Raw genomic sequence first — 57671 nt, forward strand, 5'->3', positions numbered from 1 at the left:
ATTATGGAATTTACGGTATCAGAAAGCCCGATTACTTCAAACAGGTTTGGGTCAGTGGAGGGCATGAGGGAATATCCCGTTACCGATGCACCGGCCTTTACAAGGAGTCGGCTGAGCCAGCTTCCCTTAAAGCCTGTATGCCCTGTGATCAGAACCTTTTTTCCTTTATAAAAATCGCAAAATTCGATCCATTTAATACTTGTCCAGCTTGTCATGTTATTTCTCCCAAATTTTCCATGGCGCCTGTCCGGACTGCCACAAATCTTCCAGCTTCTTCATTTCCCGCTGAGTATCCATGCACTGCCAGAAGCCATTGTGATGGAAGCTCATAAGCTGCCCTTCTGCCGCCAGGCTCTGCAATGGTTCTTTTTCAAATACGGTGGTATCATCCTTTAAATAAGAAAAGATCTCAGGATTTAAGACCATGAATCCCCCGTTGATCAGGCTGTTATCCGCTTCATCCTTTTCCCGGAAGGAACGGACCACATCGCCTTCGTCAATATCCAGAACCCCTTTTAGCTGGGCGATATTGACGGTAGTCATGGTAGCAGTCTTACCATGGTCCTGATGGAATTTTAACAAACCCTTTAAATCCACGTCACAGACTCCGTCACCATAGGTCATCATAAAGGGCTCATTGCCGATATAAGGCTGGATGCGCTTAATACGTCCGCCGGTCATGGTATTTAACCCCGTATCCACCAGGGTCACCTTCCATGGCTCCGCATAATTGTTATGTACCTCCATCTTATTATTGGCAAGATCAAAGGTCACATCTGATGTATGCAGAAAATAATCCGCAAAAAATTCCTTTACAACATACTGCTTATATCCAAGACAAATAACAAAATCGTGAAAGCCATACTGGGAATAATACTTCATGATATGCCACAGAATAGGCTTTTCCCCGATCTCAATCATCGGCTTCGGTTTTAAATGGCTCTGCTCACTGATTCTGCTGCCAAAACCTCCCGCTAATAATACTACCTTCATCACTTCATCCTCCAAATGTTCTTCTATTCATACTCTTTATAAGCCTTCCGGTAAAAGTGCATCAGCACCTTTACGACCGGTCCCGGCCACATCTTTGAAAACATATGAGCTTCTTCCCGGAGACGGCTGTTATCCGCTATACAGGCCTTTGTCGTGGCCTCCCCGTGAACCCTGTAATACAGGATCGGTTTTTCTACGCTAATAAAACGTCCCGGCAGTCCGGCTAATTGATAAAGCGTATCCCAATCCAGGGCAAACTGATAGGGAGAGTTAAAAAGAGACTCACCTAATCTTTCCTTATTATATGCACACGCAGGACAGCAGATGGAATTGCCGAACATCAAAACACTTTTTTTAATCCAGGTTAAGTGGCTGATACGCCGGTATCGCAAAGGAAGCCTGAGAAAGCGTTTGATAAACTCCACCTTTTCAAAAACAGCGGGCTGGTTCCCCCTGATTACCGTATATCCACCTGTAAACAGTGTCATATCCGGGTATTTTTCATAACATTCCAGAAGTTTCTTCACATAATCCTTCCGGTATAAATCATCCTGGTGAGCGATGGTAACAAAACGGGCAGAAGCCTGGTTATAGGCAAAATTCCAGTCTTCCCGTATATTGCTTTTCCCATACCGCACAAACAGCTGGACTCCGTACTTGTCCGCCATTTTTTCGATATAAGGGCTGGGCGTTGATGTGCAAATTATGACCTCCGATTTAACACTTTGTTTTAAAAGGGAACGGAGGCAGGCTTCAAGATATGGCGAATCTTTATATGCACAGACCGCAAATGCATGTGGTTTCATATTTTGTCTCCTAATGAATCAAGGGGATATACTTGCATATCCAGTTGATTCACATACTCAAGGTTGAAAGAAGCTTTCCTTTTAACCTTGCACCTCAAATGGGCTTATTATTATCTGGCTATGATTATACCATAAATACCGCAAAACATTCCACCATATTCATTATTTTGAAAGAATTTGTCTATCAGGCTAAAAACTTGAAATTTTTGCAGGATCTTGCAGAAAGAAAAAAGAATCTTGTAAGATTAGAATATCCGGAATCCCCGCTCTCACTCTTTCAGTGAAAGACCGGGATCCCGGTAAAGATTTGAAGGCAGATACCTATTCAGAAACCATGGCTGAACTTGTTCCAATGCGTTGGCATCCCAGGGCGATAAATGCTTCCATTTCAGCCCTGTTTTTTATTCCGCCTGACGCCTTTATCCTGACATTTGGTCCGATATGTTTTTTTAACAATTCAATGTCTTCCGGCTTTGCTCCGCCGGACCCGAAGCCAGTAGAGGTCTTGATATAATCAGCGCCCCCCTCTGTTACGCACCGGCACAATTCTAATTTTTCATTCTCTGTCAGATAGCAGGTTTCAATGATTACCTTTAATATCCGGTCGTCTCCAACTGCTTTTTTAAGCTCGGCAATTTCCTCCTTTACCTTATCAAAATCCCCGTTTTTTACATCTCCTAAGTTTATCATCATGTCGATCTCATTGGCTCCTTCCATCAGAGCCTGTTTTGTTTCAGCCACTTTTGCTTCCTTTGTTGCATATCCCAGGGGGAATCCAATGACTGTGCAGATATTAAGTTTCTCATAAGCGTTTCTTACCCTCATGACATAAGAAGGCGGAATGCATACGGATGCCGTGTGATGGGCCACCGCCTCATCGCACAATCCCCTGATTTCCTCCCAGGTGGTTGTCGCCTTTAACCGGGTATGATCGATATACCCCATCATTTCTTCTCTGTCCATAAAAACCTCCATTTCCTTCCTTCTTTTATGACCCTTAAAACACTGACAGCAGCTTCCTGACCGCCAGATCGGAATCAACACGGACACAATACTGAATTTCATCATGATCATAGACCGGAATAAAATCTTCATCTTTCTTAATCATGCCGCGGAATTCTTCATTTTCATACTCTACTGCAGCCCTTACCATACGGTATTCCCCGATGGACGGATCCCCTGCAATCACCATGGCCAGCGGATCATGAACCACGCAGCGGTCCTGACATCCCATGGATTGGTAACTGAACTGGAAATAGTATTCCAACGCGGACTGCATGTACTGTACAATCTTCCGGTTCTCCTCCTTGCAATACTTGCCCAGCAGGGAAATATCCTGAGCGGATATAAATGTCTCCATTGTAACATCAAGTCCTACCACAGTCATGGGAAAACCTGCCCGGAATACAAGATCCGCGGCTTTCGCATCCCCGTATATATTCGCTTCCGCATATGCGCTGATATTGCCAGGCTTATGGAAGGCTCCTCCCATGATTACCAAATGCTTAATTTTGTATGGAAGCCTTGGATCCTTTTCCAAAGCTGCGGCTATATTCGTCAGACGTCCCAAGGCAACAATGGTTAAATCCCCACAAAGTTCCTCCACCTTTCTTATAATAAAGTCCGCGGCCTCCTCGTTCAAAGGCTTTTGGTCTGATTCCGGCAAATCAACGTTGCCGATCCCATTGTCTCCATGAATATGAACAGGGTAAGGCTCTTCGACACCGGTCATGCTCTTGTTTGCGCCTACGATTACCGGAACGTCATAGCCGCATTCAGCCAGTTTTATTAACCGCAGTGTATTTTCCGCCGCCTGCATGGACGATGTGTTTCCATACACAGTGGTAAATCCCTCCACATGAAGTTTTTTATTTTTTAAGGCATATAATATGGCTATTGAATCATCGATACCAGTATCGCAATCCACTATAATATGTTTCATCCGTTATGCTTCCTTTCCCATTGCTTACAAAATCAAATGAATTACTTCTATCATGGCAGGGATCGGCTGACCAGCTCCCTGCCTTACAAAATGGTCTTTATCATACATATAATCCAGGTTCAGTAAGGTTCTTCCAAAGTTCATAAAGGGTTATGAGCCATGGAAAAAGTTCCATTGATTGAACCTTTGGCAGATTTCGGGTAAAAATCTGGTATAAATGATGGTGGGTATTGACTAACCCCGGATACATGGACATATTGGTTCCGTCAAGTATTGTTCTGCCTGCCATTCTTTATCGCTGATATCAGCGATTCTTCCATTTTCTATGTATACATTGGTGTTCTCCAGTACCCTGTCCTGGGAATCACATGTTACGATATAACGGACATTTTTTAACAATATTGAAGTTTTCATTGTTCCCTCTTTTCCATCCGGTTCCGGCGCAGCCGCTTACAGCATCATCTTAACGGTCTGCCATGTCCTTTTTAATAATCTGCGTCATTGCTTCTATTCCCACCTGGATCGCTCTGTCTTCCCATTCCCTAGGATAATCCTTATCGTCATTGCTGTAACTTTTGTAATTGGTCGCACTGATCATGACAGAGGACATTCTGATGTCAAGGGATGCGGCTACCAGAAACAGCGTTGCGCACTCCATGCTTGAATTGGTGGCTCCACCCTTTTCATAAGCTTCCCATTTGTTCTTTAACTCATAATACACCGGCTTTGTCTCAGGGGAAACTTCCGTGTAAAAGGAGTCCTTTGAGATTGTCACTCCGATATTATAAGGAATGTCTAGCTTCTTTGCAGCAGCTTCCAGTTCTTTTACCATCTCATAATCCGGAACAGCGGGGAATTCCTCAGGCAGATAATGAATCCCTGTTCCCTCCATTCTTACTGCTCCATTGGGGATGACAACATCACCCACCTTAACCTTTGGGGAGGTGGAAGCGCAGGAGCCGATCCTCATCATGGTGTGAGCGCCGCATTCATACAATTCCTCTACCGCAATGGCCGCCGAAGGTCCTCCGATTCCTGTGCTGGTGACGGAAACAGGCACTCCTGCCAGGGTTCCCGTATATGTAAGATACTCTCTGTGATGGGCTATTTTAACGGGATTATCAAAATAGGCTGCTATTTTGGCTGCCCGCTCCACACTTCCCGGCAAGAATACATATTGTCCTACCTGATCTTTGGTAATGTTCAAATGCATCATCTTTTTTTCCTGCATGTCCTGTTTTCTCCTGTCTTTTCCTATTTTATGCCCATGCTATTTGGGCATAGAGGGATACCCTTACTGGCTCTCCCGTTCAAAGCGATAAATCGCCTCTAAAACAACCCGGATCTCATCATCCCAGCCTGCTGCCAGACCCGTATTCTCGGTTTCATAAATTACGTCGCCTGTAACAATATTGCCTGATACGGCACTGATCATAGCACCTCTTACCTTCCGTCTGTGGCAGACCGTATAAAGGGCGGAGCTTTCCATCTCAACATTTAAGCAGCCAAGCTTTGATAATTTTCCGATCCATTCCTCTGTTTCACCATAAAACGCATCGTCGCTGGCATTGATTCCATAATAGAGACTGCCGGAAATTTCATCTTTCATATCCTTTGCCGTGTCAATCAGTACTCTTGTAAGGTCAAAATCCGGGACCGCAGGGAAACAATCCGGCACGTAAAATCTGGAGGTTCCTTCATTTTTCATGGAAGCTGTGGAAATCATTAAATCACCGATTTTGATCCCTTCCTGTAAGGCTGCGCTGCTGCCGATGCGGATTAAGCATTTTGCGCCGATATTGATCAGCTCTTCCGCTGCAATGGCAGCCGACGGGCAGCCCATTCCCGTTGATGTAACAGAAACCTTTACCCCTTTATAGTATCCTGTAAAGGTGCGGTGCTCTCTATTATTGGCCACCAGCCTGGCATCTTCCAGATATTTTGCCACTCGGTCGGAACGGGCCGGATCGCCGGGAAGCAAAACATAGTCGCCGATATCTCCGGGATTCAAATGGATGTGGTACTGTCTTTTACCAAGGGTTTTTTCATCTTTATTTAATGACATTTTGCTGTATCTCCTTATTTTTCTTATTTTTCTGCCGTTGCTTTTGAATAGAGTAAACGGTCAGACCTAAAATGGTCGCCCCGTAAGGCAGCATCTGTACAAATTCTGAAGGAATCTGCAAAAGCTGCAGGATATTGGAAAGGCCGTCAAAGAAGGAAAAAACCATGGAAGAGATTAAGGCTCCCACCGGGGTTGCCTGTCCCATGGCGCAGGCTGCAAGAGCGATAAACCCGCGTCCGGCTACCATGTCCCTGGTAAACATGGATAAGTAACCCATGGATAAATACATTCCTCCCATTCCCGCCATAACACCGCATAATAAAATAGCCAGAAACCGGATCTTAACTACATTCTGCCCTACGCTGGAAGCTGCGCTGGGATTTTCCCCTACGGCCCTCATACGAAGTCCCATCGGAGTACGGTATAAAAAGACTGAGATCATAATCACCATGAAAAAGGCAAAGTAGGTAATCACATTGTGGCCGGATAAAATATCTCCAAGGACTGGAATGTCCTTTATAATAGGTATGTTAACCGCTGGAAAGCTAAAGCTTTTTAAGGATGAACTGGACCCTTTTTCCCCTGTTGCAAGCTGTAGCACAAAGACGGTAAGCCCGCCGGCTATGGTGTTAACTGCCGTACCGCATAACACAGCGTTGGCCTTTAACATCAGATGGAAGTATGCGAAAACCCCGCTTACAATTAAGGCCGCGCCAACACCTGCCACAAGCCCCCAAAACAGATTGCCTCCCCATGCACTACCCAGAACTCCGAAGAGGGCCGAAATAAGCATGATCCCATCTAATCCAAGATTGACTACTCCCGTTCTTTCACAGATCACTGCACCCAAAGAAGTAAGTAAAATAGGAGTTGCCACACGAATCCACATAAAAAGGAAATCAACAATAAATAAATAATCAATCATTTACTACATCTCCTTTCATTCCAGTTTCTGACTTTGCAGCCTCTACGATCATTCTCTGCTTCCATTTTTTAAGCAGAGCCTCGGCTGCGATCATCAGGATCATAACCCCCTGGATGATCTTTACCACCTCACTGCTGACATCGCTGTTTCTTGCCATAATGTTTGCTCCCACATTCAGATATCCCATAAAAAGAGCCGCAAAGGGCACCAGGAGGGGATTGTTTCTGGCTAGTAAGGCGACGGCAATTCCGGTCCACCCGTAGCCCGGACTCGAGGTCCATTTAAAACGGGTATACATACCCAAAAGTTCCGCACCTCCGCCAATTCCTGCCAGGGCACCGGCAATTACCTGGGAGGCTACCATAATGCCAGTGACCTTTATCCCCGAATAGTTTGCAAACTTCGGATTGTTTCCCACAATTCTTAGCTTCATTCCAAAGGTCGTACGGAAGAGCAGAAAATAAATGAGCAGGCAGAGAACAACCCCAAGGATAATTCCGGCGTGGATCCTGGTGCCTCCTATGATTACCGGTAACAGGGAAGTATCCACAAATGCGATGGAAGCAAGGCTTGAACTGCTGATCTCACGGAAATAGTAGCTTACCATATAGATGGCAAAAAACTGTACGATATAGTTAAGCATCAGTGAGGTCACCACTTCCGAAACCTGCCATTTCATTTTTAACAGCGCAGGAATCAGGGCTACGGTAGCGCCCATAGCTGCCGCTGCCAGCAATGCCACTGCAGAATGAATGCCGGTCGGAAGGGGGACAGAGGTCGCAACCATCATTGCACCAAGGGTCCCGATGAAAAAAGCGCCCTCTGCGATCATGGAAAACTGTCCTGCTCCGAAAATCAGGATAACGGCCAGTGCCGTAAACATTAGCGGGGAAGCTGCCTCCACAATATTGCCGATGCGGCGGAAGGAGGTAAAGGGACCGATAAAAAAGCTGAAAAAGGCGTTCATCGGTTCAGAACTGGTTCCTAGTACAATCGCTGTGACAAGACCGCAGGACACCAAAATTGCTATCATCAGTTTTGCCATATCTACGATCAGGTGAATCCGTTTATTACTGTCCATGACAAGCCTCCTTTATCTCTGCTTCAGACTGCTTTTCAATACCAAGCATATATTTTCCAAGCTCAAGCTCGCTGATCTTCCCTGCATCCGGGAAATACGCCACAATCTGTCCTTCATGCATGACAATGATGCTGTCGGATAATCCCAGCACTTCATTTAAATCTGAGCTGATGAGCAATACAGATTTTTTACTGTCTCTCATTTTGATCAGCCGTTTGCGGATGAATTCGGTTGCACCTACATCCACGCCCCTGGTAGGCTGGTTGGCAATGATGACCTTGGGATCGCTGGATAGTTCCCGGGCAAGGACTGCTTTTTGGATATTACCGCCGGAGAGGCTGTCAATCCTGACATCCGGATTTTTGCACAGCACCTGATAATCCTTTGCCATATCAAGCCCGTATTGCTTTATCATTCGTTTGTCGATGATCCCATGCTTTGAAAACTTCTTCTGGGAAATTTTATCTGAAAGGGTATTTTCCGTAATGGACAACGCAGGAGCCACGCCGGTGGTCATGCGGTCCTCCGGAATATGGGAGACAGAAAGTGCCCGGATATCTTTAATGCTGTGGCCGGATATCTCCTTGCCGCACATCTCGATGGAACCGGAATTATACTTTCGAAGCCCAGTTAAAGCTTCCGCCAGCTCAGACTGGCCATTGCCTTCTACACCAGCAATTCCAAGGATCTCCCCTTCTCTTAAAAGAAAAGATACGTTGTTTACATAAGTTTTCCCGTTCTCACCGGAGATGCTTAAATCCTTTACATGGATAGTGGGATCTCCCATGTCAGGCAGTTTTTTCTCTATGTTCAGTATAACGTCCCTTCCCACCATAAGGTTGGAGATGTCCTGCTCTGTTACATCCTTCATATCATACAGGCCCATGGACCTTCCCTGGCGTATAATGGAAATCCTGTCACACAGTTCTTTTACTTCGTTCAGCTTATGAGAAATGAAAATTATGGTATAGCCATTGCTTTTAAGCCTCTTTAATTCCTCAAATAATTCGGTGGTTTCCTGTGGGGTCAAGACTGCGGTAGGCTCATCTAAAATCAGTATTTTCGCTCCCCGGAACAATGCCTTCAGTATCTCCACCTTCTGCTTTTGGCCTACGGTTAAATCTTCAATTCTTGCCCTTGGGCTCACCTGCATGTTGAATTTTTCCGCCATCTCTTCTACCTGCCTGTGGGCATTCTTCCTGTTGATCAGCAAGCCTTTTCTGGGTTCAACGCCCAGAATGACATTCTCCGCAACCGTAAGCGATGGAACCAGCATAAAATGCTGGTGTACCATTCCGATCCCCAGACTGATCGCTAATTGAGGAGAAGAAATGATGGTTTTTTCGCCATTGACGTAGATATCCCCTGAGGTCGGCTGCTCTTCGCCAAAAATGATTTTCATTAAAGTGGATTTACCTGCTCCGTTTTCTCCGGACAAAGCATGGATTTCTCCGGCAAGAACAGAGAAGTTGATCCCCTTATTCGCCATTACGCCATTGGAGTATACTTTAACGATATTTTCCATCCGCAATACTTCTTTTTTCTCTTCCATCCTTATTACTCCTTAAAAATCCTTTTGGAAAGGGCAGCAGCAAAGGCGACCATATAGTTTGCTGCTGCCCCATGGATTACCGGTGCCCTATGGTTTTAATAACAGGCTTATTTCATGCTGTCACGCAATGCGGCGACTTCTTCCGTCGTCATCTTCATAGCGCTTCCTACCGTAATATCACCCTTAATGATCTTGTCCTTTACCGCATCAAGATTCTTCTTGATATCTTCCGGGACAATGGTGTTAAAATTATCATTCTGAGCCAAACCCACTGCACCGCTGTCAAGGCCAAGAGCATATGTCTCGTCACAAGTCATGGAGTTGTCCATAAGGCCTTTGACTGCTGTTACAAGAGAATCTCCCACATTTTTCAGGGTTGAGGTCAAAATGTTCTTTGCGATGTCAGGATTCGTATCCTTTAACTGGGTATACAGATCCTGGTCACAGGCGATTAAGTATTTATCAACGTTGTTTGCCGCAGTTGCTGCACCGAGAATACTTTGTGACGCCGGTGCATATACGATCTGAGCGCCCTGATTGTATAACTGGGTGGTCATTTCAAGACATTTGGGCACATCTTCAAAGGAACCCACATAGGAAGGGATCACCTTGATGTTTGGATCTACGTATTTCACGCCTTCCAGATATCCTACCAGGAAGTCATTGATGTTTGCCACATCCATGGAACCGATAAAGCCTAAGGTTCTCTTGGAAGCATCGATCTTCGCGTCTCCGGAATCAAGCATCTGGGCAGCCAGGACACCGGCTAAGAATGAGCCCTGGTTGGAATTGTATGTAATGCCCATCATATTTCCGTCAGCAACAATCGTCCGGTCCACATCGCTGTCAAAGAAAACATACTTTTTGTCAGGATACTGTGCGGCCGTATTTTGTGCCACTTCTTTCACAGACCAGGTACCTGCGATGATCACATCCCAGTCCTGCTCGGATACATCTGTGAAATGTCCTTCATAGCTGGTTTCGTCCCGTCCCATCTCAACCACCTTGATGTCGGCCCCCAGTTCATCTCTCATACGGTAAAGACCGCTGGCCGCTGAGTCATAAAAGCCTTTGTCCCCCAGGTTTCCGTTTACCAGATACACGGCCTTTAACGGCTTTTCCGGAGTCTTCTCTCCGCTTGCTGTATCCGCCCCTTCTGTTTGCTCCTGTTTTCCGGCAGTCGTCTGTACGCTGTCATTTGTTTTGCCGCATGCAGTGAGCATAGCGCAGGCAAGTACCCCTGTAAGAATCAATTGAAACGTTTTTTTCATTCCTTTCTCCTTTCTGTTGCTGCGTTGCTTGTGTTTGTTTTTCAGTATATTTGAAAAGAGCTTTCCGTACTTTTAAAAGACCTTTGGACCGGTCTGCTCTTTTTCAATTACATATGAGACTTGCGCTCCATGGAGAAACGGTACATACTTCCGAGAAGCTGGTGCTTGGCATAGCTTAGCTGCTTATCCCCCTCTTCTACCAGGATCTCTTCCACAATAATGACCGGCTCATTTTTATTAATGCCTGCAATATAAGAATCCGCATCCGCATTCAGCACATTGAATACCGTCTTGGCATGCTTTGCCAGCCGATACAGTCCATAAGTGCTAAACTCCCTCATCTTTTCTGTGTCATTCATATCCAGCTGGAATTTCTCCATGTATTCCGCATCGAAGATCGTGACCGTGTTTGCCACCTGGCGCCCGTTGGAAAAATAGTCCGTACTGGTAAAAACCATTAAATCTCCCGGCTTTTTATACCCCAGCTCATGAGCAACATAGACACCGCAGGGCTGGTACTGGGCGGAAATCTTAATCTCATCAATGGTATCCACGCAGTTCTCAATGCACGGGTTAAACAGCCACTGGAATCCATCCTTATATTGCAGCGCATGTGTCGAGACTACCGCCTGTTTCCCCTGGGTCTTATTTATGTATCCATCCTCTTCCAGCTTTCTCATGGCCATTCTGACCGTACCGCGGCTGACCTTCCAGTAATTAGCCAGCTTATTTTCACTTGGAACAACATCTCCTGCTTTGATCACGCCTTCGACTATTAAATTAAAAATAATATCATAAATTTTTACGTAGTTCGGAATCACCAGGTTCTCTGAAATATCTTCCTCCAGAAGCGGCAACTTATTGTAATCCATCATACCAATCACCCCACCAAATCATTTTTTATTATGGCTCTCATCGCCTCAATGCCAACCAGAATCACTCTGTTTTCCAATTCCGTAAGGGGTACCCTGTCCTTTTCCGGGGAATTCTTATAATCCGTGGCACTTACTAAAACGGAAGCTGCCCGAATCCCTAAGCTAGCCGCTACAAGAAACAGGGTGGAACATTCCATGCTTGTAGAGGTGGCACCGCCTGCCTCGTAGGCACTCCATTTATGAAGGATCTCATCCTTTACCGGCTTTTTCTCCGGCTGAGTCTGACTGTAAAAGGAGGCTTTTGTAATGGTAACGCCCACATTATAGGGCATATTCAGCCGTCCAGACGCGGCCTCCAGCTCTTTTATCATGGAAAAGTCCGGAACCGCAGGGAATTCCACTGGCAAATAATGATTGCTGACGCCTTCCATCCGGATTGCTCCATTGGGAATCACGATGTCCCCTGTCTTCACCTTTTCTGAAGTTGAAGCGCCGGAACCGATGCGAAGCATGGTATCCGCTCCGCACTGGTAAAGCTCCTCCATGGCAATGGCGGCAGAAGGTCCTCCGATTCCGGTACTGGTAACAGCCACTCTCGTTCCATCAAGTTCTCCCACAAAGGTCCTGAACTCACGGTTGTATGCAATTTCCCTTGGATTGTCAAAATGAGCGGCTATCTTTTCTGCCCTCTCCGGGCTCCCCGGTAAAAAAACATACCTTCCAACATCGCCTTTTGAGATTCCAATATGCATCATTTTCAATTTTTCCATATTCTCCTCCTCTTCTGGTATTTTTATCGTTTTTGACTTGGCAGCCAAGTTGTTGGCATTAGAATATCACTTGGCAGCCAAGTTGTCAATATATTTTCTTACAAAATTCGTTTTTTTAAGTGCAAAACATACAAAAAAAGACAAATGTCTTTAATTTTAATGGGTATCTTTTAGACATAGAGAATGATTATCCTTAGAATAATTGTGCAAATCATTGTATTAATTGGATTAATATCAGAAAAAACGTTACAAACTCCCTTGTCCAACTTCTGAAAGAGGGGCGGGTGCCATCCCCTTGAAGCATACAATACCCAAAACATTTCGCCTCGGTGTCGGGAGAAAATAAAAAGACCTCATTGTTAAAAGTTATATGTAGGGTTTGTAAAAAGGATGGGAGGAAATCTGATAAAAGATAGGAAAACTGATGAAATTAGGGTTCTCTGGCCCCTCTTCATTGACGAACAGTCAAATTTAGGATAAGCTAAGTATGAGAACAAGAATACATAACTAGACAAAGGAGATTACTTGCTATGAGCATCCGACTGATCGCCTCCGATATGGATGGCACCCTTTTAAACCCTCAGACCAATATCTCAAAAGCCAATGTAGATGCGATCCGCAGGCTTGAGCGCGCGGGCATAGAGTTTTTAATCTGCAGCGGACGGGATTATCAAGAAGCAAAAGCCGTTATGGATGCCTGTGATATCACATGCAGCTACATCTGCTTAAGCGGGGCTGCCGTATACAGTCAGGATGGTGAAATACTGAGTGAGATTCCTCTTACCTCTCAGAACCTTGTAGATATAGATCGGATCCTTACAGAGCAGCAGGCAGATATGGATATTCTGACTTCCTTGGGACGGTATACCACTACCCCGAAAGAGCGGAAGTTAAACGAGATATACTCCTTCTTAAAAAAGAAATTCAGCTCCTCTCCTGATCACATTTCCCAAGAGCTGGAAGTTGCTGTACAAAACCGAATGGAATCCACGACCTTTATTTCTTCTCTTGAAGAGCTTCCTGAGGACAGTGATGTATTTAAGATATGCAGCAACGGACTTCCGGTTCAAAAGGCTGCAGAATTAAAAGAAATTTTCACAGACTATCCGGATCTGGCTGCGGCCTCCTCTTTCCCTGACAATATAGAGCTGACCAATCAGGCTGCTCAGAAAGGGCTGATTCTGAAAGCATACGCAGAACAAAAAGGAATCTCTCTTAAGGATGTGATGGTGATCGGAGACAGCGACAATGATCTGTCCATGTTCACACCGGAATTCGGGTGGACTGTCGCCATGGAAAATGCCATGCCCTGTATCCGGGATGCAGCAAAATATCACACCAAATCCAATACAGAGGATGGGGTTGCCTGGGCCATTCGCAAGCTTGTCTTTCAGGAAAACAGCTGAAGTACTTACTATTAAGAAATATGGGCATTCCTACTGATCTTTGATGATAAATTTCAAAAACGGCGTACATCTGAATCATATCAGATGTACGCCGTTTTTTTAATCAACAGGTTTTCAGTTTTCTGATGGAGAGTCTACTCCATTTGCAGCAATAATAAATGGCGCCCATATTGCAAAGGCAACAACCATATTGACAGCAGTAAGTACGAGCGAACGCCAGTCGCCTGCTGTAGCGAGGAATCCGCTCAAGAATACAGGCATCACCCATGGAACACTGATAACAACCGGGCTTACCAGACCCCAGATCGTAGCAAAATATGAAATGGTTGCTGTTGCAAGCGGAGCCAAAATAAACGGCACAATCAGTAGTGGATTAAGAACTACAGGTATACCAAACATGATTGGTTCGTTGATATTAAACAATCCCGGTCCCAGACCTAACTTGCCCACCATTTTATAATCTGCACGTTTTGACAAGATTAAAATTGAAACAATAAGTGCAATTGTAACACCAGCACCGCCAGGCCACACAAATGCCTCGAAAGAACCTGAAACCCATTTATAAGGAATCTCAGCGCCAGACTCGTAAGCAGCTAAATTTTGCAGCTGAGCAACACCATAAGTACTGTTCAAAACAGCTCCCATAATATTTGTGCCATGTAATCCGAAAAACCACAGTAAGTGCACAAGCAATACAATTATAAATACCGAACCATAGCCCTGTGATATGCCCAGCAATGGCTGTTGTATATGTTCTGTAATCCAGTCACTGACAGGTTGGGTACCTAACGCCCAGCTCTGTTTAAGCACGAAATAGATGATAGCTGATCCATAAAGTGATATAACACCTGGTATGATGGCAGAAAAAGCACGAGACACTGCAGGCGGAACAGATTCAGGAAGTTTTATTGTAATATTTTTCCTCATCAGCTTCGCAAAAATTATCACCGATAAAAAAGAGAACAATATAACAGTAAACATTCCCGCAGCTCCAAAGTAGCCTGAAAAGTTAAAAAATCCCCAGGCACTACCTGTAACTGTTATGGTGGACACACCATCGGCTGTAGCGATTGTTGCACCTGATGCCTGAATCATGTCTGCAATATTAGCAGGCAGCACATCACTCAAAGTTAGGGTGGTGGATGTACTGGCGCTTTGAGGCAATCCCATAAGATATGCCGCAAGTGAAACAATAGCACCGGCTACCTTATTAACATCATAGGATTTTGCTATCGTATAACCCAGGGTAATTGAAAGCATAATGCCCATAACCGCCAGGGTTCCCCCCCAGACAATTCCGTTTAAAGAAATAATCCATGAAACAAGGGGAAAAGTAGTAACACCGTTACCGGTGCCCAGATATGTATTGGGTATATCGCGCAATAGCGCATTTAAAAGAACGGCCATGGAACCAGCCATAGTCAGGGGCATCAAATTGATGAATGCATCTCTAAGAGCAAGTAAATGCTTTTGAGAACCTATTACGACAGCTACAGGTAAAAATTTTCTTTCTATAAATTTTACAATTGTATTCATGAAAGTCCTCCTGCTATCTATAAGAATTTTAATTACCAGGTTTCAAAACACTATATAGCCTGTGCTTGAAAATAAAGAACCTTGCCCCAAGTTGTATTTTTAATTAATTCCTTTGCTTTTATTGCAGCATCCGCTGGATTACCGGTAACTTCAAAAAAGAGTTTTATGCCCTCTTTTTTACTGAAAGTAAATGTTACATCACCTTCCCTGTAATTAGATAATAACTCTTTAATATTATCCTGCTGCATGGGACTGGAAATGGTAATCATATATACCTCCTTATAGTTATGTAGTAGTTATGTTTAACGTCTCTCTCCAGAGACCGTGAAAAGGCTGCTGTTATATGCCTGCATAAATCATGCAAATCATACTTCAGTAAAACCAAACAATTTCCAGGGTTTAATGTAATCAAGCAGTACCAGTTCATAATCAGGTATATGGCCGATTACATTCTTTCTTCCGTCATTGGGCATATCCTTTAAAACAACATGCAGCTCTCCCTTATAACGGGAATATCCGTCATTTAAAATCACAACATCCCCCCGTTTTAAATCCCGGGTATTGGCAGGAAGAATAGACTTGTCTGCAAAGACTACTCTCGGCCAAGTGGACCGTATCATATATTCGCTGATATCGCCTCTGATCGCATGCTGCCGTTCAAAGTAAAGGATCTCCCGCTCTGTTTCCGTCAGTTCCTTTTCCAGACAAAGACCAAACATCAGCTTTCCAGGAGTCACTGAGGCACAGGCCTTTAACTCCTCTTCAGAAGCATAGGCATTGGCGATGATCACATCATCTACCATACGGGTTGCAAGCAAATGCCGTACCTGTGCATCCACAGGCAGGCCCCGGTGCATCTCCAGAGTACACAATCCCTCATTCACAGGCCAGGGTCCAAAGGTATTTTCATTGTTGCTGGATACAAAGGCTGCAACCTTAAGTCCGTGCTTTTTCATTTCCCGGTTACAGTAATCAAAATGCTCCAGACTGATTCCCGTATATTTCTGAGGATAAAAGTTGTGGCAGGTAATGATCCTTTCCGGCACCGGATGATGATTCATAATATTTGCCACATAGCTTGGATCGGTGCTGGCGTTCAGCTCGATCTTCAGTCCCTCGCTGTTATAGCTCATAGCTGCTTCCTTCATGCCGTCAAAGCCTTCATCCAGCCGGATCCCATCTGCATGCATTTCTTTAAAGGGAGCCAGATTGTCATAGGACGCTCCCAGTGCTTCAAAAACAGGAGGCGCCACATCCAGTATCACTTCCATACCGGATTCATGGGCCGTATCAATCATATCCCGAAATTCAAGGATCATCTCATCTTTATTTTTATTCCCCACGCTCAATAAACAGGTAAAAATCCGCTGAAACCCGTATTTGCCCGCCAGCCGGATATATTCCTTATCCCGTTCCGGAGTGGAATGCTCCGGATACAGGGAGATACCAAGTCTTCCCATAATTAAACACCTTTCCACTTTCCTGCCCAGCTTTTTGGGCATAATGGTATACCCGCAGGGTATTTCTGTTATGTGGTTATCTCAATTATTTTTTCAGTCGGGTTGTTAAATTCTCTGATATACACGACCGGGCTGCCGCTTTTGCTTACAATGGTGCTCTCAACCATAATAATCGGAGTATCCAGCTTTACGTGAAGCAGATTTATATATTTTACAGGCACTATAATAGGAAGAAACTTCTGTGTAACCGATCCTTCATCAATATACCCCTTCAGATCCAAAAGCTTATTTAAGTTGTTGTAATCATTGTCATTGATCAGGCTTTGGATCAGATAGATTTCTTCAACACTTACAGGCTTTCCATTCTTCCGGTTTAAGCGCACGATCCGGATCATCCGGTCCTCAGATCCGATTTCCAGACAGGCAGCGACCTTTTCATCGGAAAAGCAGGAGCTGAAATAAATCACATTGTAATCATAAGTATCATCCATGGGCTTATTTAAAGTCTCTGCAGATGTATTTTTTTTCATCAGCCTCTGGTCTGCAACAAAAGTGCCTTTATTTTTATCTCTGTATAATACTCCCTCTTCCACCAGTTCATTTAAAGCATTGCGCACAGTCATCCGGCTTGCATTATACCGGCTTGCCAGTTCCCGTTCTGATGCAATAGGGGTATTGACAGACGCATCCTTAATTTCTTCCATAAGGTCCTGTTTTATTTTCTGATATTTCGGAGCCCCCATTGTATCACCTCTTATCACATTTAATTCTCTTTTATCCTCTGTCCCTTAATGAAGCTTTCCATGGATGATAGCATCCTGGTAACCCTCTTTCTGGAACCTTTTTGATAGAACCAGGAGACAATTTTATAGTTTAAGGAGTAGGAAGTACTCTCCCCCTCAAATACCTCCCTGTAGTGTACCATAATGTTTCCGTCTTTACTATCTTCGATCTCGTAAAATATAACATTCGTCCCATGGGAGGTACGGAAGCTTGCCTCATAGCAGCTGGGAGATACAAACTGCTTGATCACCACATCCACATGGTTCTCCTGCCCCATCTTATTTTTCATCTTTTTTTTATAGCGAAAACCGGAATAAACCTGGTCTGGATTTACCTTTTTCCCTGTAGCCTGGCTGATATCATAAGCAACAGAGGTTGCCAGGGCATTGAAGAATTCCTTTGCCTCTACATTCAGTTTTTGATTTACTTCCATATGCCTCTCCTATTTGCCCGTTTCAAAACCGTTGTTTTTAAGCAGCTCCTGATACCAATAACCCGACTTTTTTATGGTCCGTTTCTGTGTTTCCAAATCCAGCTCCACAAGCCCATAACGGTTTTTATAAGCATTGAGCCATGACCAGCAGTCCACAAAGGTCCACACATGATATCCAATGCAATTGCTTCCTTCTTCTATCCCCTTATGAAGCCAGGTCAAATGCTCCTCATAGAACTCAATGCGGTAGTCATCCTGTATCATACCATCTGTCTTAAAACGTCCTTCATGTTCCACGCCCATACCATTTTCCGTGACCATCCATTCAATGTTTCCATAGTTGTCACGGATGTTAAGAGCAATGTCATATAAGCCTCTGGGATAGATTTCCCAACCTCTGTATGGATTCATCCGTTTACCAGGCATATCATAGATATCAAAATAATATTCCGGCGTAAATGGAGCTGATGGATTAGGTAGGCTGGCCTTTGCACAGACACGGAACGGATGATAGTAGTTTACTCCCAGAAAATCCACTGTATTTTGACGGATGATCTCCAAGTCCTCCTTAGAAACTTCCGGCAGTAATCCATGCTTTTCTATGAGAGCCACCAGCTCCGGATCATAAGTTCCCTTAACGGCAGGATCCAGAAAACTCTTATTCTGGAACAGCTCGGCAATCTTTGCCGCCTTCTCATCCTCCGGATGGGAACTTCTGGGATAAGCCGGGGTCAGGTTTAAGACAATCCCGATCTTTCCTCCCTGCTTCATACTGTGATATTCCTTCACCGTTAAAGCGCTGGCTAGGGCCGTATGATAAGCCACCGAAACTGCCGCTTGGGGATCCACCTTGCAGGGATAGTGATAGCATTGCAGATATCCGCATTCTACATGAACGATAGGCTCATTAAAGGTAAACCAGTGCTTCACCAGATCTCCGAATAAGTTAAAGCAGATCCAGGCATAATCCTTATAATAATCCACGACCTTCCTGTTTTCCCAGCCTCCCAGCTCCTGCAGCTTTACCGGCATATCAAAGTGGTAAAGATTTACAAATGGTTCGATCCCGTTTTCCCTTAATTCCAGAAACAGGCTGCGGTAAAAATCAACCGCTTTTTCGTTCACCTCACCAAACCCTTCCGGAAACAGGCGGGACCAGCTGATGGATGTCCGAAAAGAATTATGGCCTGTCTGCTTCATCAGCTGAATATCTTCTTTGTAATTCTGGTAAAAGGAAGAGGTAATGGCCGGGCCAATGGTTCCATGAAATTTATAGCTTTCCTCCTCATACCACAAATCCCAGATATTTTTGCCTCTCCCGTCATCTTCTGCACCTCCCTCACACTGGGTGGCGCTGGTTGCACTTCCAAAGTAAAACCCTTCCGGAAACTTAAGTCTCATATCTTATACCCCCTTATTTCCTTTTCTTAATCAGCATGACTGCACCCAACAGTACAAATATCAGACCAACGGTCATATACATGGCAGGGGATGGAAGCTGGGGTGATACAGTAATGAACAGGCAGCCAATGGCAATTAAAAATATGGTCCAACTTTTCATGGAGCTCTCTCCCCTTCTTTCTCTGCTAAACTTAAGAACTGCCAAATCAGTTCTGTCAGGACAACCCCTGTGAACTGGTCTGGCAGCTCCTTCTTAAACTAAGTTACTATTCGCTTTTCATCTTATTTGCCATCATTACAAATGGTGTCCAGATGGCAAAAGATATGAACAGATTAAACAATGATACAATCGCTGCCATTATGCTTCCGCCTGTTGCAAGGAAGGCGTAGATGCCTGCAGGCATTACCCAAGGTACAGCTACGAATACCGGCGGGATCAGGCCTATGGCAGTTGCACCGTATGCGATGGCCGCACATACCGGAGGAACGATCAGCCATGGAATCAAATATACAGGGTTCAATACGATAGGCATACCAAAGATGATCGGCTCATTGATATTAAATACACCCATGGGCCAGGACAGCTTGGCAATGGCTTTCTGGTCATCCCTTTTAGAAAACAGGAAGATTGCGATAATAAGTCCTAAGGTAATTCCGGAGCCGCCCATCTGGCAATAGGCATCAAAGGAACCGCGGGTCCATAAGTATGGAAGATTCGCAGCGCTCTGGTTGGAGGTAAATGCCTCAATGTTCTGGTTCAGTGCTGTTAAGTAGATTCCGTCCATGATAGGAGCAAGTACGTTGTGTCCATGGAGACCAAAGAACCATAACAGCTGGATCAGGAATACCATAAAGATTACGCTGAAGAAGCCCTGTGACAAACTGAGGAGCGGTCTCTGGATATATCTGAGAACCATATCATTAATGGTGGAGCCTGTTGCGGTTATGCAGATCTGTGTTAAGATACCTGCAACATAAATAGCGATTACACCTGGAACAATTGCCGCAAACGCTTTGCTTACTGCTGGCGGTACAGAATCAGGAAGGTTAATGGTAACCTTTTTCTGCATCAGCTTTATGTAAATCATGGTACAGATAAAGCCCATAATCAGTGCGGTAAACAGACCACCGGAACCGGTGTATCCGGAACCTAAGTATCCCCAGCCGCTGACTCCGTTTAATGCAACACCGCCGCCTGCTGTGGCAGCTACATCAAGCCCCAGACCTTTCAGCTGGTCGGCAGCCGCCGCTGCAACACCTGGAAGTTCATAGTTAAAGGTAGCGCTTTGTCCCATACAGGTGACTAAGCTTGCAAATGCGATGACTCCGCCTGCAATGGCGTTTACATCGTAGGTTTTAGAAAGATTGTAGCCCAGGGCAAAAACAAATGCCAGAGCAAGAATTACAATAGAGCCAAAATATACGTTGCCGTTTACACTGATGATAGGAGACATTGCCTGGACAAAACCGGTCATGCCTGCCTGGTTTGGAAGATCTCTTAAAAATACATTAAGTAAAACTGCTATGGAACCAACCATGGTAATTGGCATGATGGCAATAAAGGCATCACGAATGGCAACCAGATGTTTCTGGGAGCCAATTTTAGCTGCGATTGGCATAAATTTTGCTTCCATGAATGAATTAAATGCACCCATACTTTTTCTCCCTTTTTCTCCTCCCCTAAACAATTGGAACGGGGAGTTACTTTTTCATACTTACCCGTTTAATTTCCCCAGCGCCTGATCAAGTACCTTGGCGCCATTCATCGTGCCGTAAGCCATCATATCGATGACAAGCACAGGTTTCTCATTTTTCACTCTCTCGTTCATCTTCTTCTCAAGATAACGAACCTGAGGCCCCAATAAAATTATATCTGCCTTTTTCACTTCCTCAACGGATTCAGAATCTCCCACTGCCCAAATGGTGGCCTCCACGCCTTTTTCTGATGCTGCATCCTGCATTTTCTTTACAAGCATGCTTGTTGACATTCCTGCTGAGCAAACTAATAAAATATGATACATCCTCGCACCCCTTTCTGTGGTCTAGACCACTTCTCGTTACCCATATAATACTATATCATATGCAAAAACACAAGCAAATTCTAAAATAAAAATAAACTTTTTATTTAATAATTTATAATTTCCCCTTTCAACATAAACATTATTCGTTATTACGCCATAAAAAAAGCTGTGAAACAGACTTTTTCAGTCATTTTCACAGCTTTTTTCTATTTTTGACTTTCGTTTTTAAAGAATTGAGGGAGGTATTCTTTATGGGCCTCCAACAATTCATGAATGACAGCATTGGCATCGTGATCGCTTGCACAAAGAGGATTCATGTTGAGAGCCGTCACTGCCAGATCCCGGTTTCCGGTGACAGCCGCTTCGCAGACCAGGCGCTCAAAGGTCTTTATGGTTTGTATGGTTCCGTTAATCTGGGGCTTTAACTCGCCTACGGCAATGGGCTTTGGACCGCCGCTTGTGATGATGCAGGCTGCTTCCACCGCACTGTCTGCCGGTAGGTTTGTGATCGTCCCGTTGTTCCGTACGTCTACATACTGGATATCACCGGTATTATTGTGCAGGGAGCAGATTAAGTTGCAGGCAGCATCGCTGTACCTGGCGCCACCTCTCATCTCCAGCTGCTTTGGCTTTACATCCAGGTTCTCATCCTTGTACAGCTCAAACAGTTCCTCCTCCACCTTTTTTACCACTTCGCCCCGGACCCGGCCTTCCTTGTATTCCTTTAACTCCTCTTCCAGCTGTTCTTTGGTAAAGTAATAGTAGTTGTGATAGGGGCAGGGGATGCAGTGAAGCCCCCGGATAAACTCCGGTGAAAATGGCAGGGTAGAGAAATTCTTCATGGAAATTGCATCTTCGGCGCTGATGTGCTGATAGATTTCCAGGATCTCTTCCAGCCTTGACCGGCCATCCACAAATACATCGGTTGCAAAAATATGGTGGTTTAAGCCGGACAGCTCCATCGTCACCCGCTCCGGCTCCACATCTAAGAGTCTGGCAAAACCATTTACCATATTGACCGGAACGTTGCAAAGGCCGATCACCTTTTTATAATCCGTATATCTTAACACTGCCTCTGTGATCATTCCAGCAGGATTGGTGAAGTTGATCATCCACGCCTCCGGACAAAGCTCTTTCATGTCCTTTACAATATCCAGAATTACCGGAATGGTCCGGAATGCCTTGAACATGCCTGCCGCCCCGTTTGTCTCCTGGCCGATCATGCCGCGGCTTAAGGGGATCCGTTCATCCTTGATTCTGGCATCCAATAGCCCCACTCTCATCTGTGTGGTCACATAATCCGCCTCCTTTAAGGCCTCCCGCCTGTCATAAGACAGAATCACCTTCATGGGAAGTCCCGCTTTTTTAACCATGCGCTGGGCAAGGGCACCTACGGTCTCAAGCTTTTCTCTTCCTGCTTCAATATCAACCAGCCAAAGCTCTCTTACAGGCAGTTTTTCATAACGTTTGATAAACCCTTCCACCAGCTCCGGTGTATAAGAGGAGCCGCCTCCAATGGTAACGATTTTGATTCCTTCCATAATCTCTCTCCTTTTCCTGGATTGTAATAAGCCTTCTTACTCCTGAGATTGTGTCAGTGTGCAAGAAGGCTGTTATTAGGCAAATGTTTATTTACTTTTTACTTTTCAATGGCATCCTTTAAATCCTTGATCATCCGATAAAGGTTTAAAATCTCTGCCGCCTGATCCTTGGCCATCATTGCCATGGTCAGATGATCCTGGGCATGTACCAGAATAATGTTTACATCAACAGGATTCCCCTGGGCTTCCTGCTGGATCAAATCGATCTGGGACTGATGAGCGGACCTCATCTCAAGTTCCGCCTCTTTTAAGTATTTTTCGGCCTCCTCAAAGTTAAATTCCCTGGCAGACTCCATCGCCATCATGGAAAGCGATTTTGAATTTCCTGCGTTCATAATGAGCTGAAATGCTACAGCATAATTCTCATCCATGGTATACTCCTCCCCTATGTCAAATTTTTCTATATACTAGCACAAGCATCTTTTTTTTGCAAGAGAAAGTAAAAAGAGAAGAGAAAATATTTTTTTAAGGTCTGCCGGAAAATGGAAGACCAATATATCCTTCAATCAGCTTCAGAGTCTGTTCCAGGCCTTTCTCATGAGTCCGTTCCGTCCCATGGGAAGCGTGTACTCCAGGGCCGATCAAAGCACCGCAGATGTCATGGCCGCCACGGATGGCGCTTCCAACATCAGAACCGTAGTGTGGGAATACATCAACCGCAAAATCAAGGCCCCTCTCCTTTGCAACGGCAATGAGGCGGTTTGTCATATCATAGTCATAAGGCCCGGTGGAATCCTGGGCACAGATGGATACCTTTTTTTCATCCCCGGTCAAATCATCCCCCAAAGCTCCCATGTCTACCGCAATAAACTCCTCTATATCTTCCGGAATCCAGCTTGCGCCATATCCCACCTCTTCGTAATTGCTGATCACTAATTTTAGGGTCCTTTCCGGCTTATGCCCGGACTCCCATAAATCCTTTAATACTCCCATAAGGACTGCCACAGAAGCTTTATCATCTAAATGGCGGGATTTGATAAATCCGTTTTCCGTATGAACGAACATGGGATCAAAGCTGATGTAATCCCCAGGGGATATTTCAAGCTTCTTTACATCATCGATGTTTTCTACCAACTCGTCCAGGCGTATCTCCATATTTTTCACCTTCCTCTCCAGTGTTCTGGCATTGTCATAGGTGTGGACGGACGGCTCTTTTGTGAGAATGGTCCCGGTGTAGGTTTTACCGGTTCTGGTGTGTACTTTGCAGTACATGCCTTCGATGGTCTCCATCATAAAACCTCCCACAGGCACAATGGTGAGCATCCCTGTTTTAGTGATGGAACGGACCATAGCTCCCAGAGTGTCCACATGGGCGGATAAGCCTAAAACCTCCTGTTTCTGCCCGGGAACCTTAATGATGAGGCCGCCTTTCTTGTTATAATCAGAGGTAAAGCCGAATTTTGCTGCCTCTTCCTGGATTGCATTCATGACTTCCCTGGTGTAGCCGCTGGGGCTTGGGATATTTACGATTTTTTCCAAAATTGATGTGACGTATGACATTGTTTCCATGGTGATCTACCTTCTTCTTTCTTTTTTGTTTTTATGGTCTTTTACTGCAAATGTAAATTCCTGAATTGGCTGGGAGTACATCCATAGCTTCGTAAGAACAGCTTGGAGTAATAGCTTAGATGATTAAAACCACAGGCAAGTGCAACCTGAGTAATGCTGTCTGCGGTGTCTTTTAGAAGGCCCCGGCTGACCTCCAGCCTGTAAGAATTTAAAAAATCAATGGGGGACTGCTGCAGATATCGCTTGAAAATAATACAGCACTTGCTTCGGCATATGCTGCCGGATGCCGCAATATCAGACAAGGACAGCTTTTCCCCATAATGCTGGTGAATAAACGATACCATATCCTTCTGGACCGATAGATCCGAACCTCCCTGACCAGTGGTTTCCGGGGATATGGCTTCGCATCGCTCACAAAGCCGTTTCCATAACGTTAGCATGATCCCTATCACCTCTATCTCGTAGGCAACGGCCACCTGCTCCTTTATCGAATAAATTTGATCAAGTAAAGCTGCTGTTTCTCTTCCCTCGCAGCTTAAACCGTCAAAATAAATATATTCCATGCCCTGATTTTCCATAATCGGAGCTATGTACTTTTGGAAAATCAATTTATTCCCGGTAAATAACTGGGGGTGGAACAGAATGCAGATAAAATCACAATCCTGCCGATTGTAGGAATAGCCGTAGTGCATCTGTCTGGTATTGACCATGAGGCAGTCATCCTTTTTCAATAAGACCCGTTTTCCATTTACGTGGTAATTCATCTGACCTTTTAAAACGCGGATGAATTCTAAGTCTTCATGCCAGTGGCAAAGAGCTTTCCAATCTGGATAATCTGACAACTTATCCCTTTGGATATAAAGCGGAATCCCCATCTGGTCATAACGGATGATTTCAGAGGCATCCTGCATGACATAGGTATCTATCATCAAATTTTCCTCACCTTCTCTAAATACGATTGTTATAATAAATAAAAATAATTGTGTTAGATAAGAGGGTCTCAGTGCATTATCATTATATCATATAAATCTTAAACCGGCAAAAAGGTTAAAAAAATTCATTCATATACATAAATGAGACTGGAGGAACAGAATATGCTGTCAGATTATCATATACACACTTATTTCAGTGATGATTCCCAGTGCCCTATGGAGGAAATCGTACAAAGGGCAATACTTATGGGACTTGATGAAATTGCATTTACGGAACACGTAGATTATGGGGTAAAAACAGACTTAAATTGTAATTATAATCATTATTTTAAAGAAATAGAAGAAATGAAGGAAAAATATAAAGGAAAATTGACCATAAAAGCAGGAATTGAATTCGGAGTCCAGTCTCACACCAGCCCTCTTTTCCAAAAAGATTACGAAAAATATCCTTTTGATTTTATTATTTTGAGTAATCATCAGGTGGGTGACAAGGAGTTCTGGAATTACCAGTTCCAGGAGGGAAGAAGCCAGGAAGAATTTCAAACGGCTTATTATGAGGCCATTTATGAAGTTGTACAAAATTACAAGCAATACTCTGTCCTGGGCCACTTAGATATGATCAAGCGGTATGATACCTATGGGGATTATCCGGACAGCAGAATTATGGATATCGTGGACAAAATACTCCGCTGTGTGATTGCTGACGGAAAAGGGATTGAGGTGAATACTTCCAGCTTCCGATATGGTTTAAAGGACTTAACGCCATCCAGGGAGATCCTGAAACGGTATCTTCAGTTAGGCGGACGCATCCTTACCATCGGCTCGGATAGCCATAAGATGGAGCATCTGGGGTGCCATATTGGGGAAGTAAAGAAGATCTTAAAAGACATTGGATTCAAGCAATTCTGTACCTTTGAGCGCATGCAGCCCATTTATTGGGAGCTATGAGAAAAGGTGCTGTCCTGCAGCCAGGACGGCACCTTTTTTCATATCCACTGCCATTATACTTCGAAAATCAAGTCTCCATAACTTGGCATTGGCCAAAATTCTTTATCTACGATCATTTCCAGCTTATCAGCAGGATCACGGAGAGCTGCCATGGCAGGTACTACCTCATCCCGGAAAGCATTTGCCCGTTCCTTGTTTCCTTCGATGGCCGAACATTTCGCGTCAGCATCTGACAGAGTGGCCAGGGCTACCTTCATATCGGAAAGATAAGCGCTTACCTCTATGAGAAGTTCTTCCTGAACACTGGTATCGGCTGCCGGACACGCTGTCTTTACCTTTCCCAGGGAATCTGCCAGCAGAGATGCATACTTCACGGCCGCCGGGATGATCTGCTTTCCGGTCATGTCGATCATGACTCTTGCCTCGATGTTAATGGCTTTGCTGTAAGCCTCATATTCGATCTCAACCCGGGATTCCAGCTCAGCCTTTGTGAATACCTTAAACTCCTCAAACATCTTTACCGAAGCATCTGTAGTAAGTGCAGGAATCGCCTCAACCATTGACTTAAGGTTTGGAAGACCTCTTCTTTCTGCTTCATCCACCCAGGCTTGGGAATAACCGTTGCCGTTGAAAATAATCCTTCTATGAGCAGCCAGCTGCTCTTTAATCATATCATGGACTGCCGTATCAAAATCAGCCGCCTTCTCAAGGACATCTGCCGATTCCTTTAACGCCTCAGCAGCAATGGTGTTTAAAACCACATTGGGAGAAGAAATGGAATCAGAGGAACCAACCATTCGGAACTCGAACTTATTGCCGGTAAATGCAAATGGGGAGGTTCTGTTTCTGTCCGTAGCATCCTTAAATAAATCAGGTAAGGTTCTGACACCCGTTTTTAAGGTGCCGCCCGCCTTGGAACGGGTAGCCTCTCCGGTGCTGCAAAGCTGATCTACTACATCCTCAAGCTGTTCGCCGATGAAAATGGAGATAATGGCCGGCGGCGCTTCATTTGCCCCAAGCCTGTGATCATTTCCAACATCAGCCGCAGATTCCCGAAGGAGATCCGCATGGCGGTCAACCGCCTTTAAGATACAGGAAAGCACCAGCAGGAACTGGATATTCTCATGGGGTGTTTCCCCTGGATTTAATAGGTTAATTCCATCGTCAGTGGTTAAAGACCAGTTGTTATGCTTACCGGAACCATTAACCCCTGCAAACGGTTTTTCATGAAGCAGACAGTTTAATCCATGACGGCCAGCCACCTTTTTTAAGGTTTCCATTACTAATTGGTTATGATCAACGGCCACATTTGCCTGCTCATAGATAGGGGCCAGCTCATGCTGTGCGGGAGCAACTTCGTTATGCTGGGTCTTTGCAGGCACACCTAACTTCCATAGCTCTTCATTCACTTCCTTCATATAAGCCGCGATCCTCTCGCGGATGGAACCGAAGTAATGGTCCTCCAGCTCCTGTCCCTTCGGGGGCATCGCTCCGAACAAGGTGCGTCCGGCATAGATTAAATCTTTTCTCTGTAAATACTTTTCATGATCAACCAGAAAATATTCCTGCTCGGCACCAACGGAAGGAGTCACCCTTTTTGAGGTGGTATTTCCGAATAATCTTAAGATTCTTAGAGCCTGCTCGTCTACGGCTTCCATGGATCTTAAGAGAGGTGTTTTTTTGTCAAGAGCTTCTCCTGTATAAGAACAGAAAGCGGTGGGAATGCAGAGAGTAACACCGATGGCATCTTCTCTTAAGAATGCAGGGGAAGTGCAATCCCAGGCGGTATAGCCTCTTGCTTCAAAAGTCGCCCTTAAGCCTCCGGATGGGAAAGAAGAAGCATCCGGTTCTCCCTTTACCAGTTCCTTCCCGGAAAACTCCATAATTACCTTTCCTTCCGGTGTGGGGGCTGAGATGAAGGAATCATGTTTTTCAGCGGTAATTCCGGTAAGAGGCTGAAACCAATGGGTATAGTGAGTTGCGCCTCTTTCAATGGCCCAGTCTTTCATGGCATGTGAAACGACGTCTGCAATCGATGGATCCAGCACTGCACCATCCTCAATGGTTTTCTTTAATTTTTTGAAAACAGATTTTGGCAAGCGCTCTCTCATTACGGTTTCGTTAAATACATTCTTACCAAACAGCTCAGCTACGTTTACAACTTCGCTCATAAATTTTCCATCCTCCCATATTTTGATAAGTCAAACTGCCTTTATAGTCTCCTCGCGATCTGAATATGCGCATAAATCAGAAAAGGCGTCCTCCCGGTATAAGGAGAACGCCATCGTTCTTAAATTAAATTAAACCATTTTCCCCAAAAAATCAAGTACTTTTTTGAAAAATATTTTCCTTAAGCTTTTCCAACGGAGCCAAATAATTCCATCTTCTCTTTTACAGTTGCTTTAATAGCCTCTGTGCCGGGGGCGAGAAGCTTACGTGGATCAAAGCCTTTGCCTGCTAAATCCTTGCCTGCCTCAATGTACTTACGGGTAGCTTCTGCAAAGGTAAGCTGGCACTCTGTATTCACATTGATCTTTGCAACGCCAAGGCTGATAGCCTTCATGATCTGGTCTTCCGGGATGCCTGTCCCACCGTGAAGTACTAAAGGCATATCGCCTACTTTCTCCTTGATGGCAGCCAGGGTCTCAAAGCTTAAGCCCGCCCAGTTATCCGGATATTTTCCGTGAATGTTGCCGATACCTGCAGCCAGCATGGTTACGCCTAAGTCTGCAACCTGCTTGCACTCATCAGGATCTGCGCATTCGCCCATACCCACTACGCCGTCTTCCTCTCCGCCGATAGAACCAACCTCTGCTTCAATGGAAATTCCTTTTTCTGCACAGACTTTCACAAGCTCAGTCGTCTTTTCTACGTTCTCAGCGATAGGATAATGGGAACCGTCAAACATAATGGAAGAAAATCCCGCTTCAATGCACTTATAGCAGCCATCATAGGAACCATGATCCAGATGAAGTGCTACGGGAACTGTAATGTTTAATTCTTCGATCATGGCTTTCACCATAGCTGATACGGTCTTATAGCCTGTCATGTATTTACCAGCGCCTTCGGAAACACCCAGGATAACCGGGGATTTCAGTTCTTCGGCTGTCTGTAAAACAGCTTTCGTCCACTCAAGGTTGTTGATGTTGAACTGTCCAACTGCGTACTTTCCGTCTCTTGCTTTTTCAAGCATATCTTTTGCTGAAACTAACATATCACAAACCTCCATTTGTTTTTTCTCTTGCTCTATATTATTATATACCATCTTACCCTATTTGGAAAGAATAATTTTTCCAGATTGTCTTTTTTATAACAAAGTTACATTTTGCTTTTATTCCCTATATGCCTTATAATGAGGGCAGGTTCTAAATACATAATAGGAGATTTTTTATGAAACGAAAGATGTGGCAAGGCATTTTCCGCCGACAGGACTCTGAAACCACAGAAATGCAGGAACGCCAGGAAGGGACGGATCTGTTCTCCAGCAAACAGCTGCGCCAGTTGATTTTTCCCTTAGTCATAGAACAGATACTGGCTGTATTTATGGGAATGGCTGATATCATCATGGTAGCCTCCTGCGGCGAAGAAGCCGTGTCTGGCATATCCATCGTGGATACCATAAACGTCCTTCTGATCGGATTATTCGGGGCAATGGCCGCGGGTGGTTCCGTGGTAACAGCCCAGTACATCGGCCGGAAGGATGAAAAAAGTGTCGCCAAAGCCTCAGGCCAGCTGTTCCTGGCTGTGGGCGGGCTTTCCATGGCCATAATGGCAGTGACCCTGATCTTTAATGGGCAGCTTCTAAGACTCATATACGGTGAGATCGGCCAGGAGGTCATGCATAACGGGAGAATTTATTTCTATTTGTCCTCCCTCTCTTATCCTTTTCTGGCATTTTATAACAGCAGTGCAGCCCTTTTCAGGACAGCCGGAAACTCCAAGGTATCCATGCAGGTCTCCCTGGGTGCCAACCTCTGCAACATCGCAGGAAATTTCCTGTTCATCTACGTATTCCATATGGGCGTGGCAGGTGCCGGGCTTTCCACCATGTTTTCCAGAATCCTGTCCGCAGTAATTATGTTTTCCCTTCTTAAAAAGCAGAGCCATTTTCCCATTGAGTTCCGTCTGCGCCCGGACAAGAGGATGCTGCGCCAGATCCTCTACATCGGCATACCAAACGGCCTTGAAAACAGCATTTTCCAGCTGGGAAAGCTTTTGCTTTCCAGTCTGACTGCCAGCTTCGGCACTATGGCAATTGCTGCTAATGCGGTGGCAAGCACCATCTGCGGTCTGGAAACTATCCCTGCAAGCGCCATAGGCATAGCCCTGGTAACGGTTGTGGGACAGTGTGTAGGGGCCGGAGAACTGAAACAGGCCCGCAAATATATGGGAAAGCTTTTAAAAACGGCATATATCTGTCTGTGGATATTAAACCTTGCCATCATACCGTTTTTAAATCCCATATGCAGCCTGTTTCATCTGTCGGGCGAGACCAGCGCCCTGGCTTATAAGCTGATGCTTTACCACAGCATCTGCTGCATGATAATCCATCCTCTGTCCTTCTGCCTGACCAACGGACTGCGGGCCGCCAATGACGTCCGTTTTACCATGACTGTTTCCATATGTTCCATGTGGATCTGCCGGATCGTCATGGCCTACGTATTAAGCCTTTATTTCGGCCTTGGACTTATGGGAATCTGGATCGCCATGACCATCGACTGGCTGGTGCGCGCCATCTTCTTCTCCACCCGCGTATTAAGCGGAAAATGGTGCCGGTATGCCAACCGGAACATCCGTTAGCTTAAAAAGCTTACAACTGCTTCTTTCATCTTATCCGCATCGCACACTGTATCATGACGTACAGGTGCGGTGCGGATTTCTTCTACTGCCTGGGGAACGGGAACCTTTGATATCTCTGCCAGATGATCGATGATCCGGAATTCATCCGGCTCCTCCTGTACTCCTTCAATGGCTTCCAGAACGCTTCCTGCAAACTTATATGGGCTTGCTGTGGAGGCAATGATATTCTTTGCCTGATCCTTTGTCTCTGCCGTGTATTGGTCATATACGCATGCTGCCACACCGGTATGGGGATCGATTAAATAGCCGGTATCCTCAAAAACCTTCTTAATGGCTGCCCTGGTTTCCTCTTCTCCTGCAAAACCTCCCATAAAATCTTCCATAAAGTGCTTCATACCAGGGGTTACCGTATAGCTGCCTTTATCGCCCAGTTCCTTCATAAGAGCCGCATTGGCTCCTGCATCACAACCGGCGCTTAAATAAATCAGGCGCTCTAAATTGCTGGATATTAAAATATCCATGGACGGAGAACTGGTGAGGATAAAGTCCCGGTTCCTGTCATAGGTCCCGGTCTGGAAGAAATCATAAAGTACCTTATTTTCATTGGAGGCACAGATAAGGGTCTTAATGGGAACCCCCATCTGCTTTGCCAAATAGGCGGCCAGAATGTTTCCAAAGTTTCCCGTAGGCACGGTAACATTGATTTCTTCACCGTCAGAAATTTCTTCACAGGCAAGGAGCTTTGCATAGGCGTAAACATAATAGACCACCTGGGGAACCAGCCTGCCGATGTTAATGGAGTTGGCGGAAGACAGTTGAAAGCCCTTTTCATCAAGCATGCGGGCAAATTCCTTATCTCCGAATATCCTTTTGACCCCTGTTTGAGCGTCATCGAAGTTTCCATGAATGGCGGCCACATGGGTATTTTCCCCTTTCTGGGTTACCATCTGAAGCTCCTGGACACGGCTTACGCCATCCTTTGGATAAAATACGATGATTTCCGTTCCTTCCACATCGGCAAAACCGGCCATAGCAGCCTTTCCTGTGTCGCCGGAGGTAGCAGTAAGGATCACGATTTTATTTTTTACCTGATTCTTTTTTGCCGCAACGGTCATCAGATGAGGAAGAATAGAAAGAGCCATATCCTTAAATGCAATGGTACTTCCATGGTATAATTCCAGATAATAGGCTCCGTCAGCCTTGGCTAGAGGAGCGATCTCCTCTGTATCGAATTTGCTGTCATAAGCCTGTTCAATACAGCTCTTTAACTCCTCAGAACTGTAATCCGTAAGAAAAAGCTTCATGACCTCATAGGCTGTTTCCTGATATGTTAACGCCGACAACTCTTTCATGGATTTGTCAAGCTTTGGGATAAAACATGGCATAAACAGGCCGCCGTCTGCCGCCAGACCCTTTAAGATTGCCTGGGAAGCCGTCACACCGGCTTCGCCGCCCCTGGTACTTTGATAGGATATTTCCATGGTATTTTATTCCTTTCCTGCTCTCTCATAATGTCAATGGATCAAAAACCTTGCCAGCATTGTAGCACACTTTCTTTAACGGTGCAAGAAAAAAGGGCAAAAAAGTTTTCACCTAGCGGACGAATGTATTCACTCTAGAGACACAAGGGTTCCATTTTTATTCTCTATATGGTAAGATACAACCATGGATACGAAAGGAGAGACAGCTTCATTGAGATACGAACACATGCTGAAAGGGATCTTTGTAAACCGACCCAACCGTTTTATTGCCCACGTCCTGATTTCAAAAGAGGGGGTTGGGGAAGTGGAAGTGATCTGTCACGTTAAAAATACAGGGCGCTGCCGGGAGTTACTAATCCCCGGAGTTAAGGTGCTGGTGCAGTTTCATCCGGAGGCCGCGGCTCTTGGAAGAAAAACAGAATACTCTTTGATCGGCGTATGGAAAGAACGGGAAAGAGGTGGTCCGGTCCTCATCAATATGGATTCCCAGGCCCCAAATCAGGCAGCATACGAATGGCTGCAATCCATCCGGGAAAATTCTTCCCTTCCTTTTCATCAGACGGAGGATACACCTTCCCTTTTCCGCCCGGTCATAAAGGATATCAGGCGGGAAGTCACCTACGACCAGTCACGGTTCGATCTGGCTTTTCATGCGGTGCTGCCGGGAAAAAGGGAAACCCATGGAGAGGAGACCCCTGCATTCATGGAGGTTAAGGGAGTCACCCTGGAAGAAAACGGCCTTGCCATGTTTCCTGATGCACCGACGGTGCGGGGAGTAAAACACATAGAGGAGCTTATTAATGCCCACAGGGAAGGGTATGAGACTTACATCCTGTTTGTCATCCAGATGAAAGAGATGGAAGCATTTACGCCAAATAAAAAAACGCATCCGGAATTTGCAGAAGCGTTAAAAAGGGCGAAGGAGGCCGGGGTCCATATTTTAGCATATGATTGTGTCGTAACAGAGGATTCCCTCTCCCTGGACATGCCTATCCCGGTCTATCTGACGTGATAAGTGAGGAAGCTTTAAAAAGGGAAGAACGAACATTGTATAGCGAATCCGCAACAGCCGTATGCGCAATGGAATGACAGCCATCATATAAAAAACCTGCCGGGAAAAGTCCTTGCTTTTCCCGGCAGGTTTTTATTTATATATTCAGCGAGACAAGTCAATCGGATATTCGCAATCCGATTCGCTATTTGATGAGGCTAAATTAAAATTTCCGCCCTCCGCCTCCCATGGTGCGTCCAGAGGAGGTATGGGTAGTACTCCTGCCGCCGGAGGAAAAACCGCCTCCGCCCCCGCCTGTATTCCCCTGATTCCGTGGAATGATCATATAGGTCACGGTTTTGTTCACCAGATGGTCGAACTGGTCCGAATACCGGAACTGGCAGTTTGCACGATAGGCCATCAATGAGTTCTTAGCCCAGCCTCTCTCCTTTTTCATGGAATACCGGCTGGTTACTCCCCCGCAGGCTGAGGCCGCTGCAATAAGCCCGATAAGGGCCGCCAGGGCTGCCTCATACCACCGGATGCTGCGGTAAACACTTATTTTTCCTGTCTCTTTATCATAATTATACTGTCCTCCGGGAATTCCGGCCTTGTAATACTTGGTCACACCGTCCAGAAAGCTCCCGGCACAGGCTCCGTAATTTTGATTGCTAATCTCGTCATAAGCGGAATCCAGAATGGAATTCCAGCGCTTATCCGTTAAAAAGCGGTTCATCTTTCCTACCGGAAGGATGTAAAGCTCCCGGTTATCCATGTCGATCAGGAACAATACCCCGCTGTAATCCTTTCCAACTCCGTAGACTCCTCTTATGTAGAAATCCTCCGCATATTGTCCGGCCGACTTTCCACCTGCCTGGTCTGTGGTTGTAATCACCACATCCATGTTCATTTCTTTTCTCATCGCCTGGATCTGAGTTTCAAATGTTTCTATTTCTTCCTGGGTAAAAAGTCCGGCTTCATCATATACCCGCTTTTCCTCTGAAGCGCCTTCCGGGCTTTGGCTTTCGGCAAAAGCTTTCATGCCACCGGAAAGAACGATCAGAAACAGAAGAACCATGAACAGTAAAACGGTTACCTTGCTTATCCGAAGGAACAGTCCATTTGTTTTCATCATATCAGATACCCCACAATCAGCATAGCAAGAAATACGGGCAGGAATATTTCCATAAACAGAAGCATCAGTTTGTTCCGGTCCACAGGAAGCTTGCCGCATACCTTACCGGTCTGCCCATTCACTGTAAAATAATACATCTGGTCCTTTGCCCCGTCGTGGTAGGTAAGAGTCCACACCGGCAAAAGTGCATACTCCCATCGTTCGTCCTCCAGGCGGACGGATTGATTCTGAACCCTCACAGAATCATAGGAGGTAATGCTGTTTTTTAAGGACTGCTCGGCAAACAGGCGCACCTCTGACTTTACATCCTCAGAGAATTCCTGCTCTCCCATGTCCCGCCGTTCTGCCACAAAGCCGGAAAGATACCCCATGGAAAATGGCTTCATTTTCTCCGTTTCAAAAGGCAGAACGCCCTCCACCAGCTCCCGGTTGGACTTCTTGAGGGCATTACGGGGCACGAATTTTACGGGCATAGAGCCCTCCCTGCGGACATCATAGGTCTGAGTTTCCGTATAGCGGCGGTCACCGCTTACCCAGACCCGCAGACGGTCTGCTTTTGCATTCAGGCTTCCCTCCGCCCGGCAGCTGTAAAGCATGTAAGGAAAATATACACCGGAAATCTTCTCGATCTGGTCTTCGCTGTAAAAAGCTTTTGGAACAAACCGTTTCTTTTTCATCCATTGCTCAAAGATTTCCACGGCCCGCTTCTTTTCCATTGCAAATGGAACCACATAATCCGGATGGAATTCCCCGGTCAGCCTGCCCGATAAAATCACCGGGTTATGGCAATAGTAGCAGAAGGTGGCTGCAGTGGTCTCATCCGTTACGATCTCGGCACCGCAGCTTGGGCAGGTATAAAGGACAGGCTCTCCGTCCTGTTTCTTTGCCTTAGGAGCCTCAGGCTCCCTGCTTTTCTTTTCTGCCTTAGGCTCCTGCGGCTCCCCGCTCTCTGTTTCTTTCTGGTTGAATTCTGATAAGCAGTATTCACAAGCATACTTCTGCTTTTTCGGATCAAAGAAAAGCGGCCCGCCGCAATTTGGACATTTATAGCTTATGATCTCACTCATGGTCTTGGTTTTCCACACTCCGAACAAAATCTGCCATTGTTTACAGTTTTACATTCACAGGTCCATGTTCCTGCCGGCTTTGGGTTTCCGCATTCCGGGCAGAATTTTCCTGTATTCACACTTCCGCAGCCGCAGGTCCATTGGCTTTCCGAAGGGCTTTCGGCCTTACCCGCTCCGCTTGCCGGGGTCCGTTCCATGGGATTTTCCTGCTGGGCCCGGTTCATCTGCATCTGCTGATAATTGGCATTTGAGGCTGCTCCCATAAAGCCGCCGCCAGTATTCATACCCATGTTCATCCCCATAAATCCTGCCATGGAACCATTGGCATTGCTTCCTGCCGCTTCAAGGCCTCTGGCCACTGCTCCCTGCACATAGCCCTCCCTGACCCCGGGATCGCCAAGCATAGCGCCCTGGTTGCGCATCTGGATCAGCTTCTTTGATTCCTCATCATAGGAAATACTGGCGATTCCCACGGACTGGATCTCGATTCCTCTCTGATCCTTCCACTGATCATCAAGGACACCCGCCATATACTGTCCCAGCTCTCTTCCTTTTGAAGCTACATAGGAGATCCGGATGCCATCGGCGGACATCTGGTTGATTGATGACTGAAGAGCCTCTAAAAATTCAGATAAATACTGGGCATTGATGTCATCTACTTCGACCCGGGAAGCATTTTTCGGTATGGCTTCCCCATAGAACAACAGAGGGTCTGTTACCTTGATGGAATACGTTCCATGGGCCCGCAAAAACAATTCCGCATTATAAAACTGATCGAAATAATTGATGGGATTGGGAGTTCCGAATTTAATCCCTTTAATCTCCTGTAAGTTAATAAAATACACCCTCTGGGAAGTGGGTGTCTGGCCGCCGAAGCGGATCCGGTCAAAGGATTCCTTTATGGCCTCATCGAACTGACCGTTAAAGAGGGATGGAAGGGATGAATTTTTCACGGTAAAATAACCTGGTTCTCCGGTGTAATCAATCACCTTTCCGCCATCGACCAAAATCATGAACTGATTGGGGTAAACATGAATGACGGAACCATCAGATACCGTATATTCTGTGCTCTTTGTATTGGATCCCTTCCGGATCTTCACTCCGCTGGTGAATACGGTCTGATCTCCCATATTGCCTGCTTCTATCACTTCAAGCCACTGGTCTGCCAGTGAACCTCCTACTGCGGTAGTAAGTGCCTTAACAATTCCCATGTCATTTCCTCCTTAACGGTTTTTATTCGATGAGTGAACTCATCTTCACTCTCTTTCGCTCATTATATCATGAACCTGCGGTTCCTGATCGTCATTCGCCGTTCGTGCCGATGAGTAAACTCATCTTCACTCTCTTTCGCTCATTATATCATGAACCTGCGGTTCCTGATCGTCATTCGCCGTTCGTGCCGATGAGTAAACTCATCTTCACTCTCTTTCGCTCATTATACTACACCATTAATCGGTTGGCTATACCGTTCCTCTCATCATGGAAATTTCTTTTGCGTACCCGGAAAGGTCATTGGGCGTTTCCAGATAAAAAGGAAGGCCCTTTAAAGCCGGGTGAACCGTCATCCGCTTCAGAGCCTCAAAACCGATAAAGCCTTCTCCGATTTTTGCATGACGGTCCTTGTGAGCCCCCAGAGGGTTCTGACTGTCATTTAAATGGATCGCCTTTAATCTGTCCAGGCCGATAATCCGGTCAAACCGGTTTAAGACTCCGTCCAGATCACCGGCAATATCATAGCCTGCATCCCATACGTGGCACGTATCCAGGCAGATGCCCATATGATCCTTTTGCTCCACACGGTCCAGGATCTCCCGTAACTCTTCAAATTCCCGTCCTACCTCGCTGCCCTTGCCGGACATGGTCTCTAAAAGGACGGTGGTATGAAGTTTGGGTGTCAGAACCTGATTCAGCATATCGGAAATATAACGGATCCCCTCCTCTGTTCCCTGTCCCACATGGCTTCCCGGGTGGAAATTGTAGCAGTTTCCGGGAGTGTATTCCATCCGGTCTAAATCATCCTTCATGGTATCTCTGGCAAGGGTCCGAAGCCCTTCATCCGCAGAGCAGGCATTTAAAGTGTAAGGCGCATGGGCCAGGATTCGGGTTATTCCATGTTCCATGGCAAAAGCCAGGAAACGGTTCACATCATCAGGGTTCATGGCCTTGGCCTTAGTTCCCCTGGGATTTCTTGTAAAAAACTGAAAGGTGTTGGCATCAATCTTTACAGCCTCCTTCCCCATGGCAAAATAGCCTTTAGAGGAAGACAGGTGACATCCGATCGTAAGCATAAAAACCTCCTGTTATTTTATTTTTCTTATCTTTTTTCCTTTAGACGGACTGATGACCTTTACGGCGATGAACATGAATATGGCAGCCAGGGCCAGCTGGATAAAAATGCTTAAGACCACCCAGTTTTCCATGATAAAGTTATCCGGATGGGGGCCGAACCAGCTGTTTAAACTTCTTACAACCTGACTATCCCCTGTCTGACCATTGATCATTGCATAGAAGGTAGCCACCGGGTTTAGCAGAAGCAGATACAAGCATGCACCGGAACTGGTCTGGTCGGCCATACCTCCCACGGACATGGCATAGGTGCTGCTTATGTTCATCCGGGCCATGGAAAGGGCAAAGACATTGACCGCATAGGTGCCTGCGCCAATGAGGACCAGAACTCCATAGCTTACTACCGTAGCAATGGTCGACCGCTTGAACAGGGTGGAAAAACAGATTCCCATGCTTCCGCAGAGAAGGGCCACTGCCAGGTAGCAAAAAAGCAAGAGTACTACGTCATAAATCATCACTCCCCCATATACAAAGGATACGGCCAGAAGGGGAAAACTGGACATGATCATGAGGAACATGGTGCTAAAGGATGAGGTAAACTTTCCCCATATGATCTCCCATGGCTTCAAGGTCGTGGTAAGAAGAAGGTCAAGAGTCTGGCGTTCCCTCTCTCCGCTGATGCTTCCTGCGGTCAGCGCCGGCATGATGAACATCAGCATTACAAATTCCACTGCAGCCACAAATATGTACAAATTGGTAAATGAAGAATACTGGATCTCCGCAGTCAGCTTTACCCGCTCCACTACGGAGTACATATTAAGCAGAACTACCAAAGCCAGAATCGTATTAAAAATCGCCAGGATCAGCGCAAGACGGAAGCTTCTGGAGCTGACCGTTGTCTCCCGCTTATAAACCGGATTCAATTTCATGTACAAGCACCGCCTTTTCTTTATCATGATCCGTGATCTGCATAAACAGGGATTCTAAACTTCCCTGCTCCCTGTAGAAACCATGTACAAGCACCTCGGCATCCACCAGCTGTTGCAAAAGAAGAGCCTCATCCTGGTTATCTCCAATGAAATTCACCCTGATGTCCTCGTCTTTCACCGCTATGGTCTGGACACAGGGCTGGCTTTTTAAGATGGTCAGCGCCTTATCCTTATTTCCAAGAACAGAAATGATCAGAGGGTTGGTAGCATTGACCCTGCGCAGAATCTCCTCCATGCTGCCGCTTAAGATCATCTTTCCCTGGTCAATGACCCCAATGTCCGTACACAGCTCGGAGAGCTCGGAAAGTACATGGGAACTGATGAATATGGTCTTCCCCTGTTCCTTTAATTCCTTTAAGATCTCCTTAAATTCAAACCTGGTTCTTGGGTCCAGCCCTGAGGTCGGTTCATCAAGGACCAGCAAAAGGGGATCGTGGATCAGAGCCCTTGCCAGGCAGAGCCGCTGCTTCATACCTCTCGATAAGCTGTCTACGTAAAAATTCACCTTATCCTCCAGCCCTACCTGCTCCAAAAGGGTCATATACCGGGTCCTGCCTTTAAGCCCGTCGATTCCATAGCAGGAAGCAAAAAACTCCATGTATTCGTTGACTTTTAAATTGTCATATACGCCGAAAAAATCCGGCACATAGCCGATTTTCATTTTTAATTTATCTAATCCCCTGGACACATCCACGCCATCGATCATCACCTGACCACTGTCGGCAAAAAGAAGCCCTGTCATGATCTTGATGGTGGTGGTCTTTCCTGCTCCGTTAGGTCCTACGAAGCCATAAAGAGATCCCTGGGGGATACGAAGATCCAGGCCGTTTAAGGCATGGAATTTTCCAAACTTTTTCCGCAAATCCTTAATCTCTAACATCATTTATCCCTTCCTGTCACTGTCAGCATTGGCAGAGTCACATACCAGTTATTCTCAGATGTATTGTCACATACATATTTAACAGTCAGCGTGTTGCCTGGAGACAGATAAGGGGTCAGTTCCCAGGCTTTATAAACCGATTTATTGGGGTCCATGGCATCGTAATTGCCAGTGTCGTGATTGTAGAAATAAATATTTCCTTTAAAGATGGTGGCGTAGTAAAAGCTTTCGCTGTTTAAAAACTCGTCAGAGGGGTTTTCAAAGGTCAGCGTTTCCACCTCCAGATCATTTCCAAGAAAATACTCCAGAGCTACCGGGTCTACGCCGTAAATGGCGTTGGAATCCGCATAATACTGCCCGCTTACCACCGTAGGCGTTTTCATGAGAGCAGACCGGGAGGTCTCTCCATTGTTCTTTGTCTTTACATTAATGGTAGATGTAAACATGGACATGCCGAAAGTTTCATAATTCCCTCCGGCAAGGAACTGGCTGTCTGACTGGTCCTTGCTGAAAGCCACGATTCTGGCCTCCGGATTATAGAATGAGGAATATTTATCAAGATAAAAGCTTAAAATGTTGGTCCTTGATAAAGCCAGCATGTAAGCCGGATCCTCAATGTCCGCTTTGGGATACTGATAGCTTCCAGTTACCCGGGCAGATACCAGGAAGGAATTGTTAATGGGATAATTGATGACAGGAAGCCCGCTTAAATTCATGGTCTCTCCTGGCTTTAACTCTTCAATGACCACCATTTTCCCGTACATCAGGATTCCAACCTTTTCTACCTGGAAAGGATATTCATTGGTCACAGTGCCATATATGTTACCCTCGAACAGGGTGATGTCCCCGATAAGGCCCTTATGCTCTGTATTGGAAGTCCGTTTCCTTAAGGAATAATACTTGGGGGTAAAAGCTGCTGCGTTCTGGACCGAAACTCTGGTGTCCGTTTCCCCATAAGATATATTCACCTTATAGTCTTCATTTCCCATAAATCTGGGAACCGGCTTCATCTCATAGGAACTGCTTCTGGTGATGGGAAGCAAATCATATGTCGGATCCAGGGCAATGGTATATGCCTTATTATAAGGCGTCCTCATGTTGATATAAGTATATTCGTCTACATAGTTCTCCGTAGTATCCAGTATGGTCGCATAGGTAAAAAAGGTATCCTTAAACCTAGTTCCTACTCCCATTAAGTATACGATTGCCGCGAAGGCCAAGGAAACTGCTGCAACCGCGGTCCGGTAATACCTTCTCCGCTCCTGCTTTTTCAAAAACAGGTACAGCCCCGGGCCCACCAGCACAATATATCCCAGGATCACTACAGCATAAACCACCAGGTTCGGCAGCTTATCTAAGTTTCCGGTATTTAACATATTCTGCACGGACCAGAACTGGCCGGAATTTCCGCTGTATAGGTAGGAGGACAAATCATTTAACTTGGTTTCTCCCAAAAGCGCCGTAAAAAGCTTATCTACATAGGAACGCTGGACCTGGCAGAAGGAAGCGATATCCACAAAATCGTAGGCAGCAACGCCTACCTTTCCTTTTCCCTTTGATACAGAAGTAAGGACCGGGAATTCATCATTGGAAAGTACTCCGGTTCCACCTTTTAAAGAAACGTCTGCACAAACCAGATTCATGAAGGAATCTCCAGGACCATTGGAGGAATATTCCACTCCCATGTCCACGGATTTTTCCGATGGAGGTGCATAATCATCCTCCAGGATATCAGACCGGAAGGCATAAAGGGTATCATCCACCCGGCTGCCGGTTCCCAGAAGAAGGATCCCTCCTCCTTTCACCCATTCCCAAATTGCAGATACCTGGTCTGTGGACAGCCTTTTTGTATCGTAATCCGTAATGACCAGCACATCTAAAAGGTCCAGACCGATGACATTATCCGGCATCTTTTCTGTATCCATCTCAAAGGTCTTGATCCTGACAGAGCTGTAATTCACCCCCACCCCATCCATATAGGACAGAGTATCTGGTTCATCGGATAAAACCCCCACAAACAGTTCTGCTATATCTGCCGTGACATTCATTTTTAAGCGTTTGCGTATCAGCTCTTTTCCCTGGGAGTCCAGAAGCTTCACATAAAGAACATCTGCCCTTCCCACCGGAATATCCAAGGATTCCTCCGAGGCTTCAAAGGCCTTTAAGGAAACCGGGTACTCGTATTGGTAAATGTCATAATCCGATTCCATGGCAATCGCCTGGACCGTTCCCTGAAATTCGGAATCCAGCTGGTTTTTTAATGAAAAATTTACCGGTACGTAACGTCCGCTTTTTGCATTTCCCTCATATCCATAGGAAACATCCATGGAAACCCCGGAATTAGTAGCCGCATAATTTCCGTCTGCAAAGGAATTCCCTGCATCCATTCCGACCGGTGTTTCATTTGCCATACCGAAAGCAGGCAGCGTTACGCTGCCTGCTATGGTGACAACCATGGCACAAATCAGGGATATCTTTCTGAATTTCATTCTCTGTCACCCTATCTTTCCAAAGTTCTCTTTATTAATATCAAAATCCACTTGCAGCTTAATCGTAAATACCGTTCCGGATAAATCACTAGTCACATGAATGGTTCCGCCGTGCATATCCACAATATTCTTTGCGATGGCAAGTCCCAGCCCCGTTCCCCCTGTATTGGTAGACCGGGACTGTTCCACGCGATAAAACTTATTGAAGATAAGAGGCAGCTCTTCCTCCGGAATCACGTAACCGTAATTGATCACCTGAATGGTAACCAGTTCTTCGCTGCCATGGACCTTTACCAGGATGCGCTTTCCATCCGCTCCGTATTTGATGGCATTGTTGATTAAATTGTCAAACAGACGGGCCAGAAGGTTGCCATCCGCCGAGATCATCTGGGCGGGAACATTGCTTTGAAGCTCATAAGATAGGTTCTTATCCACAAAACTGGGATAAAATTCTTCCAACAGCTGACTTAAGAGCTTCACCACATCCACCTTGGCTACGTGCATGGAGATCTTCCCATAGTTCAGCTTTGTAAATCCGAATAAGTCCTCAATCAGCTTTTCCAGCCGCTTTGTCTTTACGTATGCAATCCCTATGTAATTTTTCTGGACTTCCGGATCAAGCTTTGTTTCTCCGGACAAAAGTTCCAGATACCCGATGATGGATGTTAAGGGTGTCCTTAAGTCATGAGCAATATTGGTAATAAGCTCGTTCTTGGTACGTTCCGCTTCCCGTTCCTTATCCATAAGGCCTCTTAAATCTTCCACCATCTTATTTAAACTGGCAGCCATGACAGAGAATTCATCATCCCCTTCAATGTCAACCGTAATATTTAAATCTCCCTCAGAAATACTCTGCATGGCATCAGAAATCCTGCTGATGTAACGCATAGACTTTTCCTGGAGAAGGAGAAAGGTGACCGTGAATATTCCGATCCCAAAAATAACATAAATCAGGATCACTACCACATCAAAGGATGTGAGCATCTCAACAAATGCATTGTCCTTTTGTGTGTTTCTCATGTAGGAGGCTACCAAAGATACATTGGTTACCAGAAATATCTCGATCAGGACCGTAACGACTGCACTGTAAAAAATATTGGCAATGACCCGGGTATGAAAACGGCGGTTAAGATCACTTTTCAATTTTGTATCCTACCCCCCAAACAGTGGTGATGATCTTGTTCTGTCTGGTATCCTCTTTCATCTTTCCCCGCAGCCGTCTGATATGTACCATAACTGTGTTGTTTGCCTCATAAACCTTTTCATTCCACACCTTTTCAAAGATCTCATCGGTGCTGAACACTCTTCCGGGATTAGAGGCCAGTAAGTAAAGGATGTCAAACTCAATGGGGGTAAGCTTAATCTCTTCCCCATAAACAGTCACCTTATGGTTATCCTTGTTAATGGTCAGTCCTCTTATTGCGATTTCATTCTTAGCAGCTTCATTTACCGCACTGTTGGGGTTTAACTGGGTATAACGGCGAAGCTGGGATTTTACCCGTGCCGTCAGCTCCAAAGGGTTAAAGGGCTTTGTCACGTAGTCATCTGCCCCGGTTCCAAGTCCCAGTATTTTGTCCAGATCCGTGGACTTGGCGCTGAGCATGATGATAGGAATGTTATTGGTCTCCCGTATTTTCTTGCACATTTGCAGGCCATCCATACCAGGCATCATGATGTCTAAAAGTACCAGATGGATCTGGTTTTTTTCCAGAATTCCCAATCCTTCTTCCGCATTATCCGCTTTATATACTTTATATCCGTCACTGACCAGGTAGATCTCCACCAGGTCTGCAATTTCTTTCTCATCATCCACAACCAAAATGCTTATTATCTCGGACATGAAAATACCTCCCTTGTCGTTATGTAAGCGGCTTTTCTTTTTTATTGAGGAAAAGCCTGCATCCATTTTACCACAAGAAAGGTATCTTTGCCTTACTATTTTCTTACAAAAAAGCTATAATTCGGTAACTATGGGGCGCTCTTCCATTGGCTTACTCCTGACTTTCCGTAGGAATAAACACCCGGCTGCCTACCGGATCCGACTTGCCAAGCTCCGCTTTCACATTCTGGATGGCCTCTTCACAGAACAGCTCCTGGCTGTTGACCAGGACCTTGCCCCTTTTATCAGGTTTCTCATAGGTTCCGTCGGCTTTTAAGATATGAGCCTTCACATTATCCTGAAACTGCACCTTAAGGAGATGGAAGATCTGCTCCTGCAGCATTTCATCTTCTACAGGGAACATGATCTCCACCCTTCGGTCTAAGTTTCTTGGCATCCAGTCGGCGCTTCCCATATACAGCTCCGGACTGTTGTCATTTTCAAAATAGAAGATCCGGGCATGCTCCAGGAAATTTCCAACAATGGAATGGACCGTAATCGTTTCACTTAAGCCCGGAACTCCCGCCTTTAAGCTGCATATCCCGCGGACGATCAATTCGATCTTCACTCCCGCGCAGGATGCCTCATAAAGGGCCGCTATGATTTCCTTATCGCAAAGGGAGTTCATCTTGGCCATGATATGAGCCGTTTTCCCGTTTTCTGCATTTTTCGTCTCCCTACGGATCAGCCTTAAGAATCTGGCCCGCAGCCAGATGGGAGCCATCACCAGCTTATTCCAGTGAAGCGGCTCGGAATAGCCTGACAGCATGTTGAATACGGCCGTGGCATCTTCCCCGATCTGAGGGTTGCAGGTCATTAGGCCAAGATCCGTATAAAGCTTTGCTGTGGAATCGTTGTAGTTTCCGGTGCCTAAATGAACATAACGGCGGATGCCATCCTCTTCTCTGCGTACCACCAGAGTGATCTTGCTGTGAGTCTTTAAACCTACCAATCCATAGATGACATGACAGCCGGACTTCTCCAGTTTTTTCGCCCAGTTGATATTATTTTCCTCATCGAAGCGGGCCTTTAGTTCCACCAGCACCGATACCTGCTTGCCATTGTCGGCGGCCTCCGCCAAAGCGGCAATGATGGGGGAATTTCCGCTGACTCTGTAAAGGGTCTGCTTGATCGCCAGGACTTCAGGGTCACTGGCTGCGGTTTTTACAAAATTTACCACAGGGTCAAAGGTCTCATAAGGATGATGAAGCAAAATATCGCCTCCGCGGATGTTGGTAAATATGTCGTCCTCGTTCATAAGCCTTGGAACCTGCTGGGGAATATAAGAAACTGCCTTTAGATGGTTAACGCCTTTCATTCCGTACATCTTCATGAGAAAGGTCAGATCCAGAGGACCTGCGATCTCAAAGATATCGGCGGAGCTGATGCTTAATTCCCGTTTCAGTATTTTTAGCAGTCGTTTATCCATCTTTTCTTCCACTTCCAGACGGATAGCCTCCCCCCACTGCCGTTTCTTAAGCTGTTTCTGGATCTCCTCCAGAAGGTCCTCCGCTTCTTCCTCGTCAATGGTTAGATCCGCATTTCTCATGATGCGGAAGGGATGGGCGGTAATGACGTTGTAATTTAAAAACAGGCTGCCGATATTCCGTTCAATGATCTGTTCCAATAAAATGACCGCCCGTTCATCCTTTTTTCCGGTGGGAAGCTCAACGATCCTCGGAAGTACGCTAGGCACCTGGACCATGGCAAATTCCAGTTCATCTTCCCCGCTTTTTTTCTGAAGGAGAGCCGCGATGTTTAAGGATTTGTTTCGGACCAGTGGAAATGGCCTGGATGAATCCACAGCCATGGGAGTGAGCACCGGATATACATTTCTCTCAAAATAGCTGTCCGCATAGCTGCCCTCTTTTTCGCTTAGGTCCTCATGGACCTGAACCACCCGAAGTCCATTCTGTTTTAATGCAGGCAGAAGAGAACGGTTATAAGTAGAATACTGCAAAGCAACCAGCTCATGAGTCCGCACGCTGATCTTTTCAAGCTGTTCCGACGGTTTTAGGCCTGCAATATCCGGCTTTGTATATTTGGCATGGACCATATCCTTTAAGGAAGCCACCCGGACCATATAGAATTCATCTAAGTTTGAGGCTGTGATGCTTAAAAACTTCAGCCGTTCAAAAAGAGGAAGGTTTTTATCTCTCGCTTCACTGAGCACGCGGTAATTGAATTCGATCCAGCTCAGTTCCCGGTTTACATAATTCTCAGGATTGTTGTATATTTCATCGGTGCCTGTCATCAGGATAACCTCCTCTTCTGTTTTAATATGGGCCTTATACCGAATATTTCTTCAAAAAAATCAGCTTTTTGCCGGAATGCCATGGATTCCAGGGTAATATCGCCCTCATAAGAGACGGTCACCACCAGCTGTCCGTTCTTTACGCTCATATGGGTGTCTGACAGCTTCTGCTTGTGGCTGCGGTCCAGGGAATTGGCGAGCCTTAAAATGGCTGTCAGCTTTCCCACAAGTATGATGCTGTCCTCATGAGGAAATTCTCCTTTTGTATTCCGGAACACCTCTTCGCTTAAATGGATCCGGTTATAATCAAATTCCACCCCATTGTAGCGGACCGCATTGGCGATGATCTCCCGCTCCATATGGGACAGACCGATGATCTCTGTTGACATGATGATATGGTAGGCGGATTCGCTGGGGTTTCTCATGCTGATAAATTTGCCGCAGGCGTGAAGGATGGCGGCAATCTGCAAAAGAAGCCTCTCTCTCTTTCCCATTCCGTGATATTTCTTCATGCTGTCAAAGATATCTACCACGTATTTTTCCATATTCACCGTATGAGGACCATGGCATTTATAGCGCTTTGCCATATTGCGGGAGGCCGCAAGAATGTCCTCGGAAAAATCATGGTTGAATTTCACCGCCTTTGTTTCCTCTGCAAATTCGGCTGCAATGCTGTCGCATAAACGGATTCCCGGAATCCAGAAAAGCTCTGCCTTGGTCAGTTCCAAAACTCGTTTAAAGATGATGGCCGCCGGAACCAGGAGGGATGCGTATTCCGAATTAACTCCAAACCGTTCCTGGATCTGGTCTAAAGACATTTCAACAATCTTTTCATAAAAAAATGCGAATTCCTCTGCAGTGACCCGTTCCACTGGCTTTCCGCCGCGGCTGCCCCGGGACAGATATAGGATGCTTTCTCCTATCCCGATCAGATTTTTGATCTCCCTGTCTTTTAAGTAAACCTTGCGGAATGTATATAGTTCATTATCCACCATTTCCTCGATCAGGGTATTCTGCATCTGGTTATCGACTTGTACGGTCCCCATCATTTCACGGATTCTTAAGACACCTAACATCAGGTTATGGGTGGAAACCAGGGCATCCCTGTCAAAAAGGGAAACCTGCATGCTTCCAAAGCCTACATCCACAATGGCTGTACCTTTTTGTATGATCTTATGGAATTCCGCATCCTTTGAGGCGATGGCCTTATAACTGATAAATCGCTGCTCGGAGTTGCTGATGACACGCACTTCGATACCAGTCCTCACCCGGATCTGATCCAGTACGATCCGGCTGTTTTTCGCTTCCCGCAGGGCACTGGTGGCGTAGGCCCGGTACCCGATCACCTTATAAGACTGCATGATATCCGCAAAATCCTTGATGACCTGACACATCTCCTCCACCAGCTCATAGCTGATCTTTCCATCATTATAGGTGTCCCTTCCAAGGGCAATGACATGACGGACATGGTCCACCTTACGGATTCCTGTCTTAGCAGAAATCTCATAGATACCAAGCTCCAGTTCAAACGATCCAACATCAATGGCGGCAAATAATCGTATTGCCATACCTTTCCTCCTTACTGCCCATTTGTCAGGCAGCTTTTTAAATATCCAAGTCTTTCTTTTCAGTTGTTCCCAAAAGGTGTGTAATAAACTGGCTTGCCGTTCTGCCTGATAAGCCTCCGTGGTTTAGTTCCCATATATTTGCTTTTGCATACAATTCTTCCAGAGACATGTTTATATCGCTGCGGGCGGCCAGCGCCCCTACGATCTCCTGGAACTCTCTTCTGTCCGGCGAGCCGTAATAGATGGTTACACCAAAACGGGCCACCAGGGAAAGCTTTTCCTGGACGGTGTCATTATTATGTAAGTCATCATCCAGCTCCCTCTTGTCACTGAATTTTTCCCGTATGAGATGTCTGCGGTTGGAAGTGGCATAAATCAGCACATTACCCGGTTTTTTCCCAAGGCCGCCTTCAATGATCGCCTTTAAATACTTATACTCCAATTCAGAATCCTCAAAGGATAAGTCATCCATGTAAATAATAAATTTGTAATTCCGATCCTTCACCTGTTCCTGGACCTTTGAAAGAGATTTGAATTGATGCTTATAGACCTCGATGATCCGAAGCCCTCTGTCATAATATTCATTGAGCACGGCCTTAATGCTGGAGGATTTTCCGGTTCCGCTGTCGCCGAACAGCAGGACGTTATTGGCAGCCCGCCCGTTTAAGAAAGCCTCCGTATTTTCGATCAGCTTCTGCTTTTGGAGTTGGTAGCCGATGATGTCATCTAAATGGACATGTTCAATGCTGGTGATAGGAAGGATCTGAGGCTCGCCGACTGCCTCCTCGATGCGGAAGGCTTTATTAAGGCCGAACTTCCCTACTCCGAACCTGCGGTAAAACTCTGTTATCACAGAAGCAAAAACAGTCTCATCCTCAGCTTCTTCCAAGGCAACGGCCAGGGCAACAATCTGGTCCCTGATCCTCTTATTATAGATCTTACTGCTGCCGTCTGCTGTCCGGTAATCGGAAAGGGCGGTCCATATCCCCTGTCCCCGATTTAAACGGTCCAGTTTTCGGATGTCATGATCAAACAATTCCTTTATGACCCGGAAATCATGAGCAACCAGTTCATTTAAAGTCCCTTCGATGGGGCCTACGATCTCACAGGAGGTACTATAGGCATTTTCATTGTTTGCAAGGCAGAATGATAAAAAACAATGCCAGAGATTCCCCTCAAAGCCATAGGAAGCCGCCAGCTCAATGAGCTGACCGGCGCAGGCATAGGAATCCGGCATTGTTTCTCTTTCCGACCCCGATTCCAGGCTCAAAAGCCCGGCGATCTTGTCAAAAAGTTCACGATGATTCAAATTACGGTACAAAATCAATTCCTGGGATTTCATAATTTGCCTCCTAAATGAATCAGGCAGATATGCGGATATATCCAGCTGATTCACAAATTCAAGGTTGAAAGATGTTGTTCTTTCAACCTTTTTCCTTCTGTAGAATAATAAGTCACACAGCCCCTAATAATTTCCCAAAACCCTCATATTGCTTCCCTCTTCAGAGATTCCCTTTAAGGCATTCTGAATGGAAGCATCACTTAAATTCCCTTCAATATCTATGAAAAACCGGTATTCCCAGTTCCTTCCAAGAATGGGCCTGGACTCGATCATCATCATGCTGACCCCGTTATAGATAAAATTGCTCAGCATATTATAAAGAGAACCGCTCTTATGGGGCAGTTCAAAGCTTATGCTTATTTTTCCCGCATCTTCCCGGTATACCGGCTCCTTTGACAGGATGATGAACCGGGTCGTATTGTTTTTATTATGGTTGATGGAAGATTTTAAAACCTTCAGCCCGTAAATTTCCCCTGCGATCTCACTGGCCACCGCCGCCTGGGACGGATCGCCATCCTCAAAGACCTTTTTGGCTGCTATGGCAGTATTCTCCACACTGATCTGCCTCCAGTCCCTGTTGGCATTTAAAAATTCAGAGCACTGCATAAGGGCCTGGGGGTGGGAAAACACCGTTTGGATGTCCCCCTCCTTTGCCTCCGAAAGCCCAAGCAGCGCATGGTCTACGGAAAGGAAGGTTTCCGCCACAATGTAATTGTGATATTTTATAAGTAAGTCATAATTATGGGTGACCGCCCCTGCAGAGGAATTCTCAATGGGCAGAACCGCATAATCAGCTGCTCCTGCCTCCACCTCTTTCATGGCATCTTCCCAGGAGTCCACATGGTATATATCTGCATCGGCCCCAAAATATTTTAGTGCTGCCTCGTGGGTGTAGGCGCCTTCCACTCCCTGATACACCACCCGTGCATGATTGACTGGAAGACTCTTTACCGGTCGGAAATCATATTCCGCCTTAAGTCCGTGTTCCGCCATAAGCTTGTACTGGAAATGGCGGCTGATCGTCATCATCTGAGTGAACAGCTCCCTTACCGCATGTTTATGGAATTCATCTTCCACCATACCGGTCACAGCCTCGATCTTCTGCTGCTCCCTTTCCTTGTCATAAACCTGCTTACCTGTTTCAATCTTATATTCGGCCACCTGGCCGCTAAGCGCCATCCGCTTTTCAAATAACGAAACAATCTCTCGGTCAATCCCGTCAAGCTGTTTTCTGATTTCCTGTAAATCCAATGTCTTCATGGGTCTTATCATTCCTTTTTCTTATCTGATGTGTGCTTAAGCCCTGTCAGAAATCTTTCCCTGGCTTTTCAGTTCTGCTTCCAGCATGGCCTTTATCTGATTCTCTACATAAGCGCCTGGGAATTTCCGAAACTCCGGTTCCAATTCCTTTGTATAAAAGGGCTTGCCAAATTCAATCGTCACCTGAGAGGGAAGCATGCGGGGAAATTGCCGTTCAAACACTTCCGCTGTTCCGGTAATTGCAACCGGTACTACCGGGCAGCCGCTTTTTTCCGCAATTTTAAGGCTTCCTTCCTTAAAAGGAATGAGATCTAAGGGACTCTCCTCCCGGTTCCTGGTACCTTCCGGGAAGATCCAGACGGAAACACCTCGTTTTACCTGATCGATTCCTATGAGAATGGTCTTTAAGCCTTCTTTTAAATTCTTCCTGTCTAGAAACAGACAATTTACATACTTCATCCAGGTGGAAAGCAGAGGAATCTTCTCCATTTCTTTTTTTGCCACGAATCCCATAAGGTCGGGAACCGTCACATAACCTACAAGAATATCAAAATAGCTCCTGTGATTTCCAACGTACAAAACGGCCCGGTCTGAAGGTATATTCTCCTTACCCTTAACCGTAATGCTCACGCCTGCCATATGAAGAATGATCCGAAAAATCCATTGGACCACCGCCAGGCTCTGGATATCCCGCTGGCGGCGGTCCTTTTTACCGGTCAGCCATTCAAATATAATGACCGGAATGCTTAAAATCAAAAATATGATGACTGTTGCTGCTACAAGAATAAAACGTATCATTGATCTAGCCCTCCATTTCATCTATTATATAAAATGGTGACTTTAATTACAATACTACCCGCCTTTCTTTTTTGTAATTTGTTCGAACAACAGTCCTGTGGCAAACCACAGCGGTGCAAAGTCCAGACGGATCAGTCCGTCTATGTTGGAGTTTCGCCCCGTATAATCCCACGGGCACATCCCTCTGCCCCGCAAAAGGGAGCCGGCAATATATTCCGCCACAAAAATGAGAACCATGTAAAGAAATCCATGGCGGATAGCAAGATCCGCTCTCTTTGCCGTAAATCCTGAACCGGGATTCACCCACCGGTCAATAAGATCTCCTATGGGACCTAAAAGTGCTCCGCAGCCATAAATAGGAAACATTAATAGGGACGTCTGCCCCATAAGCCGCCAGTCTTGGCGCAAAATGGATTCCGTGGAGGTAAAGATAACCTCCAGGCACCAACCTGTCACCCCGCATTTGCAGAAATTAAGTGGCAGTTGTTTTAAGTTTAGTTGTGATAGTGTTTTCATACCCTTCATTATGCGCCGGTTATTGGGATATTATGTTCTTCTGTTAAAGAATTCTATAATAGAGGAGACAACAATCTGCTCCCCTGTTCCTTGATCCGAATGAAAAGACTCCTCTCTTCATACACCTCTCTTGTGATCTCTTTGCACACCTTTAGGTCCTCCAGGAACAGAGCTTCCAGCCTGCGGGTCGTCTCCTCGTCGTAGATTACCGCATTTACTTCAAAATTTAGCTCAAAGCTTCGGATATCCATATTGGCAGTGCCATAAGAGCTGACCTTTCCGTCGGTCATAACCCCCTTGGAATGGAGAAACCCGTTTTCATAGGTATAGCACCTGGCCCCGGCAGATATTAAATCCCCCACATAGGAATAGGAAGCCCAGTAAACAAAAGGATGATCCGGCTTACAGGGGATCATCAGCCTTACATCAACACCGGAACGGGCAGCTACTGACAAAGCGGTAAGCACAGCATCATCAGGCACGAAATAAGGTGTCTGGATGTAGATATGATCCCTGGCCTTTGAAAAGAGCCGGATATAATTATCCCGGATCTGTCGGCTCCTTGCATCCGGGCCGCTTGCAATGATCTGGATTCCAAGATGTTTTCTCTCGTCATTTATGTCAACCACGCCAAGGAAATCCAGACAACTTCCGTCTTCATCTTCACAAAAATATTTCATATTACGGAACAGGTTTTCTCCTGTCGCATAATTCCAGTCCAGAGCAAAGCGGATCTGAAGGCTTAGCACAGACCCTCCCTGCAGCTTTAAATGGGTATCTCTCCAATAACCGAACCTGGTATCCTTTGAAATATATTCCCGGCCGATGTTGAAGCCTCCCACATATCCGACCCTGTTGTCAATGACCACGATCTTTCTGTGGTTTCTGTAGTTTACACGAAGCTGAAGCCTGCCTAGTATGGGCGGGAAAAAGATCCCTATCTTTACCCCGTTTTCCTTGAGCTGGTTCCATTTGTCCTTACGCATGAAACGCCCCCCCATACCGTCGCAGAGAATGCGCACTTCAACTCCTGCTCTGGCACGCTCTATGAGGATGGGAATTATGGAGTCAAACACTTCATCGTCTTTAATAATATAATACTGCAAATGAATAAAATGGGTTGCATTGGAAAGCTCCATTCTCAAGTCTTTAAATTTTTCTTCCCCGTCCGTAAAAATCTCAACCGTGTTGTCAACGGTCAGCACAGATCCGGAAGTCTCCAGATTATACAGCACAAGATCCTCATAGTCACGGGACAAAGACGATACCAGGCTGATATCATGGCTTTTTAAAAATTCTTCCTGGTTTTTTGCGGAATAACGCACCCGGTCTTCCACTTCCTTAATCCGGAACATCTTGCCCTTTCGCATATCCTGGCCCAAAAGCAGATAAACAAGAATACCGAATACAGGAACAAAATACAGGGCCAGGAGCCAGGTCCAGACTGCTTTGGGATCACGGCGCTGAAAAAACACGATAATAATTGATAGAATCAGGTTGATATAAATCAGATGATCAATCAGCCAGTTCCAAATATCAACTGCCTGTAAAAACATCGTTTCCATAATAAATCCCTCCTGTCTAAGCGGTCACGATCCGCTTTATGCGGGCAATGAGGCATACCTCATAGCTTTCTTCGGGATATTTAATTGCAGAAAAGGACCACCGCTGATGCGATGACCCTTTTATACAAACTGATTTCTCTCCCTGTTATAATGATAATCAATCGCAGCCAGAGAAAGGGTCAGGTCATTCTCCTGGATCCCAAGACTATGGCAGCATTCCTCAAGAGAAGGATAATAATCTCTTAACTGAGTATTGACATAGCTTAGCAGCATCACCGGATCTTTAGGTATATTAAACATTTTTTCCTCCTCCTATTCTGTTAACATATTTATTCTATCATAATTATTCCCAATTGTGAATCATTGAGAATGGGAGTTGCGGAATTTTCATGGCAAAGTACCCCTGTACGAATGGAGTAATCAGTGCTACAATCAAATTTGAAATCCTTTAGGAGGTACAAGGTATGAAAAAAATACTAATGCTTGGAACAGGGGGCACCATCGCCTGTAAGCGGAGTGACAATGGCTTAAAGCCTCTCCTTACTACAGACGAAATCCTTTCCTATGTTCCGGAAGCATCAGAATTCTGTCAGGCAGACAGCCTGCAGATACTAAACATAGACAGCACCAATATGCAGCCAAGCCATTGGATTACCATGGCAAAGGCTATTGAAACTCATTATAAGGATTACGATGGTTTTGTTATCTGCCACGGCACGGATACCATGGCTTATACAGCCTCAGCCCTTTCCTATCTGGTACAGGATTCGGAAAAGCCCATTGTCATCACCGGAGCCCAAAGGCCCATTGACATGGAAAACACCGATGCCCGCACGAATTTATCAGATAGTCTACGGTTTGCCAGCGAGTCTAAGGCCCATGGTGTTACCATTGCGTTTGACGGCAAGGTGATTGCAGGCACCAGAGGGAAAAAGGAGCGCACCAAGAGCTACAATGCTTTTTCCAGCATTAATTTTCCATATATTGCAGCGATTCAGGATGGACATGTGTTGTTTTACGTCGATGATAAGGCTTCCTGTCCCAGGCAGGTACAGTTTTTCCAAAAGCTGAATCCTCATGTGGCATTAATGAAACTGATTCCTTCCATGGGGTCTGACGTTCTGGATTTCATGGCAGAGCACTATGATGCGGTGATCATAGAATCCTTTGGCGTCGGCGGCCTTCCTTCCTATGATACCGGTGATTTTTATAAGGCTGTTAAAAAGTGGATTAATCTAGGAAAAACCGTGGTCATGGCCACCCAGGTGACCAATGAGGGCAGCGATATGTCCGTGTACGAAGTCGGGCATTCCATAAAAAAGGAGCTGGGACTTTTAGAAGCCTATGATATGACTCTGGAAGCCACAGTGACGAAGCTCATGTGGATTCTGGGACAGACCAGTGACGAAAATGAGATACGGGAATTATTTTACCGTACTATTAACAGAGATATTCTTTGGCAGGCTTAAAAATACGGGCGCAGCAAAAGAGATGAGTAATCATCCCTTTTGCTGCGCCCTTTAAAATAAGCGTAAGGTTTATCCCTTATTCCAGATAAGCAATCAGCTTCTGGCCGTCTTCCGACACGTCGATCACGATTACATTTCCTGCCCGGACCTCATCCCCAAGAATGATCCTGGCCGCTAAAGTTTCCACATGTTTTTGCAGATACCGTTTTAACGGACGGGCTCCGTAAACCGGATCATACCCCTGTTCCACCACAAACTCTTTTGCCAGGTCAGTCAGCTCAATCTTTAATTCCCGATCTTCAATCCGTTTGTTTAATTCCGCAAGGAGCAGGTCTACGATTCCTGCTATATTTTCCTTTTCAAGAGGCTTAAACAGGATTATTTCATCAAGACGGTTTAAGAATTCCGGACGGAAATGGTTCCTTAAATCATTCATAACCATTGCTTTTGCATCTTCCCGGATTCTTCCGGCTTCGTCAATACCTGTTAACAGATACTGGGAACCGATGTTGGAGGTCATTATAATAATGGTGTTTTTAAAGTCAACGGTTTTTCCGGAAGAATCTGTGATCCGTCCATCGTCAAGAACCTGCAGCAGTACGTTAAACACATCAGGGTGAGCCTTTTCCACCTCATCAAAGAGCACAACGGAATAAGGCTTTCTCCTGACTGCCTCTGTCAGCTGGCCGCCCTCATCGTAGCCCACATATCCTGGAGGTGCTCCGATCAGTCTTGATACGGAATGCTTCTCCATGTATTCGCTCATATCGATTCTGACAATGTTATTTTCATCGTCAAACAGGTCTTCCGCCAAGGCCTTGGCAAGCTCGGTCTTTCCAACGCCCGTAGGTCCTAAAAACAGGAAGGAGCCAATGGGTTTGGTAGGATCCTTGATCCCTGCCTTGGAACGGATGATGGCCTCGGTCACTTTGATTACTGCCTCGTCCTGGCCGATGACTCTCTTATGAAGCTCCTTATCAAGGTGGAGGGTTTTATTCCTTTCCCCTTCCGTCAGTCTGGCCACCGGGATTCCTGTCCACTTGGATACGATTCTGGAAATCTCATCTTCTGTTACGCTCTCATGAACCAGACTCATGTCCTGGTTCCTTACACGCTCTTCCTCTTCCGCCAGTTCCTTCTGAAGCTGGGGAAGCTTTCCGTATTGTAACTCTGCCGCGCGGTTTAAATCATACTTTTGCTGCGCTGTCTGGATCTCCCGGTTCATATTCTCAATTTCTTCCCGCAGGGCGGATAACCGTTCCACGGATGACTTTTCATTTTCCCATTGGGCCTTCTGGGAAGCAAACTCATCATGAAGCTCCGCCAACTCCTTCTGAAGCTCTGCAAGGCGGTCCTGGCTTAAACGGTCGGTTTCCTTCTTTAGGGCAGCCTCTTCAATCTCCATCTGCATAATACGCCTGGAAAGCTCATCAAGCTCAGCCGGCATGGAGTCCAGTTCTGTCTTTATCATGGCACAGGCTTCATCCACTAGGTCAATGGCCTTATCCGGCAGAAAACGCTCGCTGATATAACGGTCAGACAAAGCGGCTGCCGATACCAGGGCAGAGTCTGTGATTTTTACCCCATGGTAGACCTCATACCGTTCTTTCAGTCCCCTTAATATGGATATGGTATCTTCCACCGTAGGCTCGTCGACCATGACCGGCTGGAAACGCCGTTCCAAAGCCTGATCCTTCTCTATATACTGGCGGTATTCATCAAGTGTGGTGGCGCCGATGCAGTGTAGCTCGCCTCTGGCAAGCATAGGCTTTAACATATTGCCTGCGTCCATGGAACCTTCTGTCTTACCTGCTCCTACAATGGTATGAAGCTCGTCAATAAACAGAATGATCTGACCGTCACTTTTTTTCACTTCATCAAGAACGGCCTTTAAACGTTCCTCAAATTCACCCCGGTACTTGGCACCTGCCAGCAATGCTCCCATGTCAAGGGCAAACAGCTTTTTGTCCTTTAATCCCTCCGGTATATCGCCCCGGACAATCCTTTGAGCCAGGCCTTCTACCACGGCAGTCTTACCGACTCCAGGCTCACCGATCAAAACCGGGTTGTTCTTCGTCTTCCTGGAAAGGATCCGCACCACATTCCGGATCTCGCTGTCCCGTCCGATGACAGGATCCAGCTTCTGGTCCCTGGCCCGCTCCACCATATCATAGCCGTATTTAGTAAGGGTATCGTAGGTTGCCTCCGGGTTGTCATTTACAACACGCTGATTTCCTCTTACCGTGGATAGGGCCTGTAAAAAGTTTTCCTTTGTTATGCCATAACTCCGAAACAGCTCCTTTACCGCTTTGGATGGCTGCTTTAACATGGCTAAGAATAAATGCTCTACAGAAACGTATTCATCTCCCATGGCCTTTGCCTCATCCTCGGCGCTTATTAAGACCTTATTTAAATCATTGCTGATGTAAATCTGTCCTCCCCTGACCTTGGGAAGTTTTTCTATTGCCTGAGCCGTTTCATTTAAGAATTGCTCTTTTTGTATATTCATCTTGGTAATGAGTTTCAAAATCAGGCTGTCTTCAATGGTAAGAAGGCTGTACAGCATGTGTTCCTGCTCGATCTGCTGATTTC

Annotated in this window: 53 protein-coding genes (2 of these 53 only partly in view); 5 read left to right on the plus strand and 48 right to left on the minus strand. The window is 45.7% G+C overall.

Annotated elements, in window-relative coordinates; genetic code table 11:
- The 14 genes from rfbG to BMW45_RS03460 all read right to left on the minus strand — a co-directional run.
- Nucleotides 1–215, minus strand: the 5' portion of a protein-coding gene (gene rfbG, locus BMW45_RS03390; RefSeq protein WP_092240554.1) for a CDP-glucose 4,6-dehydratase. 862 nt of this gene lie to the left of the window's left edge; the window shows 215 of its 1077 coding nt (coding positions 1–215); it begins with the start codon at nt 213–215; its stop codon lies off the left edge, out of view.
- Nucleotide 216: 1 nt separating this feature from the next.
- The gene (gene rfbF, locus BMW45_RS03395) at nt 217–993 is read right to left on the minus strand and encodes a glucose-1-phosphate cytidylyltransferase (RefSeq protein ID WP_025231251.1); all 777 of its coding nucleotides are present in this window, start codon (nt 991–993) and stop codon (nt 217–219) included.
- A 23-nt stretch (nt 994–1016) separates the two neighbouring features.
- A complete protein-coding gene (locus BMW45_RS03400; protein WP_092240556.1) occupies nt 1017–1799 on the minus strand; it encodes a glycosyltransferase family A protein in 783 nt (260 codons plus the stop codon).
- A gap of 321 nt (nt 1800–2120) precedes the next feature.
- Nucleotides 2121–2762, minus strand: coding sequence for a deoxyribose-phosphate aldolase (gene deoC, locus BMW45_RS03410; protein WP_092240561.1), 642 nt, complete (start codon nt 2760–2762; stop codon nt 2121–2123).
- 34 nt (nt 2763–2796) lie between these two features.
- Complete coding sequence (locus BMW45_RS03415; RefSeq protein ID WP_092240563.1) at nt 2797–3741, minus strand: nucleoside hydrolase; 945 nt, start codon at nt 3739–3741, stop codon at nt 2797–2799.
- A gap of 234 nt (nt 3742–3975) precedes the next feature.
- Nucleotides 3976–4155, minus strand: coding sequence for a hypothetical protein (locus tag BMW45_RS03420; protein ID WP_092240565.1), 180 nt, complete (start codon nt 4153–4155; stop codon nt 3976–3978).
- 49 nt (nt 4156–4204) lie between these two features.
- Nucleotides 4205–4972, minus strand: a complete 768-nt coding sequence (locus BMW45_RS03425) for a nucleoside phosphorylase (protein WP_025231248.1) — start codon at nt 4970–4972, stop codon at nt 4205–4207.
- Nucleotides 4973–5035: 63 nt separating this feature from the next.
- Nucleotides 5036–5806 carry a nucleoside phosphorylase gene (locus BMW45_RS03430; RefSeq protein ID WP_092240567.1) on the minus strand — a complete coding sequence of 257 codons (771 nt, stop codon included), beginning with the start codon at nt 5804–5806 and terminating at the stop codon, nt 5036–5038.
- Entirely contained in the window at nt 5793–6731 is a 939-nt protein-coding gene (locus tag BMW45_RS03435) for an ABC transporter permease (RefSeq protein ID WP_092240569.1), read from the minus strand. Before BMW45_RS03435 ends, BMW45_RS03430 begins: the two co-directional genes overlap by 14 nt.
- Complete coding sequence (locus BMW45_RS03440; protein ID WP_092240572.1) at nt 6724–7812, minus strand: ABC transporter permease; 1089 nt, start codon at nt 7810–7812, stop codon at nt 6724–6726. The genes BMW45_RS03435 and BMW45_RS03440 overlap by 8 nt, the downstream gene beginning before the upstream one ends.
- Nucleotides 7802–9364: an ABC transporter ATP-binding protein gene (locus BMW45_RS03445; protein ID WP_092240576.1), complete on the minus strand. Its 1563-nt coding sequence runs from the start codon at nt 9362–9364 to the stop codon at nt 7802–7804. The genes BMW45_RS03440 and BMW45_RS03445 overlap by 11 nt, the downstream gene beginning before the upstream one ends.
- 107 nt (nt 9365–9471) lie before the next feature.
- Entirely contained in the window at nt 9472–10635 is a 1164-nt protein-coding gene (locus BMW45_RS03450; RefSeq protein ID WP_092240578.1) for a BMP family ABC transporter substrate-binding protein, read from the minus strand.
- Nucleotides 10636–10742: 107 nt separating this feature from the next.
- Entirely contained in the window at nt 10743–11510 is a 768-nt protein-coding gene (locus BMW45_RS03455) for a GntR family transcriptional regulator (protein WP_025231242.1), read from the minus strand.
- 5 nt (nt 11511–11515) lie between these two features.
- Nucleotides 11516–12280, minus strand: a complete 765-nt coding sequence (locus BMW45_RS03460; protein WP_025231241.1) for a nucleoside phosphorylase — start codon at nt 12278–12280, stop codon at nt 11516–11518.
- A gap of 530 nt (nt 12281–12810) precedes the next feature.
- Here BMW45_RS03460 and BMW45_RS03465 point away from each other — a divergent pair.
- Nucleotides 12811–13686 (plus strand): Cof-type HAD-IIB family hydrolase, encoded by an 876-nt coding sequence (locus tag BMW45_RS03465; RefSeq protein WP_092240581.1) that lies wholly within the window; start codon nt 12811–12813, stop codon nt 13684–13686.
- 114 nt (nt 13687–13800) lie between these two features.
- Here BMW45_RS03465 and BMW45_RS03470 read toward each other — a convergent pair whose 3' ends face one another.
- The 13 genes from BMW45_RS03470 to BMW45_RS03525 form a co-directional block, all read right to left on the minus strand.
- Nucleotides 13801–15222: a PTS sugar transporter subunit IIC gene (locus BMW45_RS03470; protein WP_025231239.1), complete on the minus strand. Its 1422-nt coding sequence runs from the start codon at nt 15220–15222 to the stop codon at nt 13801–13803.
- Nucleotides 15223–15272: 50 nt separating this feature from the next.
- Entirely contained in the window at nt 15273–15491 is a 219-nt protein-coding gene (locus tag BMW45_RS03475) for a hypothetical protein (protein WP_025231238.1), read from the minus strand.
- A 96-nt stretch (nt 15492–15587) separates the two neighbouring features.
- Nucleotides 15588–16682, minus strand: a complete 1095-nt coding sequence (locus BMW45_RS03480; protein WP_092246128.1) for a DUF871 domain-containing protein — start codon at nt 16680–16682, stop codon at nt 15588–15590.
- A gap of 68 nt (nt 16683–16750) precedes the next feature.
- Nucleotides 16751–17425 (minus strand): GntR family transcriptional regulator, encoded by a 675-nt coding sequence (locus BMW45_RS03485; protein WP_025231236.1) that lies wholly within the window; start codon nt 17423–17425, stop codon nt 16751–16753.
- A gap of 20 nt (nt 17426–17445) precedes the next feature.
- On the minus strand, nt 17446–17898 hold the full coding sequence (locus tag BMW45_RS03490) for a DUF3284 domain-containing protein (RefSeq protein WP_092240583.1): 453 nt from the start codon (nt 17896–17898) through the stop codon (nt 17446–17448).
- Between the two features lie 9 nt (nt 17899–17907).
- Nucleotides 17908–19299 carry a glycoside hydrolase family 1 protein gene (locus BMW45_RS03495; protein ID WP_092240585.1) on the minus strand — a complete coding sequence of 464 codons (1392 nt, stop codon included), beginning with the start codon at nt 19297–19299 and terminating at the stop codon, nt 17908–17910.
- Nucleotides 19300–19312: 13 nt separating this feature from the next.
- Nucleotides 19313–19459, minus strand: coding sequence for a multidrug transporter (locus BMW45_RS27400; protein WP_115639883.1), 147 nt, complete (start codon nt 19457–19459; stop codon nt 19313–19315).
- Nucleotides 19460–19565: 106 nt separating this feature from the next.
- A complete protein-coding gene (locus tag BMW45_RS03500; protein WP_092240586.1) occupies nt 19566–20954 on the minus strand; it encodes a PTS sugar transporter subunit IIC in 1389 nt (462 codons plus the stop codon).
- A gap of 60 nt (nt 20955–21014) precedes the next feature.
- Nucleotides 21015–21320: a PTS sugar transporter subunit IIB gene (locus BMW45_RS03505; protein WP_025231232.1), complete on the minus strand. Its 306-nt coding sequence runs from the start codon at nt 21318–21320 to the stop codon at nt 21015–21017.
- A 206-nt stretch (nt 21321–21526) separates the two neighbouring features.
- Nucleotides 21527–22861, minus strand: coding sequence for a 6-phospho-beta-glucosidase (locus tag BMW45_RS03510; RefSeq protein WP_092240588.1), 1335 nt, complete (start codon nt 22859–22861; stop codon nt 21527–21529).
- 98 nt (nt 22862–22959) lie between these two features.
- Nucleotides 22960–23292, minus strand: a complete 333-nt coding sequence (locus BMW45_RS03515) for a PTS sugar transporter subunit IIA (RefSeq protein WP_025231230.1) — start codon at nt 23290–23292, stop codon at nt 22960–22962.
- 94 nt (nt 23293–23386) lie between these two features.
- The gene (locus BMW45_RS03520; protein ID WP_092240590.1) at nt 23387–24430 is read right to left on the minus strand and encodes a M42 family metallopeptidase; all 1044 of its coding nucleotides are present in this window, start codon (nt 24428–24430) and stop codon (nt 23387–23389) included.
- Nucleotides 24431–24471: 41 nt separating this feature from the next.
- Nucleotides 24472–25359, minus strand: a complete 888-nt coding sequence (locus BMW45_RS03525; protein ID WP_166433267.1) for an AraC family transcriptional regulator — start codon at nt 25357–25359, stop codon at nt 24472–24474.
- 165 nt (nt 25360–25524) lie between these two features.
- Here BMW45_RS03525 and BMW45_RS03530 point away from each other — a divergent pair, with 165 nt between their 5' ends.
- Nucleotides 25525–26310, plus strand: a complete 786-nt coding sequence (locus tag BMW45_RS03530; protein ID WP_092240594.1) for a histidinol-phosphatase HisJ family protein — start codon at nt 25525–25527, stop codon at nt 26308–26310.
- 53 nt (nt 26311–26363) lie between these two features.
- Here the strand turns inward: BMW45_RS03530 and BMW45_RS03535 are convergent, their stop codons facing one another.
- Nucleotides 26364–28481: a glutamine synthetase III family protein gene (locus BMW45_RS03535; protein ID WP_092240596.1), complete on the minus strand. Its 2118-nt coding sequence runs from the start codon at nt 28479–28481 to the stop codon at nt 26364–26366.
- A gap of 179 nt (nt 28482–28660) precedes the next feature.
- Complete coding sequence (gene fba / locus BMW45_RS03540; protein ID WP_092240598.1) at nt 28661–29524, minus strand: class II fructose-1,6-bisphosphate aldolase; 864 nt, start codon at nt 29522–29524, stop codon at nt 28661–28663.
- 176 nt (nt 29525–29700) lie between these two features.
- Here fba and BMW45_RS03545 point away from each other — a divergent pair, with 176 nt between their 5' ends.
- Complete coding sequence (locus BMW45_RS03545; protein WP_092240600.1) at nt 29701–31110, plus strand: MATE family efflux transporter; 1410 nt, start codon at nt 29701–29703, stop codon at nt 31108–31110.
- On the opposite strand, the gene thrC is transcribed toward BMW45_RS03545, so the two are convergent.
- On the minus strand, nt 31107–32591 hold the full coding sequence (thrC, locus tag BMW45_RS03550; RefSeq protein ID WP_092240602.1) for a threonine synthase: 1485 nt from the start codon (nt 32589–32591) through the stop codon (nt 31107–31109). The genes BMW45_RS03545 and thrC overlap by 4 nt on opposite strands.
- Before the next feature lie 211 nt (nt 32592–32802).
- Between thrC and sfsA the strand changes: the two genes are divergently transcribed.
- Nucleotides 32803–33603: a DNA/RNA nuclease SfsA gene (gene sfsA, locus BMW45_RS03555; RefSeq protein WP_092240604.1), complete on the plus strand. Its 801-nt coding sequence runs from the start codon at nt 32803–32805 to the stop codon at nt 33601–33603.
- Nucleotides 33604–33805: 202 nt separating this feature from the next.
- Here the strand turns inward: sfsA and BMW45_RS03560 are convergent, their stop codons facing one another.
- The 17 genes from BMW45_RS03560 to BMW45_RS03640 all read right to left on the minus strand — a co-directional run bounded on the left by BMW45_RS03560 (nt 33806) and on the right by BMW45_RS03640 (nt 53910).
- On the minus strand, nt 33806–34717 hold the full coding sequence (locus tag BMW45_RS03560; protein ID WP_092240606.1) for a TPM domain-containing protein: 912 nt from the start codon (nt 34715–34717) through the stop codon (nt 33806–33808).
- A complete protein-coding gene (locus BMW45_RS03565; RefSeq protein ID WP_092240608.1) occupies nt 34714–35784 on the minus strand; it encodes a TFIIB-type zinc ribbon-containing protein in 1071 nt (356 codons plus the stop codon). Before BMW45_RS03565 ends, BMW45_RS03560 begins: the two co-directional genes overlap by 4 nt.
- Nucleotides 35781–36995, minus strand: a complete 1215-nt coding sequence (locus BMW45_RS03570) for an SPFH domain-containing protein (RefSeq protein WP_092240610.1) — start codon at nt 36993–36995, stop codon at nt 35781–35783. Before BMW45_RS03570 ends, BMW45_RS03565 begins: the two co-directional genes overlap by 4 nt.
- Before the next feature lie 249 nt (nt 36996–37244).
- A complete protein-coding gene (locus tag BMW45_RS03575) occupies nt 37245–38072 on the minus strand; it encodes a deoxyribonuclease IV (protein WP_092240612.1) in 828 nt (275 codons plus the stop codon).
- 12 nt (nt 38073–38084) lie between these two features.
- A complete protein-coding gene (locus BMW45_RS03580) occupies nt 38085–38999 on the minus strand; it encodes an ABC transporter permease (RefSeq protein ID WP_092240614.1) in 915 nt (304 codons plus the stop codon).
- Complete coding sequence (locus BMW45_RS03585) at nt 38977–39939, minus strand: ABC transporter ATP-binding protein (protein ID WP_092246131.1); 963 nt, start codon at nt 39937–39939, stop codon at nt 38977–38979. The genes BMW45_RS03580 and BMW45_RS03585 overlap by 23 nt, the downstream gene beginning before the upstream one ends.
- Entirely contained in the window at nt 39939–42428 is a 2490-nt protein-coding gene (locus BMW45_RS03590; protein WP_092240616.1) for a hypothetical protein, read from the minus strand. The genes BMW45_RS03585 and BMW45_RS03590 overlap by 1 nt, the downstream gene beginning before the upstream one ends.
- Before the next feature lie 6 nt (nt 42429–42434).
- A complete protein-coding gene (locus tag BMW45_RS03595; protein WP_092240618.1) occupies nt 42435–43571 on the minus strand; it encodes a sensor histidine kinase in 1137 nt (378 codons plus the stop codon).
- Nucleotides 43561–44268: a response regulator transcription factor gene (locus BMW45_RS03600; protein ID WP_092240620.1), complete on the minus strand. Its 708-nt coding sequence runs from the start codon at nt 44266–44268 to the stop codon at nt 43561–43563. The genes BMW45_RS03595 and BMW45_RS03600 overlap by 11 nt, the downstream gene beginning before the upstream one ends.
- Nucleotides 44269–44419: 151 nt before the next feature.
- Nucleotides 44420–46561, minus strand: a complete 2142-nt coding sequence (locus BMW45_RS03605; protein WP_092240622.1) for an RNA degradosome polyphosphate kinase — start codon at nt 46559–46561, stop codon at nt 44420–44422.
- Nucleotides 46561–48129, minus strand: coding sequence for a Ppx/GppA phosphatase family protein (locus BMW45_RS03610; RefSeq protein WP_092240624.1), 1569 nt, complete (start codon nt 48127–48129; stop codon nt 46561–46563). The genes BMW45_RS03605 and BMW45_RS03610 overlap by 1 nt, the downstream gene beginning before the upstream one ends.
- Nucleotides 48130–48166: 37 nt before the next feature.
- Nucleotides 48167–49471, minus strand: coding sequence for an ATP-binding protein (locus BMW45_RS03615; protein ID WP_092240626.1), 1305 nt, complete (start codon nt 49469–49471; stop codon nt 48167–48169).
- 123 nt (nt 49472–49594) lie between these two features.
- Complete coding sequence (pheA, locus tag BMW45_RS03620) at nt 49595–50731, minus strand: prephenate dehydratase (protein WP_092240628.1); 1137 nt, start codon at nt 50729–50731, stop codon at nt 49595–49597.
- A 36-nt stretch (nt 50732–50767) separates the two neighbouring features.
- Nucleotides 50768–51529, minus strand: coding sequence for a lysophospholipid acyltransferase family protein (locus BMW45_RS03625; protein WP_092240630.1), 762 nt, complete (start codon nt 51527–51529; stop codon nt 50768–50770).
- Nucleotides 51530–51583: 54 nt separating this feature from the next.
- Complete coding sequence (locus tag BMW45_RS03630; protein WP_092240632.1) at nt 51584–52054, minus strand: putative ABC transporter permease; 471 nt, start codon at nt 52052–52054, stop codon at nt 51584–51586.
- A gap of 44 nt (nt 52055–52098) precedes the next feature.
- Nucleotides 52099–53610, minus strand: coding sequence for a cardiolipin synthase (gene cls / locus BMW45_RS03635; RefSeq protein ID WP_092240634.1), 1512 nt, complete (start codon nt 53608–53610; stop codon nt 52099–52101).
- A 120-nt stretch (nt 53611–53730) separates the two neighbouring features.
- On the minus strand, nt 53731–53910 hold the full coding sequence (locus tag BMW45_RS03640; protein ID WP_025231206.1) for a DUF4250 domain-containing protein: 180 nt from the start codon (nt 53908–53910) through the stop codon (nt 53731–53733).
- 164 nt (nt 53911–54074) lie between these two features.
- Between BMW45_RS03640 and BMW45_RS03645 the strand changes: the two genes are divergently transcribed.
- Nucleotides 54075–55079 (plus strand): asparaginase, encoded by a 1005-nt coding sequence (locus BMW45_RS03645; protein WP_025231205.1) that lies wholly within the window; start codon nt 54075–54077, stop codon nt 55077–55079.
- Between the two features lie 76 nt (nt 55080–55155).
- Here BMW45_RS03645 and clpB read toward each other — a convergent pair whose 3' ends face one another.
- Nucleotides 55156–57671 carry the 3' portion of an ATP-dependent chaperone ClpB gene (gene clpB / locus BMW45_RS03650; protein WP_092240636.1) on the minus strand. It continues 73 nt past the right edge of the window, so the window shows 2516 of its 2589 coding nt (coding positions 74–2589); its start codon lies beyond the right edge, outside the window; its stop codon occupies nt 55156–55158.

The sequence above is a fragment of the Lacrimispora sphenoides genome, from assembly GCF_900105215.1.
Lineage (GTDB): Bacteria > Bacillota > Clostridia > Lachnospirales > Lachnospiraceae > Lacrimispora > Lacrimispora sphenoides_A.

Coding starts and splice junctions, on each gene's coding strand:
- BMW45_RS03605 (WP_092240622.1), bottom strand. CDS start 46,561: ATGACAGGCACCGATGAAATATACAACAATCCTGAGAATTATGTAAAC.
- BMW45_RS03585 (WP_092246131.1), bottom strand. CDS start 39,939: ATGTTAGAGATTAAGGATTTGCGGAAAAAGTTTGGAAAATTCCATGCC.
- BMW45_RS03625 (WP_092240630.1), bottom strand. CDS start 51,529: ATGATACGTTTTATTCTTGTAGCAGCAACAGTCATCATATTTTTGATT.
- BMW45_RS03455 (WP_025231242.1), bottom strand. CDS start 11,510: ATGATGGATTACAATAAGTTGCCGCTTCTGGAGGAAGATATTTCAGAG.
- rfbF (WP_025231251.1), bottom strand. CDS start 993: ATGAAGGTAGTATTATTAGCGGGAGGTTTTGGCAGCAGAATCAGTGAG.
- BMW45_RS03465 (WP_092240581.1), top strand. CDS start 12,811: ATGAGCATCCGACTGATCGCCTCCGATATGGATGGCACCCTTTTAAAC.
- BMW45_RS03470 (WP_025231239.1), bottom strand. CDS start 15,222: ATGAATACAATTGTAAAATTTATAGAAAGAAAATTTTTACCTGTAGCT.
- BMW45_RS03545 (WP_092240600.1), top strand. CDS start 29,701: ATGAAACGAAAGATGTGGCAAGGCATTTTCCGCCGACAGGACTCTGAA.
- BMW45_RS03505 (WP_025231232.1), bottom strand. CDS start 21,320: ATGTATCATATTTTATTAGTTTGCTCAGCAGGAATGTCAACAAGCATG.
- BMW45_RS03485 (WP_025231236.1), bottom strand. CDS start 17,425: ATGGGGGCTCCGAAATATCAGAAAATAAAACAGGACCTTATGGAAGAA.
- BMW45_RS03425 (WP_025231248.1), bottom strand. CDS start 4,972: ATGCAGGAAAAAAAGATGATGCATTTGAACATTACCAAAGATCAGGTA.
- BMW45_RS03615 (WP_092240626.1), bottom strand. CDS start 49,471: ATGAAATCCCAGGAATTGATTTTGTACCGTAATTTGAATCATCGTGAA.
- cls (WP_092240634.1), bottom strand. CDS start 53,610: ATGGAAACGATGTTTTTACAGGCAGTTGATATTTGGAACTGGCTGATT.
- BMW45_RS03630 (WP_092240632.1), bottom strand. CDS start 52,054: ATGAAGGGTATGAAAACACTATCACAACTAAACTTAAAACAACTGCCA.
- BMW45_RS03640 (WP_025231206.1), bottom strand. CDS start 53,910: ATGTTTAATATACCTAAAGATCCGGTGATGCTGCTAAGCTATGTCAAT.
- pheA (WP_092240628.1), bottom strand. CDS start 50,731: ATGAAGACATTGGATTTACAGGAAATCAGAAAACAGCTTGACGGGATT.
- BMW45_RS03530 (WP_092240594.1), top strand. CDS start 25,525: ATGCTGTCAGATTATCATATACACACTTATTTCAGTGATGATTCCCAG.
- BMW45_RS03480 (WP_092246128.1), bottom strand. CDS start 16,682: ATGGGAAGACTTGGTATCTCCCTGTATCCGGAGCATTCCACTCCGGAA.
- BMW45_RS03520 (WP_092240590.1), bottom strand. CDS start 24,430: ATGGAAACAATGTCATACGTCACATCAATTTTGGAAAAAATCGTAAAT.
- BMW45_RS03415 (WP_092240563.1), bottom strand. CDS start 3,741: ATGAAACATATTATAGTGGATTGCGATACTGGTATCGATGATTCAATA.
- BMW45_RS03400 (WP_092240556.1), bottom strand. CDS start 1,799: ATGAAACCACATGCATTTGCGGTCTGTGCATATAAAGATTCGCCATAT.
- BMW45_RS03600 (WP_092240620.1), bottom strand. CDS start 44,268: ATGTCCGAGATAATAAGCATTTTGGTTGTGGATGATGAGAAAGAAATT.
- BMW45_RS03420 (WP_092240565.1), bottom strand. CDS start 4,155: ATGAAAACTTCAATATTGTTAAAAAATGTCCGTTATATCGTAACATGT.
- BMW45_RS03535 (WP_092240596.1), bottom strand. CDS start 28,481: ATGAGCGAAGTTGTAAACGTAGCTGAGCTGTTTGGTAAGAATGTATTT.
- BMW45_RS27400 (WP_115639883.1), bottom strand. CDS start 19,459: ATGAAAAGTTGGACCATATTTTTAATTGCCATTGGCTGCCTGTTCATT.
- BMW45_RS03570 (WP_092240610.1), bottom strand. CDS start 36,995: ATGGGAATTGTTAAGGCACTTACTACCGCAGTAGGAGGTTCACTGGCA.
- BMW45_RS03525 (WP_166433267.1), bottom strand. CDS start 25,359: ATGATAGATACCTATGTCATGCAGGATGCCTCTGAAATCATCCGTTAT.
- BMW45_RS03450 (WP_092240578.1), bottom strand. CDS start 10,635: ATGAAAAAAACGTTTCAATTGATTCTTACAGGGGTACTTGCCTGCGCT.
- BMW45_RS03440 (WP_092240572.1), bottom strand. CDS start 7,812: ATGGACAGTAATAAACGGATTCACCTGATCGTAGATATGGCAAAACTG.
- BMW45_RS03490 (WP_092240583.1), bottom strand. CDS start 17,898: ATGGAAGTAAATCAAAAACTGAATGTAGAGGCAAAGGAATTCTTCAAT.
- BMW45_RS03610 (WP_092240624.1), bottom strand. CDS start 48,129: ATGGCAATACGATTATTTGCCGCCATTGATGTTGGATCGTTTGAACTG.
- deoC (WP_092240561.1), bottom strand. CDS start 2,762: ATGGACAGAGAAGAAATGATGGGGTATATCGATCATACCCGGTTAAAG.
- BMW45_RS03460 (WP_025231241.1), bottom strand. CDS start 12,280: ATGGAAAAATTGAAAATGATGCATATTGGAATCTCAAAAGGCGATGTT.
- BMW45_RS03435 (WP_092240569.1), bottom strand. CDS start 6,731: ATGATTGATTATTTATTTATTGTTGATTTCCTTTTTATGTGGATTCGT.
- BMW45_RS03575 (WP_092240612.1), bottom strand. CDS start 38,072: ATGCTTACGATCGGATGTCACCTGTCTTCCTCTAAAGGCTATTTTGCC.
- BMW45_RS03590 (WP_092240616.1), bottom strand. CDS start 42,428: ATGAAATTCAGAAAGATATCCCTGATTTGTGCCATGGTTGTCACCATA.
- BMW45_RS03495 (WP_092240585.1), bottom strand. CDS start 19,299: ATGAGACTTAAGTTTCCGGAAGGGTTTTACTTTGGAAGTGCAACCAGC.
- fba (WP_092240598.1), bottom strand. CDS start 29,524: ATGTTAGTTTCAGCAAAAGATATGCTTGAAAAAGCAAGAGACGGAAAG.
- BMW45_RS03430 (WP_092240567.1), bottom strand. CDS start 5,806: ATGTCATTAAATAAAGATGAAAAAACCCTTGGTAAAAGACAGTACCAC.
- BMW45_RS03475 (WP_025231238.1), bottom strand. CDS start 15,491: ATGATTACCATTTCCAGTCCCATGCAGCAGGATAATATTAAAGAGTTA.
- BMW45_RS03445 (WP_092240576.1), bottom strand. CDS start 9,364: ATGGAAGAGAAAAAAGAAGTATTGCGGATGGAAAATATCGTTAAAGTA.
- BMW45_RS03645 (WP_025231205.1), top strand. CDS start 54,075: ATGAAAAAAATACTAATGCTTGGAACAGGGGGCACCATCGCCTGTAAG.
- BMW45_RS03580 (WP_092240614.1), bottom strand. CDS start 38,999: ATGAAATTGAATCCGGTTTATAAGCGGGAGACAACGGTCAGCTCCAGA.
- BMW45_RS03500 (WP_092240586.1), bottom strand. CDS start 20,954: ATGGGTGCATTTAATTCATTCATGGAAGCAAAATTTATGCCAATCGCA.
- thrC (WP_092240602.1), bottom strand. CDS start 32,591: ATGGAAATATCCTATCAAAGTACCAGGGGCGGCGAAGCCGGTGTGACG.
- BMW45_RS03560 (WP_092240606.1), bottom strand. CDS start 34,717: ATGATGAAAACAAATGGACTGTTCCTTCGGATAAGCAAGGTAACCGTT.
- BMW45_RS03515 (WP_025231230.1), bottom strand. CDS start 23,292: ATGGATGAGAATTATGCTGTAGCATTTCAGCTCATTATGAACGCAGGA.
- BMW45_RS03510 (WP_092240588.1), bottom strand. CDS start 22,861: ATGGAAGGAATCAAAATCGTTACCATTGGAGGCGGCTCCTCTTATACA.
- BMW45_RS03565 (WP_092240608.1), bottom strand. CDS start 35,784: ATGAGTGAGATCATAAGCTATAAATGTCCAAATTGCGGCGGGCCGCTT.